We start from the raw sequence: 57,671 nt of genomic DNA on the forward strand, positions 1-57,671 counted from the left end.
CTGTGCGCACGCCATTATTTAACGTATCAGATAAAGAATGAAGAAACAGTTTTTCTCCTTTATCTCGTTCATCCTTTGGCACTTGCATAAGCTGTAATAGTAAATCATCACTTACACCCTCTTTGATTTCCGGTGATAAGATTTGCTTTAGTTGTTGAATCTTTTCTTTATTTGTAAGCGGTTCTAATTTACCTTTATCTTCTTTACCAGATGTTTTCAACTCTTCTTCAAGTTTAGTAATGGCCGCAAAAATTTCCTTTGTATATGCAATTCGTTCATCAGTAACCTCTTGATCAATATTATATCTATCTTCAACAGACTGAACGGTCTCTCTTGTCTTTCGTTCCGTTTCCTGTTCGTTTTCTATCGTTACAGGAGAGCGAATCGTTTCTTTTGCTCTACTGAAACGTTCAATTTCATAAATTTCTGTATGTACATTATTAATAGTCAAAAAAAAGAAAAACAAGCCTAGCAGGAGAGTTGCAACTGTTATAATGCTCCACTTACTGTATCGCTGTTTAAATACAAACCAACTACGTGGGTTAAATTTCTTTTTCTCCACTGCGATCCTCCTCTCCTAAGCAAATGATGCAAATAAGACCCAGTGTTCGGGCCTTACCTGACATCAGTTACTTATGCTTATCATAAGCTTCAATAATTCGCTGCACGAGTGGATGCCTTACTACATCCGTTTGCTCTAAATATACAAAGCCGATTCCTTTTACCTCAGACAATAATGAACTTGCAACTATTAACCCTGATTGTACCCCTTTAGGCAAATCAATTTGTGTAATATCTCCAGTAATGACCATTTTCGAACCAAAACCCAGTCGAGTTAAAAACATTTTCATTTGTTCCGGTGTGGTATTTTGTGCCTCATCCAAAATGACAAACGCGTCATCCAGTGTTCTACCTCGCATATATGCAAGTGGTGCTATTTCAATCGTTTCCCGTTCGATAAGCCGCATCGTATGCTCAGCACCTAATACATCATGTAAAGCGTCATAAAGTGGTCGTAGGTACGGGTCTACCTTTTCTTTCAAATCACCCGGTAAAAATCCTAAACTTTCACCAGCCTCAACTGCAGGTCTTGTTAAAATGATCCGCTTGACAAAACCATTTTTTAAAGCATGAACAGCCATAACAACAGCTAAATATGTTTTTCCTGTACCAGCAGGCCCTATTCCGAATACAAGGTCATTTGCTTTTATAGCAGAAACATATTTCTTTTGTCCTAACGTTTTTACACGAATTGATTTTCCTTTTACATTTTTTGTTATCTCATCTTCAAACAATGTTTCAAATTGGTTGATTTTATCTTTTTTTGCTAAATCTACTGCATACACTACATCTCTCTCTGTAATCGTTAATCCTTTACGAATAACAGATAGCAATGCTGATAATATATCTTGAACTAAAGTAACCGTCTGTTCCTCTCCAGAAACATGCACAAGTTCTCCTCTTGTAGTGATGGAAACATCAAGCAGCTCTTCAAGTTGATGAAGATACTTGTCATTATTTCCAAACAGTGCTAATGCTTCATTTGGACTTGTTAATTGTAAATCAATTACTGTAAGATTTTCTGGCATACTCAATCTCCTTGACCTAAAGGTTGTGCTTCAACAATATTTTCCTCTACACTTATATATAAGTGTAGTTTAACTTTACCATTCTGTATAGATTCATGCAAAACTTTTTCTGACAAGATTTTAGCTTCAGGACCTAATTGTAGTTTTAATTGTTCTTTTGCTTGTTTCATCCCAACTTCTATTGCTTCTTTTTCTGTTCGCTTATAGTTAGTATACGTTTTTTCATAAAGTTTTGTTTCAATAAATTTTATAGGCAAGTCCCATTTTAAAAAACGAAGCGGTTTTTCCATCTCTTCTCGATAAATTTCAGTAAATTCAGGAGAGCCAAACCCCCATACCGGTAATTTAACATCGCTAAAGGCAATATGATATTTTTCTTCCTGATTACCAGTTAGGCGTTCCGTACTTGTTTCTAGTGGTACTGTCACTTTAACTTCATACCATGTAGTAGCGGTTATTTCACCATCGGCAGCAACATACCTGATTTTCCTTTTCTTATCTTTTTTTTCCTCATTATTATCTGCTTCCATACCCATCTTTCCTGAAACAAGTAAGTCACCCTTTTCAACAAAATCATGCACTTCTACTTGCGCTACTCCTTGGGAAACATACATCTTTTTGATAATCCCCTTTTTTGCTGCAATCAAGTTTCTTGGATTCTTCTTCTCTTCTTCCTTCACAACAACCTTCTCCACACCTTCTAAATAAAAAGTAGTGCCCTTTTGGTCAATCCCCACCCACAATAACTCAGGAACATCATCTAATAACTGTTGCTGAATTTCCTTTGGTGAATCAAGTGAAAAAATCCATGATCCAGGATGAATACCGTATTGATTTAGCTGTTTGTTTATTTTTTCTTCAATATCTTTTGGGACGCCTGTAATTTTTACTTCCCACACGATATTAGATAACCCAAATATAAGTAACATACTTAAAATAAAAGCAATAATTAATTCTTTTTTTCGTAAATAACGACGGATAACAAATGGGTAACCCTTTCGATCGATAAACTTGATTTTATAATTTGTTCCTCGCCTTAAGCGTTTAATATGTTTTACATCTTTTAACCGGATTGTACCGTTACAGGTATCACTTTTGGGTTTTGTGACATTCCAGATGCGGATTCCATAACTTGTACAATGCTGGAAAAAAAGCTCTGGTTTGTTTCCACTAACGGAAATTGTGACAGAACCTGTTATAATGGATTCTTCTTTTTGCTTCATGTCCTCCTCCTTAATCGTCTGGTATAAAAGTAATATTTTTGATAGTACCCTCTAGCAATATCTCTTCTGGAAGCATTAATTTTAATACAAATGATGAGCCGGTAATCCTAATAAAACCTTTGTTCGCTCTTAGTTTTAATTCGCTATCAGAATACGTAGCTACACCCTTATGATTTTCAATATAAACATGTATATGGCCAATTACAGTAATTCTAGGAAGTTCAAGTACTACATCTGAAGGAAGTGCAAAATATTTCGTTAACCATGGTCGGATTCCTTGATGCCATTTTTTCACAAATGCAGCCCCCTCTCACATTTATATTTATGAAATAACAGAAGAGATAAGAACAGTTAAGGAGAAAAACTAGCAGTGAAGCAAAAAAATATATGGATAAAGCGAATACTACTTTCATGAATTCCTTTGGGAGTTCAAGAATTGTAAAGAATACGAGACGATTAAGTAGGAGGTAACGGTAGCTGCATGCCCATTGTTTAGGTCGCCAGGACAAGGAAAGCTTCTCGAATAAGCATCGCGGTTTTTCAAGGGCAAGGAAAGCTACGTCAGCGATAATTCGCACGCAGAAAAGAGCTCTTCTTTTCAAGAAGAAAAAAGCGAAAGCGTTCGGGTAAGCGACGTACAAACAGCAGAACTTTTGTAGAGCTAATGGAAACATACCTCTAAAACAGGGGTATGCCGATGATAGGCGGCAAGCCGCTTTTAGTTGGCCTTCCTTTAGATTCAAGCCGATGTTGACTTATCGGATGAAGAAGAACAGAGCTTGCTATCAGCACGAGTGCTTCAGCTAGACCATGCTTACTATGTAGAAACGAAAATAATTTCGAAACAATGAAAGCCATTTGGCGCATACACCAAATGGCTTTCATTGTTTCGAAATTATTTTCTTCGTTCAGCCAAAACACTACGATAAGGCTTTTTCGCTCTTGGCGGACCTAACACTTCTGCCATAATAATTCCATTAACCAGCCCTTTTTGCGTCAAATTACTTGAAACTTGACGTTTCATTTTCGTTCTTAATTGATCGCTCTTAGGTTTGCTTTTTAGAGATCGGTTTAAAGTAGTAGAATACGCACTACTGGAAAACTCGTCGACGTTTTCCATAAAGCTTGTTTCAACTTGTTTCACTAACTGATCCATTTGTGGTTTTAGCTCTTGCGTAGAGGTAGTGTTTGTCATAGTAGGAGCTTCCTTTTTGGGAAGCTGCCGCCGTTTTGTCGGATCATGCCATTGCCTTTTCATTTCCCCGCCAAAAGGAGAGGTTGGTCGATTTTGACGTTTTGGTCTTGTATCTTTCTTTTCCGCTTCTTGTTCTTTTGAAATACTGTTTTTTAAAAATCCAATAACCCCTGCAACGATAGCTAAAACTACAAAAATATTACTAAAAATCAGGTCAACAATCTCTTCCATCAAACCCCCTCCTTTTCGATTGCTGAACGTTTAATTTTGTTCATGGTCATCGCTGTTATTTTTGGTAAGCTTTCCTATAGAGCCTCGCATATCCGTATCTGCATCAATATTTTTGTAATTCATATAATCCATTACGCCAAGATGTCCAGATCTTAATGCTTCGGCAAGTGCAAGTGGTACATCTGCTTCTGCTTCCACTACTTTTGCACGCATTTCCTGAACTCGTGCAAGCATCTCCTGTTCTTGAGCAACCGCCATCGCACGACGCTCTTCCGCTTTTGCCTGTGCAATATTTTTATCAGCTTCAGCCTGATCCGTTTGCAGTATTGCCCCAATATTCTTGCCAATATCTACATCAGCAATATCAATGGACAATATTTCAAAAGCAGTACCTGCATCTAAACCGCGATTTAGTACATTATGAGAAATGGAATCAGGATTCTCTAATACCTCTGTATGAGAATGAGAGCTACCGATTGTACTTACAACACCTTCTCCGACACGGGCAATGACTGTTTCCTCTCCAGCACCCCCGACGAGTCGGTCAATATTAGCACGGACAGTAATCCTTGCTTTCGCTTTTACCTCAATTCCATCCATCGCAATTCCGGATATAAAAGGAGTTTCAATTACTTTTGGATTAACACTCATTTGTACTGCTTCTAAAACATCTCGTCCAGCTAGGTCAATTGCTGCACCGCGTTGAAACGGAAGTTCAATATTAGCACGATGCGCAGCAATCAAGGCATTTACAACTCGATCAACATTTCCCCCTGCCAAGTAGTGACTTTCCAGTTGATTTGTTTTTACATTTAAACCGGCTTTATGGGCTTTAATTAACGGATTAATAACTCGACTAGGTACAACTCGACGCAGACGCATTCCTACTAGTTGAAAAATCCCTACCTTGACCCCGGCAGCTAAAGCACTGATCCACAACATAATTGGGATAAATGTAAATAAAATAGCTACAGCAATTAAAATAACCGCAATAATAATTATCGGCATTAAACTTTGCAAGTCCATTTTATAACCTCCTAATTTATATTTGTAAAACTTCACACTATCGGCCTACCAATATAAATGAAGTTAAACAACTAATTCATTTGTCTTACTACAATGCGTACACCTTCGACTTTAACAATTTTCACCTTTTCATTTTGATCAATGAATCGACCTTCCGATACTACATCAAGTCGTTCATCATCAAAAACAGCAGTTCCGGCCGGCCGTAATGGTGTCACTGTAACACCTTCCAAACCAATTAATTCCAAGCGGTTCACAGAGGAAACATAACCCAGCTCGGTACTCGTTTGATCCTTAAGAATAATATGCCGAAAAATCCCTTTATCCATGCCGATTCGGCGAAATAAAATCACAGAAACAATAATGGACAATAAAAAGGCAATAGCAATACTCATAGCCATATGCCCAATATCATAGCCTGACATAAACAATGAACCTATTACCGAAGCCGTCCCAAGGAGTCCCAATATTCCTCCAGGAACAAAAAATTCTGCAATAATTAGCACGATACCTAAAATAAGCAAAATAACTGCTTCCATTCCGGCTAATCCTGCTACAATATGACCATAAAAGAACAACACGAGGGAGACAAGTCCCATTATACCTGCTACCCCAAATCCTGGTGAATATAATTCTACTACTAATCCTAAACTTGCTAGAGAAAGTAATATTGGGATAACGACCGGATGAGTTAAAAACCTGGCAATCTCCTCAGCTAAAGTTGGTTCTTTCTCCACGACTGTTGCATTTTCTAAACCTAAATCCTGAAGAAGCTCTTGTCGATCTGCAACCGTTCCTTCCGAATAACCAACTTTTATCGCTTGGGAAGGACCAAGCGTTAAAAATTTTCCTTTGCCTGCATCTAATTCAGGTAAATCAATGCTTTTATCTGCCATTGCCATTGCGTATAACGGGTCTCTTCCTTTTGATTCAGCTGCACTCTTCATAGCAGCTATCCAAGCTGATTGGGCCTTTTCATCAGCAGCGTTTCCATCTGAAGTAATCACACCACTTGCCCCCATTGTTGCTTGCGGTTTCATATAAATATAGTCCGTATTTAAGGCAATATAAGAACCTGCAGACAAAGCCTTATTAACAATAAATGATGTTGTAGGAACTTTAATATCTTGTAAAAGGCGGGCAATTTCTCCTGCTGAATCAACTCTACCACCAGGTGTATTTATTTCAAAAATGATGTGATCGGTTCCTTCTTCCACAGCCTCTTTTATTGCTCTGGTTAGAAATGCCTGTAACCCTCTTTCTACTTCTTTTTCAATTGGAATAACATGAACAGATTTCCCACTTCCTTTATTTGCATAGATTAGGGTTTCACTGTTAAAAGCGATGTAGAAAAACGCACAAAACAAAATAAAATATGTAATAAATCTGTTAGCAGGCAAATAAATTCACCCCCTTTAATATGTATTAACTAATACGAATAATTTTAAAAATGGTTTCAATTTAAATGGAACTATTTTAGAAAATCTTGGCTTGTGCCAAGTCTTTATGGCGAAAGCTATCGTTTTTCTTATATTATAAACCATAAAGTTTCATACTTCCTATAGTATAAAAATATACCATAAAATAACTTGCAAGCACACTCTGTTTTATTCTTACTGATTAGTCTACCTAAACAAATCGATTTTACTACGTCGAATTACAATCCACGCTAAATTTCATTGGGCTTAAGGTATACGAAAAGACCCTAATCAATTCACTGACTAGGGCCTTTTGTTAGTTACTCAACTGTTTTTGTACAAGTTTATTAATTTGTGAACCATCTGCTTTACCTTTTACCTTAGGCATAATCGCACTCATTACTTTACCAATATCTTTTTTTGAAGTTGCATTTACTTCTTCGATGGTTGACTGAACAATTGCCTCGAGCTCTTCATTTGTAAGCTGTTTTGGCATATATTTTTCCAAAATATGCAATTCTGTTTCAGTTTTTTGAACAAGATCTTCGCGTTCAGCTGATTTGAATTCTTGGAGGGAATCTTTTCTTTGTTTTACTTCTCTAGACAAGATAGTTAATTCTTCGTCTTCTGATAATACATCTTTTCCAAGTTTAATTGATTCATTTTGTAAAGAAGCTTTCACCATACGAATAACACTAAGGGTCTCTTTGTCTTTATTCTTCATCGCTTGCTTCATATCTTGATTTAATTTTTCAAGTAATGTCATCTATTGCACCCTCTTTAGAATTTACGCTTTCTAGCAGCTTCAGATTTCTTTTTGCGGCGTACACTTGGTTTTTCGTAGTGTTCACGCTTACGATATTCCTGCAATGTACCGCTTTTGGACACACTACGCTTAAAGCGACGAAGAGCATCTTCAAGAGACTCGTTTTTACGAACGCGAGTTGTATTTGACATGCTAATTTCCCTCCCTCCGAAGCACAAAACAGATTGTACTAGCATATGACTTTCAATTCACATGCTTTTTAAAGTATAATATAATCCTTTATTTTGGTCAACTGCTTCTAACCAAACTATAGGTATTTTATGCTTGTTTTAATAAGAAGTTTCTCCTTTTTCTCCTTTTATAATCGAAACACCAGCACTTGCTCCAATTCGAGTTGCACCTGCTTCAATCATAGCTTTCGTTGTTGGTAGATCACGGACGCCACCAGAGGCTTTTACTCCCATATCAGGACCAACAACTTCACGCATTAAACGAATATCTTCAACGGTGGCCCCTCCGCCAGAAAACCCTGTCGAGGTTTTTACATAATCTGCTCCTGCTTGTTTTGCCAACTTACAAGCACGAATTTTTTCGTCTTTCGTTAATAAAGAAGTCTCAATAATTACTTTTGTTAGTGCTTTTTCCTCTGCAGCCCTAACTACCGCTTCTATGTCTGCTTTTACAGTTTCGTCGTCACCAGATTTTAAAGCGCCAACATTAATAACCATATCTACTTCTGTTGCACCATCTTTAATTGCTTGTTTTGTCTCATTCACTTTAATAGCAGTGGTTGTTGCTCCAAGTGGAAAACCAATGACTGTACAAACTTTAACGGATGTAGTTTTTAATTTATCGTAGCAATAAGAAACCCAATATGGATTAACACAAACAGAAGCAAATTCGTATTCTTTTGCCTCATTTACAATCTGATCAATTTTCTCTTTTGTTGTATCTGGTTTCAGTTGCGTGTGATCAATGTACTTTGCTAAATTTTTAATCATTTTTTCCTTCCTTCCTAAATTAAGTTGTACGTACCTCTTAAGTATCATAGCATTAATTAGTATAGAAATCTATTCACGAGACTAAATATGATTGACGAATTTTCTTAAAAGCAATTGAAACTAGCTCTAAACGAGAATGCCACAAAACTAATAAAAGCGAAAAACTTGACGTCACGAACTGCTAGCCTTACATAGATTTAGTAAGCAAGCGGTTAGCAACGTAGGGAACTGAACAGCTTCTGACGAGATAAAGTGAACCTTCATTCAACTCCTTTTCCCTTAGAAAACCGTGATGTATCCCTGTCGTAGCAACTCTGTCCTTGAAAAACCACGATGCCTATTCAAGAGGCTTTCCTTATCCTTGGAAAGGAAAGCACTTCTGCGTGCGATGTATTTGCTGACGCAGTTTTCCTTGTCCTGTCGAACGGAACGAATCGGGCATTTAAGTATCTTTTCTCTACTTATTTTCTATAACTCTTGAATGGGGAGTCTTACGGCACCTTACATGAATGATAAAGAAACATGTCACTAAAACAGGGGTATGCCAACGCCTAAGCGGAAAGCCCATTTTAGGTCAATCTTCCTTTAGATTCGAACTGACGTTGGCTTACCGTAGATAGAAGATTAAAGTTTACTAATGCTTGAGTGCTTAAGCTACTTTCAAAAATGTATGACTATGAACAAATATTATACATTCCTACTTAATTAAGAAAAGCAACCCGATCACTTTTGACCAGGTTGCTTCTATTAATTTACCTTGACATTTTCATATGGAAAATCATCTAATACGCGTACAAACGTTCCTTGATTCAATGGATAATCTGCTTTAGCGATTTTAACACGAACAAGCTTTCCAATCATATCTGGAGTACCATCAAAGGCTACCTTTAAATAATTATCTGTATATCCAATAAGTTGATTTGGATTATCTTTATCCGTAGAGTGCTCTTCAGGAATCACTTCTAGAACTTCATTTTCATAATTTGCAGCATATTCCTTCGCTAATTGGTTAGAAAGTTCAATCAGTTTGTGGACACGGTTATTTTTTACTTCATCATCAACTTGTCCATCCATTCGAGCAGCAGGAGTACCTGTCCTGCGCGAGTATGGAAATACATGTAACTCTGAAAATCCAATTTCTTTAATAAAATCATATGTTTCTTGGAATTCCTCATCGGTCTCACCAGGAAATCCTACAATGACATCCGAAGTAATTGCTAGGCCGGGTAAGGCTTGTTTAAGCTTCATCACTTTTTCCTTGTAATAAGCGGTAGCGTACTTTCGGCGCATTCTAGCTAGTACAGAATCAGAACCTGATTGTAAAGGAACATGGAGATGTCTTACAATCTTTTCCGATTGATCTAAAACGTCAATCACTTCATCTGTAATTTGACTTGCTTCGATCGAAGAAATACGAATCCGCTTCAGTCCATTTACTTTTGTTTCTAAATCTTTTAGAAGCATAGCAAAGTTATAATCTTTCATATCTTCACCGTAGCCTGCTGTATGAATACCTGTTAATACGATTTCTTTGTAGCCTGCATCCACAAGTTTTTGCGCTTGTTCAATTACGTTCTTTGGATCTCTGGAACGAAGCAGACCGCGAGACCACGGGATGATACAAAACGTACAAAAATTATTACATCCTTCTTGAATTTTTAAGGAAGCTCTGGTACGATCTGAAAACTCAGGAACATCCATTTCCTCAAATACCCGGTTTTTCATGATATTGGATACACCATTAACTGGTTCTTTCGTTTTCTTATGTTTCTCAATATAATCAATCATATGTTTACGATCCTGTGTTCCAACAACAACATCCACTCCTGGTATTTCTAAAATTTCTCCAGGTGACGTTTGAGCATAGCATCCAGTTACACATACAACAGCGTCAGGATTTTTTCTGATTGCCCTACGAATTACCTGTCTACTCTTTTTATCGCCAGTATTCGTTACCGTGCATGTATTAATAACATAAACATCTGAATTTTTTTCGAAATCAACGCGCTCATATCCACGCTCCATAAACATGCGCCAAATACCTTCTGTTTCATAATGATTTACTTTACAACCTAATGTATGAAAGGCTACTGTTGGCATGTCTGACACCCCATTTCTTCAAAATGATACGATATGCTTGCTAAAGCATATAATACAGCAGTTTCTGTTCGTAAAATCCTCGGACCAAGACGAACAGCTTGAAAACCAGCTGCTTTTAATGATACAGCCTCATTTTCCGTAAAACCGCCTTCAGGACCGATACAAATAACTAAACGCTGTTTGTGCTTTAATGATGATAGAGCAGTAGCTAATGATCGGTAATCACTTGTTTTTGCTTCCTCTTCATAAGCAAACAACTTCAGATCATAGTTATTAGCTGCTTCCACCACTGCTTCTAACGATTTACAAACATTAACATTTGGTAGTTTATTTCGGTGGCTTTGCTCACTAGCCTCTTTAACAATTTTATTCCAGCGCTTCAGCTTTTTCTCACGACGCTTATCATCCCATTTTACAACTGATCGAGCCGCTTGAAAAGCAAAAAAGCTGGAAGCCCCGAGTTCAGTTCCTTTTTGCAATATCCACTCCAGCTTATCACTTTTTGGCAGGGCTTGTGCAACAGCAACCTCAATAGGCATTTCAACATTTTGGTCAAGCCATTGCGTAATATCTGCATAAACAACATCATTATCTAAAAAAGTTATTTTGCACACAGCAGCTTTACCATTTGGGTGATTACAAATAATTTGATCACCAATTTGGAAACGCATGACCCGTTTTATATGATGAACATCGTCGCCTATTATTTTTATTGTTTTATCCGACCATGTTTGTTCAGGAATAAAATATCGTTGCAATGGCTATCACCTTCTTCAGAAAAATAATTACTAGATCTTTTGTGCTACAATAGCAATCCAATCTTCCATTTCATTGACTTGGATAATGTTAAAGCCTTGTTGTTCGATGCGATCTTTAACCAATTGCTTTTTTGTTTGGGTAATTCCTGAAGTAATAAAATAGCCACCGGATATCAAACGATTCCATGCACTGTCTACAAAACGTACAATTACTTCAGCTAAAATATTAGAAACGATTAAGTCTGCCTCTACTGTGATATGATCTAATAAATTATTTTGTTTGGCAGTAATGCGACTATTTAAACGATTTAATTTTGCATTTAAAATTGTACTTTTCACGGCCACATCATCCAAATCATACGCATAAACATGGCTTGCTCCTAATAAAGCAGCCGCAATGCTTAAGACACCAGATCCAGAACCAACATCAATTACTTTATCTCCACTTTTAACGAATTGTTCTAATGCCTGAATACTAAGTACTGTCGTCGGATGCGTCCCGGTACCAAATGCCATACCGGGATCTAGCTCAATAATCAATTCATCTGTATCTACAGGTCTATAATCTTCCCAAGTTGGTGTAATGGTAATACGCTTAGATATTTTAACAGGTTTATAGTACTTTTTCCAAGCAGTAGCCCATTCTTCTTCATGTACTTCACTCAACGTAATTTGATTTCTTCCCAAATCAATATCGTATAGCATTAAGTTGTTAATAGCTTGCTTTATCTCTTCAACTGTTTCACCTAAAAAGCTATTTACAGGAAGATATGCTTTAATATAAACCCCTTCCTCCGGATAGTCTTCAGGATTTAACTCATATACCTCTCCATACTTAGACGAGTGCTCTTTCACTAGATCTAGTGCTTCTTCAATTACTAACCCGCTTGCTCCGTTTTCGTGTAAAATATTTGAGATTGGCTCGATAGCTTCATTTGTCGTATGAATACAGAGCTCTGACCACTTCATAGGAACCACCCTTTTCTATTTTCAAAAAAATTGTTTACTTCGCTTTATTGAAGAAAGTGAGTTAGCCAAAGCTATCAGGAGGATGTTCAAAAAGTCGGGTGAAAATGAAAGCTGAAAATTCATCGCTGGCTTGTTTCTTGTAGCCTTGTGCTTAAACTTATGCATTCTGCGAAACTACACCATCTTGAAAATTTGAATCGGCAGGACGAACTAGTGTCAGCATTGCAACAGAACGTTACGACCTTAGCCGTCCCAACCTTAGTCCCTTTTGCCTTCTTTTTAAAACACGCTCTATATACTGTCATTTTACACTCAAATGGAATTAAACTTAAAGTTACTCACTTTTAAAAGCTTTCTTAAATCGCCCAAATAACGAATTATCTTGTTCGTCAGTTGCTTGGTTTCCACTAATTTCGTTAAATTCACGTAATAATTCTTTTTGTCTTTCTGTAAGTTTAGTCGGTGTTATAACCTTCACTTTAACATGCTGGTCGCCATGACCATAGCCACGTACATTTGGTGCACCTTTTCCTTTTAAACGGAAAGTTTTACCAGACTGTGTTCCTGCTGGTATTTTCAGTTTTACTTTTCCGTGAACGGTTGGCACTTCTACTTCATCACCAAGTGCTGCTTGCGTAAAGGTTAGGGGCAATTCACAGAATATATGGTCTCCTTCTCGACGAAAAAATTCATGTGGTCGGATTTTGACAACGACAAATAAGTCTCCAGGAGGTCCTCCATTTATACCTGCTTCACCTTTTCCTGAAACTCGTATTTGTTGTCCCTCATCAATTCCTGCTGGTATAGAAATATGAATGGTTCGACGTTTTTTTACTCTTCCAGTACCACCACATGTTCTACATTTTTCAGGTATAATTTTTCCTGTTCCGTTACAGAAATTACATACTCGGCGATTGATCACCTTACCAAATGGAGTGTTTTGTTCCATATTTAATTGACCGGTTCCATTACAATGGGAACATGTTTTTATTTTCGTTCCAGGTTTTGCACCTGATCCGGAGCAAGTATCACAAGTTTCCTCTTTCGGAATTTTAATATCTGCTTCTTTACCAAAAATCGCTTCTTCAAAGGTTAATTCCATCGTATATTGAAGATCTGCACCTTGCTGTGGAGCATTAGGATCTCTTCTGCTTCCGCCACCGCCAAAAAACATGTCAAAGATATCGCCAAAACCGCCGAAATCTTGCGCTCCGCCAAAACCACCAAAACCTTGATTTTGTGGACCTGCATGACCAAATTGATCATACTGTGCTCGTTTTTGATCATTACTTAAAACTTCATAAGCTTCTTTTACTTCCTTGAATTTATCCGCTGCATCTGACTCTTTGTTTACATCTGGGTGGTATTTTCTTGCTAATTTACGATATGCTTTTTTTATTTCATCCTTTGTCGCATCTTTTCCAACGCCCAGGACTTCGTAATAGTCTCGCTTACTCACTTGATCACTCTCCCCGATACACACTTTTGCATAACTTTTATCTTACCACCATCTATGCTGACGTGGCAAATATCCACATAAACGAGTAACGTGTAAAAAGTCAAAGCCAAGAGGATCCCTGACTTTGACTTTTAAACTACAGGATAATGGAGGGGAGTTTAATTCAAAACTTCCCGGATCTAACTGCTCCTGTTTGTACCATTTATTTTTTATCTTCTTCATCGTCCACTTCTTTATATTCCGCATCAACAACATTATCGTCATTGTTATTGTTATCGTGATTGTTATTATTACCTTGCTGTTGTTGCTCTTTTGCCATTTGTTCATATAATTTCACAGAAAGCTGTTGGACTTGTTCTTGTAAAGCATCTTTCTTTTCTTTGATTTTTTCTATATCATTTGATTCTAATGCGGATTTCAATTCTTCTTTAGCAGCCTCAGCTTTTTGTTTTTCGTCTTCAGAAACTTTATCACCAAGGTCTTTAATTGTTTTATCTGTAGTAAAGACTAACTGATCTGCTTCATTTCGCAATTCAACTTCTTCACGACGTTTTTTATCATCCTCTGCATTTTCTTCGGCTTCTTTCACCATGCGTTCAATTTCTTCATCTGAAAGACCGGAAGAAGATTTAATGGTAATGGACTGTTCTTTATTTGTACCTAAATCTTTAGCGCGCACATTAACAATACCATTAGCATCAATATCGAACGTAACTTCAATTTGTGGAACACCGCGTGGTGCTGGCGGTATATCGGTTAATTGGAAACGACCTAATGTTTTGTTATCAGCTGCCATTTCACGCTCACCTTGTAACACATGAATGTCGACTGCCGTTTGGTTATCGGCAGCAGTTGAGAAAATTTGTGAATGGCTTGTAGGGATTGTTGTATTACGTTCAATTAATTTTGTCATTACACCACCCATTGTTTCAATACCTAAAGAAAGCGGGGTAACGTCTAATAATACAACATCTTTCACATCACCTCGTAACACACCACCTTGAATTGCTGCTCCCAGTGCAACTACCTCATCCGGGTTCACACCTTTAGAAGGTTCTTTACCAATAATACGCTTAATCGATTCTTGAACTGCCGGAATTCGTGTAGAACCACCTACAAGAATTACTTTGTCAATATCACTTGCTGATAAATTAGCATCAGATAGAGCTTTACGAGTTGGAATCATTGTACGCTCTACTAAATCTGAAGAAAGCTCTTCAAATTTTGCTCGTGTTAGTGTCATTTCTAAATGAAGTGGTCCAGCTTCTCCTGCCGTAATAAATGGTAAGGAAATTTGGGTTTGTGTAACACCAGACAATTCTTTTTTCGCTTTTTCAGCTGCATCTTTTAGACGCTGCGTAGCCATTTTATCTTTAGACAGGTCAATACCATTTTCTTTTTTAAATTCTTCTACCATGTAATCGATAATCACATCGTCAAAGTCGTCTCCACCTAGACGGTTATCCCCTGCGGTTGCAACAACTTCAAACGTACCGTCACCAATATCTAAGATGGAAACGTCAAATGTTCCTCCGCCAAGGTCATATACTAAAATAGTTTGATCTTCATTTTCTTTATCAATTCCGTAAGCTAAAGCAGCAGCAGTTGGCTCGTTAATAATCCGTTCAACTTCTAATCCTGCTATTTTTCCAGCGTCTTTCGTTGCTTGCCGTTCTGCATCATTAAAGTATGCCGGAACAGTAATCACTGCTTTTTCAACTTTTTCGCCAATATAATCTTCTGCATACGATTTGATATGCTGTAAGATAATTGCTGAAATTTCTTGTGGTGTATATTCCTTATCTTCAATATTAACTTTATAATCTGTGCCCATATGACGTTTAATGGATTGAATTGTATTTGGGTTTGTTATAGCCTGACGTTTGGCAATTTCACCAACTTGTCTTTCACCATTTTTAAATGCCACAACAGAAGGTGTCGTGCGGTTTCCTTCAGGGTTAGGAATAACTACTGCTTCGCCGCCTTCCATTACTGCAACACAAGAGTTTGTAGTACCTAAATCAATGCCGATTATTTTACTCATCATTATTTCCTCCTTAACTAGCAAAACGATTATTTATTTACTTTAACCATTGCTGGTCGAATAACGCGATCTTTTAGTTTGTACCCTTTTTGTAATTCTTCTATGACTATATTCGATGGTTGGCTTTCATCTTCTACTTGCATAACCGCATGATGTATATTAGGGTCAAATTCTTCTCCGACAGAAGCGATCTCCTCAGCACCTTGTGATGCAAGTGCTTCTTTAATCTGGTTATAGACCATTGTAATACCTTCTATAATACTAGCGGTTGCTTCTGTTTTTTCTACTTGCAATGCACGTTCAAAATTATCTAAAGCTGGTAATAATTCTTCAATCAGATCTTGTGACTTATATTTACGATCGGCTTCCCGTTCTTTCAACGTTCGTTTTTTGTAATTATCATACTCTGCTTGAATCCGTAATAAGCGATCATGAAGTTTATCTTTTTCCACTTCCAGCTCTTCTAACTTACGTTCTAACTCTGATGTCTCATCGTTAACGTCATTTGCTTCATCTGTTTCTTCGGTCTCAATGACTTCAGCAGATTCAACTGCATCTTCTGTCACCTGTTCTTTTATATCCATTCCTTCATCAGTAGCTGTATTTTCCTGTTTCTTCTGTTCCTCCACGTCAGACACCTCCAATTTAAATTAACCACTTTACACTATAACATGTTAAGCTCCAGAACGAAACAATGGGCTTTTACTGAACCTTGCCCATTGTTTGCTAACTCATTCATAACAAATGGACCTTAAAACCAAGTTACTCATTGTGTTTATACCACATATCTAATGCCTCTGTCATTTCATGAGAAAGGATGTTTAATAATGAGATGACTCTACGGTATTCCATCCTCGTCGGACCTAGCAATGCGATCGTTCCCATCTGTCCTTCAGCTAAATGATAGGATGCAGTAATTAAACTAAAATCCTTGATCGCTTCGATATCGTTCTCTCTTCCTATCGATACTTCTATGCCATCTTTTGCCTGCTTCAATAAGTTGGCAATCTCTTCTTCATTCTCAATCATTGCATAAAAATCACGTATCTTATCAACATCATTAAATTCTGGCTGCATTAACATATTTGACTTGCCACCAATATATACTTTTACTGGATGGTCTTGAAAGAAAATATTTTTCAAGTATTGATACGATTTATCTAAACTGGATACATACTTTTCAATCATGGCATCAATTTCCGAATTGAATTTTTCCGCTAATTGTAGAATTGGCACACTATGAAGCTGTTCATTTAAAATATTGACCATCTTTTCCAAATCAGAAGGGTTAATTTTCTCTGGAATGGAAAAAGTCCGATGTTCTACATGACCCGTGTTTGTCACAAGAATAGCAACAGCTGTATTAGGTGATATCGTAATAATTTGTATCTGTTTTAACTTCGTATCAAAAATTTCCGGTCCCAGTATAATAGAAGTATAATTCGTCAACTCCGATAAAACTTCCGCTGATATTTGTACAAGTTGTTCAAACTCAAAAAAGCCATCTTTAATAATGTGTTTAATCACATTACCTTCTTGTTTTAAAATAGTTGGCGAAATCAAATGGTCAACATAGTAGCGATATCCTTTCTCAGAAGGAATACGACCAGATGATGAATGAGTTTTCTCAAGAAACCCCATATCCTCTAAGTCTGCCATTTCATTTCGAATAGTTGCAGCACTATATGGAATAACTTCCTTTTTTGCAATAGCACGCGAGCCAACAGGGTGTGCTGACTTGATGAAATCATCAACAATGACTTGTAGAATCATTAACTGCCTTTTTGATAACATGATGATCACCTCTGTTAGCACTCATACCTTTCGAGTGCTAATTCTAATAATAAAGTATCAAATCAGCTTTTTTTTGTCAATAAAATGGCATAGTAACGATTGACTTTTTTCAGAACAAAAGCGAGAAGTGCTCAGTTAGCAATATACAAACTGGAGATAGCTGACGGGATAAAGTGAAACTTCATTCCGTGGAACGCTTTTTACACGGAATGTTAGTACCGCAAGAGTATGACCTAAAGGCCCTTGAAACAATCGGGAATTTAGGAGCCGTTTCTCATTTAGATTTCTCCGTATTCTCTATAATTTTGACCTCATTCAAGGATTGTTTTTTCTCCTTGTAGTGGATTAAAGACTAAGATCGCAAGCGTCCATGAAAAAAGCACTTTTAGCGTGCCATGTATTGCTATTGAAGCATACTTTGTTCTTAAAAAACACTTTTTCTTTGAGCGATATATCGCTGTCGTAGTTCTTCTTCCCCTTGACAAACCGCGATGTTTGCTAGTCGCTCTGAGCACATCAGCTACATAAAGCTACTTTCAAAAAACCTCATTATATAAAACGGTTATTATTTCTAGACAGACAGAAAAAACACCTGTATCAAAGCATACAGGCTATTCTTACAATCATTGACTATTTTAGCATTTCCCCTTCAAGTAAGAACCTCTCAAATACTTCATTAGCCAATAACTTACCTTCTTCCGTTAATACGATTGTATTGACATCCTCTATTAACCAGCCTTTTTGTATAAGTTCTTCAATGGACGAACGGTATACTTGATTCATTGAAATTCCAAATTTAGCTTTAAAATGATGTTTATTTACTCCTTGCATCCTTCGTAATCCAAGAAACATCTCTTCTTCCATTTGTTCTTTTTTACCAATGGAATCGATGTGTAAGATTGGTTTTCCATCTAGTTTCGCTTGTTTGATATAAGCGGGCAGTGGCCGAATATTGCCATAACGTTTACCGGGTAAATAACCGTAAGCTCCTGCACCAAAACCGTAATAATATTCATTATTCCAATAAGTTAAGTTGTGTTTGCTTTCAAATCCTGGTCGAGCAAAATTACTAATCTCATATTGTAATAATCCATTTTCTTTAGCTGTTAATTTTAAAATTTCATACATCTGTACTTCTTCCTCTTGTGCAGGACGATGTAGCTTACCCTTTTTATAACGTTGATAGAAAACGGTTTTGGGCTCAATTTGCAAAGCATATGTCGAAAGATGCGGTAGATTTAAACTCATTGCAGCATGTAAAGATGCTTTAAAATGAGCAATCGACTGATTTGGAAGTGCATAGATTAAATCGGTACTAATATTATTTATGCCATGTTTCTGTAGAAGTTCAATCGTATGATATACATCTTGCACGGTATGAATTCTGCCTAATTTTTTTAGCATGGCATTATCAAATACTTGAACACCTAAAGACACTCGATTAACTCCATACGACGTCAATAATTTTATTTTTTCCTCACTAAAATCTCCCGGATTAGCTTCAATCGTAAACTCTTCACATGCTGTTAAATCAAATTTCAAACTTAGTTGTTCTAACACTGCTTCTAATTGATCGACAGTTAAAGCAGTCGGGGTTCCTCCACCAATAAAAATGGTACGGATCTTTGTATTATTTTCCTTTACATAAGTGGAAATTTCCTGTTTTAACGCATCTATATAGTCATTTGCCAATTGTTCATTGTAAAAAAACTTGGTGAAATCACAGTAATGACAAATTTGCTGACAAAATGGTATGTGCACATAAACAGATTGAATTAAATTCATACTATACTCCTTCTTAACCTTTCATTTGGTTTATCGAATTAAACTCCTCTTAGAAAAATAGATTTATTAAATAGATAGAGCAGCATTTTTCAAACTTGTATGTATTTAGCAAAGTAGCCTTCTATTTTCTTTTAGGGGTTTTATAAGCCTTTTTCATCCAACATGTGTATTTGTGTATTTTATAATAGTGAACCATAATTATCAAGAAGGAGGGGGTGACTAACCCCGACCTCTGAAATCACCTGTTTGCTCCCTTTCCTTACTTATGCTCTTTCTTTACATCTTTATTTCAACAAACTTTATTGAAGTTCATCTAATACATTTTTAGGAACTTGGTCTTTTGATACTTCTTCATAAGACCGTCTGTTTAGACATTTCTTTCTAAATACAAAGGTATAATAATCTTATTTGTGTTAAAGTTTGTATCGAAAAGTACATTACTTGTAGATTGGTGTTTAAACACTTTCGTTTGTAAGTGGTAAGAGACGATAACTAAATAAAAAACGTAAAGTATTTGATTTTAAATTTAAGGCAATATCTAGGGATCTAATTATCTTCAGTACTTGAATTTATGCGACCGATATGGACAATGTAACACTTGCACCAATTATCTTGTCTTCCCTTTTTATATTTTTTATTTCAATTATTCCTTTATGTTCTCTTACTATTGATTCTACAATGAATAATCCAAGCCCGTAATGCTTGTCACCTCTATCTAACGAAGTAGTGTAAAATTTTTCTGTTGCCCTATTTAATGCCTCCTCAGAAAATCCTTTTCCATTATCTTAAATAACGATGTTGTATGAACGGTTGAAATTAAAAAATGATAAAGAAATGGTCCCGTCCTCTGGAGAAAATTGAATCGCATTTTGTACAACATTCTGAAAAGCCTTTGTTACCTTAGATAAATCTATGAATGCATTGGATGTTTCCGTTTTTTCTAAAACTAAATGCCTTCCTTTAATATTAGATAATTCTTTAGCGAGAAATATCCATTCAGAAACTACCTCTTTGGTAACAAGAACCTTTACAACAGTAGTATGTTTCGATACACTCGACAGATATTTCAATTCATCAACATATGTATTTAGTCGAGAAACTCCTTTATAAGAGTTTCCAATTAGATTTTTCTAGTTGGTTGATAGTTCGGTTTCTTTTAATAAATCTAAATTTCCACTTATTAAAGTAATAGGTGTTCGTATATCATGGGAAACAGCTTGTAGAGTCCGATATAATTTTTGATCGACATCCCACTGTCTTTCAAGAGAGGTCGATAATTCCATTTTTAATTTGTCTAAAGTAGAAATTACTTCATTCATTTCCTTAATGGAACTGAAAAATATAGGCTTAAAAACAAACAGCCCATAACAGCTTCATGTAAAATGTAAGTTAAAACGCCAGTTCGGACCCCCTCTCAGTTCATCCACGATTTTACCTTGTTGCTTATAGATTTCTATTTACTCCGTGTGCTGAAGTTTAACAAGGAGGACATCCTTAAATACGTTAATTACTTTTCTGATATACCTTTCTCCTTGCCCTGAGGGATTTTTTGGTGCTGCATTTCAAGATCTTTACATCATGGTCCTCTTCTTCATATGTCCCAAAGTCGACTTCCCTTGATCCTGTCTCTTTTTACTAGGCGACAAGAGTCACTTTGTCACAGGACTTAAACCTTAGGATTTCCCCATCAGTCTCCTGTTAGCTACTAAGCGTCTTGACCTTACTTGGGTCGGACTTTTTCCAATTAGTGATTAACGGCTTTTTAGGCATTCGCTAATCCAAAAACTTTCCGTAAGAAGAACTTGAGATTAATTTGAGTAAAATATATGGAACATCAGTTTAATAAAGGTATGATTTCAAAATTGGAAAACGAAACAGAGAGAATGTTAAGAAAGGCGATATCCGAATATGAAAATACACGGGTATTCTTTGAACCATCTCAAATAAGTGTCTATGATTATTTTCAATTTTGGCTAAAAGAGTATGTGGAGGTAAGCCTTAAATATAATGCTGTTGAAAATTATAAAGGAGTATTCAAAAAACATATAAACCCAGTTTTTGGAAAAAATTAAAAAGTATCCCTCCTGAATCACTTCAAAAATGTATTCATGATAAATATAGAGAGGGTGACGCAAGAAAAACATTAACTATATTTCATACGGTTTTAAAAAGCGATTTAAACCAAGCTGTATATCCATACAAGCTTTTAATAGACAATCCAATGCTATATGTCAAGACACCAAAAATAGTGCGGAGAAAGTCGACTAAAAGCGATTTAAAAATACTTTTTTTAGAAATCATCAAGAAGATTAACGATTTCTTGATGAAGATAATACATTTTATATTGGCTTAAATATAGAGATGAGGGTTAGTAAAGTTTGCGCGCTTACATGGGATATGGTTGATCTTAACAATAAAACACTAGGTTAACAAAATATTTATTAACAAAGATGGTAAATGGGTATTTGGCGCCTAAAACAGCAGCTTCTTATAGAAAAATAAAAATCGGCAATACACTTGTTAACCTTTTAAAGAAACATAAAAGTAAACAAAAACAAAATAAATGGAAGTATGGCGAGCATTATCACCAAAGTAATTTAGTTTACACTAAAGTAATGGATTGTCCGTAATTCTGGAAAATTGTAAATGGAGTGGTAGAATTTTAGAAAAAAGCTGGGCACTGATTTTAATTTTCACTCATTAGGACACACCATACTACGCTCTTGTTAGAACAAGGAGCACTTATAGATATACAGCAAAGATTAGGTCATAGTAGGGTTAGTTTACACTAGACACCTATTCCCACTTAACGGAGAAAATGGGTAATCAAACGGTAGACATTTTTGAAAGAATGATGAGCGAGAATATATAGCCTAGCCACCAAAATAAAAAGTTCGGTAGCTATATGGTGGCTAGACGTTAAATTTCATTATCGATATAGCTTGCACCCCTTGATTTAATCATCATCCATCTTCAAAACTGCCATAAAGGCTTCTTGGGGAACTTCCACGGAGCCAATCATTTTCATTCGTTTTTTACCTTCTTTTTGCTTTTCCAGTAATTTACGCTTCCGTGAAATGTCTCCTCCGTAACATTTAGAGAGTACGTTTTTTCGCATCGCTTTGATCGTTGAACGAGCGATAATCTTATTGCCAATCGCAGCTTGTACCGGGACTTCAAACTGCTGTCTTGGAATAAGATCTTTTAATTTCTCGACAATCTGCTTTCCACGCTCGTAAGCAAAGTCACGGTGAACAATGAACGATAACGCATCGATTGTTTCCCCATTTAGTAAAATATCCATTTTCACTAATTTTGAAGGACGGTAACCAATTAAATCATAATCAAACGAAGCATAACCTTTCGTGTGTGATTTGAGTTGATCAAAGAAATCATAAACAATCTCAGATAATGGAATATGATAAATTACATTTACACGAATATCATCTAAGTATTCCATGTCAATAAATTGGCCTCGTTTTTTTTGTGATATTTCCATTACCGCACCAACAAATTCATTTGGTACCATAATCGATGCTTTCACATAGGGCTCTCGTATTTCCTTAATTTGTTGAGGGTCGGGCATAAATGATGGGTTATCAATAGAAATGGTTTCTCCATCTGTTTGCTCCACTTCATAAATAACACTTGGGGCAGTTGTAATTAAATCAATATTAAACTCTCTTTCAATGCGTTCTTGAATAATCTCCATATGCAATAATCCTAAAAAACCACAGCGAAAGCCAAAGCCCAATGCTTGAGATGTTTCCGCTTCATATTGGAGTGATGAATCATTTAATTCTAATCGTTCCAATGCTTCTCGTAAGTCATTATAATTTTTAGAGTCTACCGGATATAGACCGCAAAATACCATTGGGTTTAATTTCTTATATCCCGGTAAAGGTTCTGTTGCCGGACGGCTTGCCAGTGTAATCGTGTCACCAACCCGAGTATCTCCTACATTTTTAATCGATGCTGTCAAATAACCGACATCACCAACAATTAATTCATCTTTACTTTCTGGTTTTGGATGAAATACACCTACCTCGTTAACTTCATATTCCTTTCCAGTTGCCATCATTTTTATTTTATCGCCAACCTTAACAGACCCTTCCTTTATACAAACGTAGGCAACAACACCGCGGTACGGATCATAAAGGGAGTCAAAAATCAACGCCTTGAGAGATGCCTCCGGATCGCCGGATGGGGCAGGTATTACCTCAATGATTCGTTCCAAAATCTCATCTATGCCAATATTTGCTTTTGCTGAAGCAAGAATCACATCATCTTTATCAATCCCAATTACATCTTCCAACTCTTGTTTGACACGTTCTGGATCTGCACTTGGTAAATCTATTTTATTGATAACAGGGATGATCTCTAAATCGTTATCCAAAGCTAAATAAACGTTTGCCAACGTTTGCGCCTCTATTCCTTGAGCAGCATCAACCACTAAGATAGCACCTTCACAAGCTGCAAGACTCCGCGATACTTCATATGTAAAATCAACATGTCCAGGTGTATCGATCAAATGGAACAGATATTCCTCTCCAGCTTTACTTGTATAATGAAGCTGAACTGCGTTTAATTTTATTGTAATACCACGCTCTCTCTCCAAATCCATAGCATCAAGTAACTGATCTTTCATTTCTCGTTGTGAAATTGCTTGTGTTCGCTCTAAAATACGATCAGCTAACGTCGACTTTCCATGGTCAATATGAGCGATAATCGAAAAGTTCCGTACATTTCTTTGATTTTCTGCCATTAATGATGTTCACTCCTACTTCCTCCTATCTGTATTCAAACAGATAGAAACCCAAAATTAACTGCGCCAATGACTAGGTTAGATTATAGCAATAGAACCATTGATATTCAAGAACAAAAGCTAGAAGGGCTCGATTAGTAACTTACAAACTTGAGAGCCCCTAATAAGATCGAGTGAAACTTCATTCCGTGAAACGCTTTTCACACGGAATGTTAGTACCTTAAAGGTATGACCTAAAGGCCTTTGAACCGAATTGAGCATTTAGGTGCCGTTTTTCTTTTATGTTCACAATGCATAACAGATTTTAGAATTGAGGAAAGTACGGCACCTTACATGCGGGGTAAAGGGAAACTTTATTCAAGGAGTGCTTTTCTACTTGAATGTAAGTTAAACGAAAGTCGCTTGATCGCGTAAGCTAGACGAAGCAACTTTTTCAAAAAGTTACCCTCCATGTAGAAACAGATATCATTTCGTAGACAAGAATAAAAGCGTGATACTATACTAAATATTGAATAATTCAATCTGTTCAACCATCGTATAGAAGAATAATAAGTTAAAATTCGGAAAAATCAATAGTTTAAACGTTAAAGAACTTTCTAATTAGGCATCAGCCAAAATAAGCTCGATTATTAACAGAAGTTGGCAAGGCGAGCGGTTAATGAACATGTCAAGGTTCTTACAATCGATCAATTGGTTGTCAGTTTGTAAGAACCTACTATTTTTACAATGACATTTAATAGCATCAAGACCAGACATATAGTTTTTTAACAACTTAAAAAAACAGCTGCGATATTTGATATAAAATTTCAACCACAATTTCATAAAATCCTGTAATACTTGCTTCTAGTATAGAAGCTGTCTTCTCCGTTACCGGAGCGGGAGCTTCTACTTCTGTAAGAGGAGCTCTGTTTTCCCCACTAGTTGCTTCGTTTATATTTTCGGTAGATGGTAAAGTTATTTCCTCTATCTTATCTGAGGCAATGGGTTCTTGTTCCTTATTCACTGCACCTTGATTACCATAAACTACTCCTGTTAAAAAACAAATTGCCAGCAACAAAAGAATAATCACAGATCTTGCCATATTAACCCTCCTAAGAATCAGCGTCTACTTTCTCAGCATCCCAATATAATTCACTTAATACATCCGCGAATGCATCAGCTGAACGATACAGCTCGTCTATATTATTTTCTACTCCACCAAACTCCAACAGTAACGCATTTTCTGATAAATCCTGATTAAATATACCATTTGTCCCTGCACCTTTCTTCGTAAACACTCCTCTACTTAAGCCAGGGTACTTTTCTTCTAATAAATAATGTAATTTAGCTGCTAGTTTTTGATTTTTTTCATACGCATCATGCTCTGCGCCAATGACAATCATAACTCGAGCATATGATTTTTGATTAATTTTCGTTGTTGTTTTATTCCTATCGATTGAATCGCGATGCAGATCAAAAACATAGGTAATGTCTTTATTTGCTGCAACAGTCTCACGAACAATTTTTCTTGAGGCTTCATAAGATTTTCCATAGTCCCAGCCCTTATTGTTCAGTTCACTCATAATATCGGTGTTATCTACCTTTGTTCCTATGCCATTCGCTTTTAACGATGTTGCTAACCGTTCACTTACCTTGGTAATATTTACTTCTTTATGATGAGCTTCATTTGGATCAGATACATTAGGTAAATGTGGTAAAAATGATTCTCGGTTATGCGTGTTATACAAAAACACAACATTTTTATCTCCGGTTGTAGGATGGGATTTCTTTGTACGGTTATCATTTTTGTTCCACTCCGTTTCTTTATCTTGCTGATCGATAAATGCTTGTCGTTCTTTTAAAACGTCTTTTAAAGGGGGGGAAGACTCAATAGGAAAATTAGTAAAGTTGGTTCCCTTACCAGCAATTAAAATTTGATTATCAAAACTGGAAAATCCAGGTATCTCATTTCTTATTAGACTACGAGGGTCTTTGGGTGTAAGATTGGTTGCTACTTGAAATAAGATTGTTGAGACATTTGGCTTGTTTTTATCGGTTAGATAACTTTGTTGAAAGGCACGATTTTCCAAGCTCAGTAAATAATAGAAAAATGAACTATCAATATCATTTGTCCATCCAGTAATAATTTCTGATGATAATCGATAAGCAGGCTTTACCGTAGTCATTATTCCAATAAATATAAATAATAAAACAAAACCAATGAAATAAACACTGCCTTTTTGATAAAATGAGCGCAGCCAGTTACTTTTCCATTGCATGGTTCCACCCTTTCTGAAATGCAACTTCATAACACTATCTTTTTCTATAGTTCACTCTATGAAGTGAATTGCAAAACTAGAACCCAAAAATAGATTCAATCCAGATGTAAGAATGTCCCTCGCGTAAGCATATCTTTAGTATTTCTATGACTTCGAAAAAGCAAAAGAGCATTCCTAATCAGCTCTTTCATTTGAATATGTCTGTCTTTAAGCTGATTAATAGAATGCTCGCTAAACTGTTTGTATACTCTTTTTTATCTTGAATAAAAAGCAAAATTATCAACATCCACGGTTTCATGCAATGCAGCATTAACACCATTGGCAAGTAAATTTGCCATATCTTTCATAAACCCATCGACTTCTTTTGGTGTAACCATTAAATTATGTCCAAGCGGTGTTAACACTTCGGTAATCAGTTTTCTTTTTTGTTCATCATCAAGACTACCGACAATACCTAAAAACGTTTGTCGTTTTTCCTTGTCTGGCATGTCTTCATCCGTTAAACTTCTATTTCCAAATGAAAGTCCAGCAGGTGTTAAGGATTTAGATGGCTTATCCTTTTCTTTCCATTCCCTTCCAAAATGCTTCAACAAAAAATCGATCGTATCACTAGCGATCGTCACCGCATCTACAACAGTAGGAACACCTATAGCAAAAACTGGAATACCTAGTGTTTCTTTGCTGATTTCTTTACGTTTATTACCAACACCAGATCCTGGATGAATACCGGTATTGGACAATTGAATGGTTTCGTTAACTCTTTCAATTGATCTTGAAGCTAAGGCATCAATACAAATAACAAAATCCGGCTTAAATTTTTCTACAATCCCAAAAATAATATTACTCGTCTCAATGCCGGTTATGCCCATCACACCAGGAGTTATAGCAGCAGTAGGTCGGTAACCTTCTGCAACCGTTTCATGCTCCAGTTCAAATAAATGACTTGTCACTAACACTTTTTCTATCGTCATCGGCCCTAACGCATCTGGTGTAACATTCCAATTTCCCAATCCAACGATTAGACATTTACCATCTTTAGGAATATTGTTGGCAGCAATTAATGCTTCTAACTCCTTTGCTAATACTTTCGCTGCTTGCTCTTGTCTTTTTGTGTCCTGACGTTTCACCCCATCTGCATAGATGGTAATATATGTTCCCGACTTCTTTTGCAGTAGCTCAGCTCCTGTTTCATCAATTTCTACACAGGATATTTTTATTCCCTTTTCTTCACGTTCTTTGATCGTTACCCCTTTTATTTCCTGTTCTGTATTTTGTTGATTTTCAACATACATATCCTTTGCTTCCACAGCAAGATCGGTTCTAACTTGATAAGGGACAATATTCTCATTTGCTTGATCCATTCATCGCTCATCCTTTACATATATTTTATCCGCATTTAAGATGCCCATCTTCCACTTCAAGAGTGATAAAAACAGGAAGAAATCGACACCTAAATACTCAATTCGGTTCAAAGGCCCTTAGGTCACACCTTTAAGGTACTAACATTCCATAATGGGGAAGGAAAAACTTATTGAATGAAGTTTCCTTTATTCTAGCTTGAACCAATTTTACAAACTCATTCATCTAGAACGAATTGGGATTTAGAAGCTGATCTCTGACATAGTTATCAAGCTAATAACCGTTGTTCAAAGCGGGAAGAATACGTATTTTACATGTAGAAGAAAAATATAAAATATCCTTCCACAATAATTTTTATACACGCTAATGTAAAATGAAATTCGCTGCATCATTTTTACTTGGCTATTTGAATATCTATTTACAAATTGTCGTAAGTTTATTTTTTAAATTTCTTGTTAATCTTATCTTTGTATTTAGAAAAACTTTTTTATTCTTCGACATAGCTACTTGAAAACAACCGTTTCCTTTGGTAAAATGACCTTTGTCCAAAGACAAAACATAATTAAATTAACGGAAAAATTTGCCTGAGGATAATAACCCATATACATCTCTACAAGTGGCGATGATTTAGGAGGTGAAAGACATTGGCTAATATTAAATCTGCAATTAAGCGTGTAGAAACGAATAACAAAAAACGTTTGAATAACAATACACAAAAATCTGCAATGCGTTCACAAATTAAACAAGTAGAAAAACTTATTGAAGCAAAAGATAAGGAAAATGCAAGTATTGCTTATCAAGCTGCAAAGAAAGCAATTGATAAAGCAGTAGGAAAAGGAATTGTACACCAGAATTTTGGAAACCGTCAAAAATCCCGTTTAGAGCAACGAATTAATCAGCTTGGAGCATAAAAAAACGATCCTATAGGATCGTTTTTTTATTATTATTGTGCTCTCGTTGCTTGGCCTGTGACCAAATGATAAAGAAGCATTTCAAATGCCAACTCTTTTTCCATTTTGCCTTGCTTTATTATCCTGTCTGTTTCGGCAAACTCATTCATAATGTATATAAGCAAATCAATTGTAAAATGCTTTTCTCGTTTTAATGCAATTTTAATTACATATGGGTGAATTCCGAGTATTTTCTCCATTTGCGCTTGTGTATACCCTTTTTGTCTTAATAGTTTAACTCGAAAAAGAGTCCGAAACTGAAAAGCAAGCAGTCCAATCATGGCAATTGGATCTTCCTTTTGTTTTTCTAAATCTTTATAAATTGCTATTGCCCTATATAAATCACGGTTCATAACGGCATCGACTAAGCGAAGAGAAGTATTCGTTGGTGTATGCGACATTAAATCCTCAGCGATCTCTTTTGTCACTTGACCATTTTCACCTACATAGAGCGAAAATTTATGTAACTCATTTTCCAATAACAATAGATTTGTAGACACTTCTACTTCCAGCATATCGTAAACTTCATTGGTTAGCTCAATCTTAAATTGACCTGCAAGTTCGTCAATCCATTTTTTTAGTTCATATTCCTTTATTGGATTACAATTCGCAACAACAGCGTGTTTTTTTATTAATTTCGTTATTTTTTTCCGTTCATCTATTTTTTCATAAGGTGCTGTTAATACTAAGATAGAATAATCTACAGGTGCTGTTAAATACGTTTCTAACATCGACAATTGATGTTCAACGGAATTTTTATCTTGTTTTGCTTTTAAGAATGATGCGTTATTAGCAATTACGAGCTTCCGTTCACCAAAAAAAGGATATGTTTCAACATCAGCAATAACATCTTCAACCGGCATTTCTTCCAAATCATAAACAGCAAGATTGTCCTCATCATTGTGAATTACAACCCGCTCTAATTGTTTAATTAAACTTTGTATAAAAAAGGATTCATTTCCATAAAATAAATATACAGGTGATAGTTGTTTTTTCTTAATCTTTTTTAAAGTTTCTAAATAGGCCATCCCATTCACTCCATTTTTCAACATATCTTTATGGTAAATCGTTGTAAAGATAATCGCAAGAGCGAAATTGTTGTATACATTTTTTGATTTTTTGTTTCATGTCTAAAATCATTTGACATAGGGTAACAGAGAGGGATACTTAACTTGGAAATGATCCCTCTCCAATCTATATCAACGCTTGAATAACTGCCCTAGGAACAGCTAGCCAAACGATATTTGCTTTACTTATAGACTTTCCCTTTTACGTAAAAGTATTGATGTTAAGTCTTTCTAATTTTGGAATGAAGACGTTTATATGTTAGAATGTGATATAAGTGGATTTTTTATCGTATCTAACTTATATTGGGAGGGGTTAACATGAACGAGTTTGAAAAAGATACGCAATCAAAAACAAATGATATGGTTGATAATATTAAGGGTTTCACCCTTTCATTTGTTTTCTTTTTATTAATATTTGCTATCGGTGTTACAATCAGTGTGTTAGGATCGTAAAGAGACTGTTTAAAGTCTCTTTTTTATGTGATAAAAACTATTTCTGTTTCTATATAATGGATATCGTTTCGTATAGCTTATGCAATGAAGCAAAACAAACTTCGATCTGTACGGTAAATTAACATCGGTTCGAATCAAAAAGGAAGGAAGGCTGACTAAAAGCGGAGTTGCCATAAAATAAAGCATCGACATATCCCGTTGCAAAGACAAGTTTTTTTATTTCGCCAAACGTTCTGTTTTTGTTCTTATATTTTTTTCTAAATTATGGAGTAACTGTTTAATGATTTTCTATAAATAAATGGATCGCATGGATACTGTTTCATAATTAAGTTGATAAAAAGAGGTTCATATCATTTTACAACCTGTTCGTACTCTCGAATGCCATCCATTTCTTAGCATCTTGTTTGTTTAAAAAAAGGTTCTTATGAAGAATATGGATGCCTTTCTGTATTTTTTAAAATAATTTTATCATGCGTGCTTTATTATGCCTTTTATAAAGTGAAATTTCATTTATCGTGCTTTTCCCTTCATCTATGTTAAAAAGTAACACAAAGGCTGCGTCCTTAAAAAACGTGATGTATTCCCGCCGAAGTTTTTCTAGTCCTTGAAAAACCGCGATGTATCGCTTCCTTAGCTTCTCTGTCCTTGAAAAATGGCAATAAATCGCTGACGCACTCTTTCCTTGTCCTTGAAAAAGAAAAACGCTTTTTCTGCATGCGATGGTTATTCAAGCAGTCTCTCTAGTCCTATCAGTCCAAGCGAACCAAATTTAGATGTCGTTTCAACTGCTTAGACTTCTTAAAACGAGATTCTTATGGTAGGATAAAAAAATTATATTCCATAAAATAAATCTTCACTCATCAGGGGTTTTCTTTTATTCCCCACTGATTGTTAGTACCACAAGGATTAACCTAAAGGCCTATGAACTGAATCGGACAATTATTGGCAGTTGGACCATTCCAATTATCCTTCTAAGTTTCACCCTATAGCATGGAAGGGCAGTCTAACTGCCAATTACATGTGGGATAAATATAAAGAAATCCATGATAGCTTATGGCCAAAATGTTTTAAATGTTCCGGTTTGTTGATTAAACCGGTATTGAATAGCCCCATCTTCATCCGTTCGAAGTAACAGAATGGAATCCAAGGTCTTAATTACCTCAGAAGCAGGGTGCCCATAGCGATTTTCTCTCCCAACCGATAATAACGCTACCTGAGGATGAAGCTGTTGCACTACGTTCTCATCGGTGGAAGTATTGCTGCCATGATGAGCGATCTTAAGTACATCTACTTGAAGATTTGGATAAGCCTTAGCTATTTCTCTCTCTTCATCCTTCGTTATATCCCCGGTAAACAGCCAATGTGCTTCTCCAAATTTCGTATACAACACAAGCGAATTTTCATTAGCAGCTCGCTTATCCCGCATCGGACCAAGAACATGGAAGAGCTGACCATGCAAATTAATTGTAGAGGCGGCTTCTACAAATATTTGTTCCGTTTCTTCGGGTGAGGGAACAATACTTTTTTGTTTTGTATCGTAGTAGTTACTTACTATAATTGAATCCACCGTAAAATCATCAAACAAAAATGGAATACTGCCATTATGATCGAGATCTTCATGTGTGATAAACACCGCATCAATCTTAACAATTCCCCTTGAGAATAAATAAGGCTTCAAAATTTGTTCATAAATACGTCTGGAAGGTTGCTTTTCTTGAAACGAAAATGTTGCGCCTGCATCAATTAGTATGACACCTTTTCGGTAAGGCAGTTCAATGATAAATGCATCTCCTTGACCAATATCTAACATCGTAACCAAGCCCCAGGGAGATAAATAAGGACGTAAAGTATTTCCTATAATTACGATTGTCATCAAGCAAGCACAGAAGAATGCTTTATACAGCTTATTATTTTCCCAAAACTGCATAAATAAAATGAATAACATATAAAAACCAAGGACTACTATCCAAGGTAACGGGCCCATTATCCAGGGGTAATTTACATAGTTATCGATAAACTTTACAATATTCATTGCTTGTTCATGAATGGTCAGAAAAATCCCATCTAGAAATGAAACGATTGCAAGTGGTGAAAATATCAGTAAACCAAACATCATTGGAATAACAAAAAAAGAATAGTATGGTACCATTACCATGTTAACCAAAATAGAAAGTGGCTGAAATAAAGAAAAATAATAAATTTGAATTGGCAATATAGCAATTTGTGCAATAAAGCTAATATAGATTATTTGTTCTATTCTTGATGTTGTATTTATAATCAGCTGTTTCGAAATTAATAAAGCGAAGGTAACCGCAAACGAAAGTTGAAATCCCACATGATAAATAATTAATTTATCTAAAGTAACTAGCAATATAAACACAATACTTAATACATCCGTAACACTCCATTTTATTCCTGTTTTATAAAGAAGAATAAACAGGCAGGTCATTAGACTGGCACGCCAAACGGAGGGTTCACCACCGGCTATAACTGCATACAATGGAAGAATGCAGAATATCACCCACTGTGCATTTTCTTTTGTCATTAGATTCAGTTTTACCAGTAACATATATAACAAAGCAATAACAATTCCTACATGTAATCCGGAAATTGCTAATAAATGGCTCATACCCCACCGTTGAAACATCTCTATCGTATCTTCATCTAAATAGGAATCATCTCCAAAGACTAACGCTTTTACCCAAGCTGCCGCTTCATCACTTAACGTTTGTCCTATATAGATGAAGAAGGTATCTCTAAATTGATAAATAATCGGTAATATACCTCTGCCAGCTTTACATTGCAGTTGAGTCATATCCGCTAACACAGCTTGATAGGAAATTCCTTTTGTTTGTAAATAAGAGCGATAGTCAAATTGTCCGGGATTACTCTTGGTCTCTGGAAGTTTTATTTCAGCATTTAATTTGCATGTAGAACCATACTGAATATTTTTTTCGAGTGATTTTGGAGGCTTCTTATAAAAATGGATAACTTGGATGTTAGTTGATGTTTGATCATTTTGTAGGGTAAAGGAAAAGTGGGTATTGGTTTGCTTAACGAGGCTAATAATTTTTCCGCTAAGCTCTGCAGATTGTTTCAAATGAAGTGTCTGTTCCTTTATTGCAAGTGGTTCAAGATAGGTGAAGAAAAATAGAAGAGATAGAAGGGATAGCACGGAAGGAAGGAGGGCTATCCGCCTCTTCAAAAATAAATAGCTTAACCAAATTAGAAATACACCGATAATTAAAGGAGAAATCCAAATGGAGAACATACTTATGACAGCTGCTAATGCAGGAAAATGCCAATATCCAGTCATCTACTCACCTTTACATTTAATTTGAAATAAGTGTATGGCTTCACTTTTTAATCGTTCTATTTCATTCGTTTTCACGTTGTTTTGTTCTAACTTTTCGAGCAATTCTTCAATTAGCTGCTGCTTCTCTCGATAATTCGTATCGACCAATAAATAATCCAGCTTCACTTTTTTTATCGCTACGTTTGCTTCAGCGAATAATGAAATAGCATATGGATGATTATGATAATCTTCTGCATAATAGACGGTGCGGATTCCAGCCTGGATTAACTGCTTACAGCACTGTAAGCAAGGAAAATGTGTCACATAAATATCCGCCCCTTCTGTAGCAACGCCAAACTTAGCGCATTGCAATAATGCATTTGCCTCTGCATGAATCGTTCGGACACAATGACCATCAATCACATAACAGCCTTCATCTATGCAATGTACACTGCCAGAAACACTACCATTGTATCCTCCGGCTATAATTCGTTTATCACGTACAATCGTCGCACCTACCATTAATCTTGTGCATGTACTGCGAAGTGCTAATAAATGGCTCTGTGCCATAAAATATTGATCCCACGAAATCCGTTCCATATCCGTTTCCCCTTCTTTTTAAAAAATTATCATAATTTTAATATCTAAAGGTCGTTCAAAAAAGATATGATGATCTTAGCTGCCTTCAGCTTTTTATCCCCTTTTTGAACATATACTTCTATGGTATTTGAATATCATCTTGAATTGCTTCTAACGTTTTTTCGCCAATTCCAGATACATTCAATAAGTCCTCCATTTGTTTAAACATTCCATTTTCCTCTCGGTATTGGATAATTGCTGCTGCTTTACTTGGTCCAATTCCATTTAATTCCTCAATTTCCTCAGCAGTTGCTTGATTGATGTTTATTTTTTCCGTTGTTGCAGCTCCTGAAGTAGTCGAGATAGATGAATCCTCATTATTGGCAATTACTTCGATTACCATTTCATCTTGCAATTTTTGTGCTAAATTAACATGTGATTGATCTGCGTTTGCTGTAAATCCACCTGCAGTTTTAATCGCATCAATCACCCGATCTTGTGCTTTCATTTCATATACTCCTGGTTGTTTTACTTCTCCTTTTATATCAATAAAAACAGAGGTATTTGTTGATGCTTCTTCTGAGGATTGATTGTCTGTTGAGTCCTCCTTTGGCTTTTCATTAATTATAATAGACGACTCTTTTTGGTTTTGATTTCTTTCATTCGCTAATAATAACACAATAATAATAGCTAATGGAACTGCAATAAGGAAAAAAACTTTTTTTAATTTACTGGTGAGATACATTGGGTTTCACCTCCTTTTAGCTAACTTATAACAGTTAGCTAAACTTTATCTGAAGAGGTATGAGACAATATAAAACATAATCTCCTATCATACTGTCTATTCCACATGTACCATCTAAACTCCTTTTTCATAAAAAAAAAGATAATTACTTACTTTTTTCTGCTGAAAAGAAAATTCTTGATGTATTTTCGGTTACACTATTTTCTATTATCGAAAAATCACCGTATATGTTTATATTTTCAAAGCCTACCCTCTCTAAAATTTTTTTATAAAAATCAACTGAAAATGTTCGTTGGTGATGAACTTCATGAAATCTCTTGTAGTTGCCTTCTTTATTTTTCACAAAAAATGTCAAGTCATGATACATTTCACCTGATTGTTCTCCTTCTGAGCAAAACCATATGTATGCTGCATCCCCTGTAACATCAGCAAATGTTTGATCCAAATAGTAATTCCTTATAAAGTCAATGGAGTGTATATCAAATAAAAAAATTCCACCAGGGCTTAAAGCATTGTTGATCTGTTGAAAGGCCTGGATTAACTCACTCTCTGACGTTATATAATTGATGACATCACAAAAGCTAACCGCTGCACCAAGATTACAGAACCCGTCAAGACTTCTTATATCTTGACAGACCCATTGAACCGATACATCCGCTAATCGACTTTTTTGTTCTGCATAAGCTAACATCTCAGGAGCACTATCTATACCGATAACTTGATCAAACTTTTGTGCTAATCGTAATGTAAGCTCTCCAGTACCACAACCTAAATCAGCTAGAGTGATCGCTTTATTACCGAGTAATGACGCGGTAAATTTAACCCACTTATCATAAGGTGCGTCATTCATAAATATATCATAAAGGTCTGCCATTCGTTCATATGCCATAGCTATTGGTCCTGTCTTGTTAAAACTGGAATTTCTGCAGCATCTCCCCAAAGCCGCTCTAAGTTATAATAACCTCGCTCATCTTTATGAAAGACGTGACAAACTACGTCACCTATATCTACTAAAATCCATCTAGCTTGGTCAAAGCCTTCTAATCGATACAAAGTAACTTCATTTTCTTCCATTTTTTCTTTGATTCCTCGAGCAATTGCTTGTACTTGTCGCTCATTATTACCATGACAAATTAAAAAATAATCAGCTATTAAAGAAACCTCTTTCATATTAAGTACCAGGATGTTTTCTGCGCGTTTATCATCACAAGCTTCTGCCGCTAATTGTACAATGTTCTTATTTTCCACTAACTAATTCCTCCTTAATTTTTCGATTAAAATAATTATATGCGTAAAATGTATCAGGATAGATGGTAGCCTGTTTTCCGAGCAAATACTGAATAGTATTTGCTAATGCCATGAAACAAGCTTGTTCTAAATTCTTTTTTGCTACTTCTCTTACTTTATCCACTCCAGGGAATTTTCTACCCGGCTCCATATAATCTGCTAAAAAAATAATCATTTCCAGCTTACTCATATACGCCCTACCAGTTGTATGGTAGTGAACTGCCTCTTGGATTACTTTGTCTTGGATGCCGAGTTCTTTTTCTACTAACAGAGCACCAACCGGACCATGCCATAGCTCATGATGATATTGAAGCAAATCCTTTGGTAAAGATGTAGTCAAAATCCACCGAGCCAATTCCTCCTTTGAACGATATTTGGCGTAATCATGTAATACACCGGCTAATTCCGCCTTATATTCATTTTCTCCAAACTGATTAGCTAGTTTTTTAGACAACTCAGCCACTCGTAATGAATGGGCAAATCGCTCTTTTGTAAGCTGTGGTTTTACTTTCTCTATCGCTGTATCAATATCCATATAAATGATGCTCCTTCAAATAATGATAAACGGATTGAGGTAACCAATAGTTTACAGATTCCCCTTTAGCACATCGTTTACGCAGCAATGTTGATGAAATTTCAATTAGGGGTATGTCAACTTCTTTAATAGGAAAACTGCTTTTTAATTGATAATTTGGCCGTTTCACCCCAACGAAAGTAACTAACTCGGAAAGTTCCTCAATCCGATGCCACTTCGGTAAATATTCAACCATATCTGCACCAATAATAAAATAAAATTCCTTATCCAAATACCGTTTTTGTAATTCCTTAACCGTATCAATCGTGTAAGACTTACCGCTTCTCTCTAATTCCACTGTATTCACCTTAAAATAAGGATTATCCTTAATAGCAAGCCGAACCATCTCTAACCGATGATCCGGACTTGTTTTTGCCTCTTCCTTATGAGGAGGTGTATAAGATGGGATGAACCAAATTTCAGCTAAATGTAATGCGAGCCGAACTTCTTCCGCAATAATTAAATGTCCAATATGTGGTGGATCAAAAGTTCCCCCTAATATACCAATTCGTTCCATGATACCACCCTTTACGGAAGTTGAATATGCTTATTTTCTTTAGATTCTTTATAAAGGACGATGTTATTCCCTATAATTTGTACAATTTCAGCACCTGTTCCTTCAGCTAATTGTTCGGCAACGATCGTTTTATCTTCTAGGCAATTTTGTAAAATGCTTACTTTCAATAGTTCTCTTTTCTCCAAGGCATCTTCAATTTGAGTAACCATATTTTGATTTACACCTATTTTACCAACTTGAAAAATCGGCTTCAGTTGATTTGCTTCAGCACGTAAAAAACGTTTTTGTTTCCCTGTTAACATACTATCTTCCTTTCAAAATTTGCTCTAACTCATCTTCCATCATTCCAATATCTGGCTTTTTCCTGGTCCAGATCTCAAAAGCATATTGTGCCTGATATAGTAACATCGTATGACCATAATGGACAGGTGCTCCACTCTTTTCTGCCTGCTGCAAAAATTTTGTCTTCATCGGTTGATAGATGATATCACTATAAATCACATTGGACGGAAAATCCTTGTTTGCAATTATTGTTTGCTCTATATTAGGCTTCATACCTACAGAAGTTGTCTGAATCACAATATCATAATCCGCTAGCTTTGCTTCTGCTTCCACGAAGGACAACACTTGGGAGTCTTTATTTGCATGACGACAAATAGCAGCAGCCTTTTCTTTTGTTCGATTAGCAATGTCAATCTGATCAAAATGAAACTGATCCAGTGCAGTAAAGATCCCTCGAGCAGCGCCACCCCCACCAAGAATCAGTGCACGACGAGGTGTCATTTTAAACAAGTTTGGAAACTTATCCTGTAAAGAACGTACATAGCCGACTCCATCTGTGTTATAACCGATCCATTTTCCATTTTTATTTATTACCGTATTAACAGCTCCAGTTCGATTAGCAATCTGATCTATCTCATCCAGAAAAGGCATGATCTGTTGTTTAAAGGGAACAGTTACATTAAAACCATGTACGTTTTTGGACTTTAAATGCTTGAGAATCCCTTCTACAGGTGTTTGTTGTGTAAACTCAAATAGTGAATACGTTCCTTTGGTTGACGTTTTCTCCATAAACCGTTCGTGTATCCACGGTGATAACGAATGAGAAATTGGATATCCGATTAAGCCGAAACGATATACCACTAGTACTCTCCTCCTAATTAAATGAATCCCTTATCGAAACAGCAACACCTTTTGGTCGATGGGCTGTTACGGTAGCTCCATTTCCTAAAATACTTACCCAGCCTAAACCAGGAAAAACAATATCATACTTACCTGCCTCTATGCGAAATGTACTCGCAATAAATGGTGGAACTTTATCGACAGAGGTTTTTGTTGGTGGGGATAATAATTCTCCTAAATGGTTTTCGTATAGTGCGTCTGCCTTTTCCAGTTTGGTTCGATGGATGGGTAATTGATTTGAAAAATAACAAACAAACGATTGCTTATCCCCTTTTATAAAATCTAATCTTGCTAAACCGCCAAAATATAAAGTTTGTCCATGATTTAACTGATATACTCGTGGCTTTATTTCCTTGTTCGGCGTGATTACTTTTAAATCATCCTTAGAAATATAATGCGCCATCTGTTGTTTATTTACAATACCGGGAGTATCAATTAGAGATGAATTATCGTCTAATGGGATTTCAATAAACCCAAGCGTCGTCCCAGGAAAATAGGAAGTGGTAATTACTTCACTATATCCAGTGGATTGCTTGATTAGTCGATTAATAAACGTTGATTTACCTACATTCGTGGTACCTACGATATAAACATTCTTCTCTTTTCGCTGTCTTTCAATTTGCTCTGTTAATTCTTCCAACCCATGACCTTTCATAGAAGAAATCAAAAAACAATCTACTACCTTTATTCCGGCTTTTTTCGCTTGAGAACGAAGCCATTGCATTAATTTTCTTTTATTTACAGATTTAGGGATAAGATCCATTTTATTACCGACTAACAGGATCGGTTTATCACCAACAATACGCGACAAGCTGCTAATTAAAGTTCCGTCTACATCGAAAATATCAACAATATGAACGACAAGACCTCGAGCATTTCTAATCGTTCCAACCATTTTTAAAAAGTCCCTATCCGTTAAAGAGACATCCTGTATTTCATTATAATGCTTTAATCGAAAGCATCGTTGACATAATACATCTTCTTTAGTTAATGAGGATGGTGGTGTATACCCAGGCTCACTTCTATCAGTTGTCTGAATAAGCACCCCACATCCTTGACAATAGATTGTTTCCAAATTTATTCCTCCCAGCTAATCTTTCCTTTTTTACGCATATATGCAAGGATTCGACGTTCAATTTTCCGATTAATTCTCGTTAATCGCCCATCTGTTTGAATGATAGGAACAACTAATATAGTATAAAATCCAGCGATGTTTCCACCAAATATATCCGTTAAAATTTGATCGCCAATGACAACAATTTCCTCTTTTTTTAATCCCATTTTTTTAGCGGTCGTTTTAAATGCCTTTGTTAACGGTTTACGAGCACTAAATACAAATGGCGTATCTAACGGTTCCGAAAAAACCCTAACTCTTTCACTATTATTATTCGATATAATCGTAACCTTAATGTCATATTCCTTCATTAATTGAAACCATTGAATTACTTCTGAAGTTGCATCCTTAACATCCCAAGCGACTAATGTATTATCCAAATCGGTAATAATACCTTTAATTCCCTTTTCTTTTAAAGCACTCGGATGGATTTCAAATATACTTTTAACATGCTCATTCGGCAAAAACTTCTTCAGCACAGTTACACCTCATTATCATCTTTCTACTTACTACAAGAATACAATTATAACCTTATCCTTTTCAACTTTCTAGAAAAATAAAGAGAAGTCCTTTATAAATTTTAATAAGCTGTTTGCCTTGAATTTTTATTCATAACTCATTATATCGTGCTTTTAGTTTTAATGAACGTCGTATAATATGCAAGTTATTTGAATAAATCGTTCGACAAATCCCCCCTTTTTTTGCACTGTGGATAACTTTATTAACATTTTTCGAGTTGATTTATATGCGTTTCTAGCATTTTTTCCAATTTTGTACACAGGTTATCTACAGCCAATTGTAGATAACTTCAACCTTGTCCTAGATTTAGGTTCATGGTAAATTATTAATAACTTATTACAGAAGATTTTTACTTTTAGGAGGGCTGTATTTATGGAACATTTGTCGGACGAACTATTGCTCGAATCATACATTACAGCAAATGAATTAAATCTAAGCCCTGATTTTCTTTCTTTAATTGAAGAAGAAATTCATAGAAGACAGCTATCGGATAAAATAAAAAACATAAAATCAGGTTAAATTTTTATCGCTATATTAAATATGAAGAAACTAAAAAACCCTTTACGAATTTGTGATTTCTAAGGGTTTTTTATTTTTATTGATAATTTAATGTGTTAAAATTGTCTTTGTTAAGGCTTCTTATATACGAAGGTAGTAGTCCATCCATTTCTAATATTTTTACTCTAGGACAAAAGTTTGACCCAACCAATTCTGATATGGATTTAATACCACATTTTACCATTCTCTATTTATTGTAATGGAATAAGTAATTACGTATAAAAATAACAAAATATGATTATTTATCCTCGTCACGGGTCTGTCCACTCATGTAAAGCCAAGAACCAATTAAAGCGGGGTTACTGGTGTTCATAGAAAGCAATTATTTTTAAAGCCGTTTCAGTCTATAAAGGAGGAATTCCAATCCATGTTATTTGCAGTACTCATTCCACTTCTTATTGCATGTTTTATACCTGCATTAAGTAAATTAAAAACAAAAATACATACAGGAATCTTTGTTTTCTTTGTGCCATTCTTTATTTTTATTTACTTTGCTTCCTTTATCGGCACTGATTTTTCACCGGTTATGGAGCAATATAATTGGATTCCATCGCTAGGAATTAATTTTGATTTGTACTTGGATGGTTTAAGTCTGTTGTTTGTCTTATTAATTAGTGGGATAGGTGCATTAGTTGTATTTTATTCCATCTACTACCTAGACAAGTCCGAACAGCTAGGTAATTTTTATGTTTTTTTACTCATGTTTATGAGTGCAATGCTCGGTGTCGTACTATCTGACAACATTTTTGTGCTTTATACATTTTGGGAATTAACATCGATATCATCCTTTTTACTTATCGGTTACTGGCACTTCAAAGAACGTTCCCGTTATGGTGCATTAAAATCAATGCTAATTACTGTCTTTGGCGGGCTAAGCATGTTGGGCGGATTCATTTTGTTGTATGTAATTACTGGAACAACGAGCATACAGGAGATGATTCAGCAAGCAGATATCATTTTAAGCAGTAATTATTTACCATTGATTTTAGGCTTTATTTTATTAGGAGCATTTACAAAATCTGCTCAATTTCCTTTCCATATTTGGCTGCCTGATGCTATGGAAGCACCCACTCCGGTCAGTGCCTATTTACACTCAGCTACAATGGTAAAAGCTGGTTTATTTTTAGTTGCTCGTTTTTCTCCAATATTTGCAACATATGAATGGTTCTTTATTGTTGTAAGTGTTATTGGAATTATTACATTATGTTGGGGCTCTTATATGTCCGTGAGACAAACCGATTTAAAAGCAATTCTAGCGTTTTCTACCATTAGTCAGCTTGGAATGATTATGGCAATGCTAGGATTTGGAACTCCGATCGCTATATTTGCAGCTGTTTTTCATATTTTAAACCATGCAACATTTAAAGGTAGTCTGTTTATGGTAGCAGGTATTGTCGACCATGAAACGGGTACAAGGGATATTCGTAAGCTTGGCGGTTTAGCAACACTCATGCCAATCACAGCTACTTTGGCTATCTTTGGTACATTCTCGATGGCTGGAGTACCATTGCCATTTTTAAACGGTTTTTATAGCAAGGAAATGTTCTTTGACGCCACACTTGGTTTAGGATCAGGTGGTTGGAGTCAAGTTATTCCTTATTTAGCAGTTATCGGTAGTATTTTTACATTTGTGTATTCCATGTATTTCTTTTTTGGGACATTTACTGGCAAAAAACAATTGGATCAATTACCGAAAAAACCACATGAAGCACCAATTGGCATGCTTATCTCGCCGATTATTTTAGTAGCGGGGGTTATTCTGATTGGTCTGTTCCCAAATATGGTAAATGCTCCATTTTTACAACACGCTGCAACTGCAGTCAATAACGCAGTCGAATACAATAAGATTTCTTTTTGGCATGGCTTTATACCACCGTTATTTATGTCACTAGCCGTTGTAGGCATTGGTACGGTATTGTTTATAACCAGAAAGAAATGGCAAGCTGTTTACAATTTTCTACCTGGTAAAACTAGTTTTAATCATATATATAATGGGATTATTAGCAAGCTGGACACGTTTTCTAAGCGTATCACTAACTTTTATATGACAGGTTCATTAAAGACATACATGTCCTTAATACTAAGCACTGTCCTTATCATTTCCGTTGTATACATGTTTTTAACGGATGGATTTGCTTTTAGTACAAACCAATTAGCTGAACCATCTTTTATTGAAATTGCAGTGGTAGCCGTTATGATCATTGCTGCTATTGCTACTATTTATATGAATCATAATGTTGCTGCTATTTTAGTACTTGGGGTAGTCGGTTTTGGTGTAGCTATACTGTTTGTTATTTACCGGGCACCAGATATTGCATTAACCCAATTAGTTATTGAAACGGTTACGGTTGCCTTGTTCTTGCTTTGTTTTTACCATTTACCAAAAATGCGTAAGTCAACTGACTCACTAAAAACAAAAACAGTAAATGCAATTATCTCCATTGCCTTCGGGGCATTAATAACCATTGTAGCTATTTCGGCAAACAGCAGCAGATGGTTTGATTCCATTTCCGATTACTTTGTAGAGAATTCCCACAAGCTTGGTGGCGGAGATAATATCGTGAATGTTATTTTAGTCGATTTTCGTGGCCTAGATACATTATTCGAAATTTCTGTACTGGGCATCGCCGCTTTAGCAGTAGTTGGCCTCATTAAAATGAAAAAGAATAAGGAGGCTGAATAATTATGGAAATTATTACATCCATATTAGCAGGAGTTTTGTTTGCAACTGCGATCTATAACTTATTACAAAAACAATTAATACGAATTATCATTGGTACAGCTCTTATCTCTCATGGTGCGCATATTCTTATTTTAACGATGGGACGGCTAAAAGCTGGACAACCTCCAATATTAATAGAAGGTATTTCTAATTATACGGACCCGTTGCCACAGGCACTGATTTTAACATCTATTGTAATCAGCTTTGGTGTTACAAGTCTCCTTTTGGTGTTAGCCTATCGGGCTTCTCAGGAAAATAATACAGACAATATGGAAGAGTTAAGGGGTAACGAAAATGAGTAATTTAGCAGTATTACCAATCATTATTCCATTAATATCAGCTATCATTCTAATTTTCTTTCATCGCAAGGTGAAGTTATCTAGGGCATTAACAAAGCTGTTTTCATTAATAAGTTTAGGAACTGCCGGTTATATCACTTGGTATGTGCTGGAAAACGGTACGATCATTTTAAATACCGGGGACTGGATCGCACCTTACGGGATTATTTTAGTAATGGATGGATTAGCAGCGATATTAGTGTTGACAACAAATGTTATTGCAACAGCATGTGCTTTCTATGCACCGCATGCAGGATTAGAAAAAAGGGAAATTTATTATTTCTACCCCTTTTTCTTCTTCCTTATCACAGGTGTATCCGGAGCATTTATTACCGGAGACTTATTCAACTTATTTGTATTTTTTGAAGTGCTCTTAATGGCTTCTTATGGCTTAATCGTACTTGGTGGTGGAAAGGTACAATTAAGAGAATCCCTAAAATATTTGTTAATTAATTTATTCTCTTCTATGCTTTTTGTTACCACTGTTGCATTTCTATATGCAGTTGTTGGTACCGTAAATATGGCACAAATTGCAGAGAGAGTTCAACAAGTTGAACAGCAGGGAATCATTACTACTATCGGGATTCTATTGTTTTTCGTTTTCGCTACAAAAGCAGCTTTGTTTCCATTATATTACTGGTTGCCAAAATCATATATTGTCCCGAATCCGGTCATATCTGCCCTATTTGGCGCATTACTGACAAAAGTAGGAATTTACTCGATTTTACGCACATTTTCTCTTATCTTTATCCATAAAACTGATTTAACACATGACATGTTTATCTGGATCGCTGGCTTATCGATGATCTTTGGCGTAATTGGTGCATTATCTACTTCGAATATAAAACTAATTATTGCTTATAATATTATTCCGGCAATCGGGTTTATCATTTTAGGTATTGGTGTTTTAAATCCAGATGGAATAAGCGGATCTATCTATTACTTAATTCATGATATGATTATTAAAACTGCGCTCTTTTTATTAGTCGGAGTAATCGCATCTGTCGCTGGAACCTCCGATCTACGAAAAATGGGTGGGCTTATTCATCATTATCCATCATTGGGCTGGTTATTATTCCTATCCGGGGCTGTATTAGCAGGCTTACCTCCATTCAGCGGTTTTATTGGTAAGCTGTTATTATTAAAAGGTGCATTTGAAGAAGGAAAAATTGCCATTGTTATGATTGGCTTACTTACAAGTCTTCTTATCCTATATTCCATTGTAAAAATCTTTATTAACGGCTTTTGGGGCGATAAAGAAGTGATGACGCATATAGAAAAGAAACCTATTAACGGCTTATTAACACCTATTGTTTCCCTACTAGCATTATCTGTATTATTAGGTGTTGGAGCAGAATTATTCTATCCGCACATCGAGTCGATTGCTACGTATCTACTTGATCCGGAAATATACATTGATTCTGTATTAAAGGAGTAGTGACCAATGGCTTTTCAGATCGTTATCAACTTAATTATTGCATTCATGTGGATGTTTTTAAAAGAATCCTATTCTGTTCCAAGCTTTATTTCAGGGTATATATTAGGAATTGTGCTTCTCCTTGTATTGCGACGATTTATTCCTGACACTTTCTATTTAAAACGAGTGATAAAAATTATTAATTTAATTTTGTTATTTATTAAAGAGCTGGTCTCATCAAATATTGAAATCGTGAAGCTTGTTTATACACCAAAACCAGATATCGAGCCAGGTATCTTTGCACTGCCGACAGAGCTTAAAAGCAATTGGGAAATAACGTTACTTGCTAACTTAATTACTCTGACACCGGGTACGCTGTCAGTTGCTGTTTCCCGTGATAATACGAAACTTTTTATTCACGCCATGAATATTAATGACAGCAATGAATCCATTCGCTCCATAAAAAATACATTTGAAAAAGCAATTATGGAGGTGACACAATGACAAACATATTAACTGCTTCAGAAAACTTAATAAATATTGCTGTAATTATTTCGTTTATCGGAATATCTATTTCACTAGCATGTTTGTTATATCGAGTTATTACAGGTCCTACTCAACCTGATCGGGCTGTTGCGTTAGATTCAATGGGCATAAACTTAATGGCTGTTGCAGGTATCATGTCAATTTATCTGGTTACACCAAATTTAAATGATGTCATTCTGCTCATCGGTATCCTTTCATTCCTTTCAACGCTTGCAATTGCAAAATATTTAGAAAAGGGTGTTATCATTGATAGAGACTTGGATTAACATCATTTTAAATGTGCTGATCGCCCTATGTATTCTTGCAGGAACTTTTTTCATACTATCTGCTTCCATTGGAGTTGTCCGTTTTCCTGATGTATATACAAAGCTGCATGCTGCTACGAAAGCCTCTACATTAGGCATCTCCTTTATACTAATCGGTGCCTTTATCTTCCTTTATGTAGAACACGCTATTGTTAGTGGTAAGCTGCTTTTGGCAATCCTGTTTATTATGCTGACAGCACCAGTTGGGGGGCACATGCTTGGTCGTGCTGCCCATACAGCCGGAGTGAAGCCATACCTTAAAAAACGTAAGGACGAATATCAGGAAGCTGTCGATCAGCTTAGAGAAGAAGAAAATCAAGGATAAAGGGATACGATTTAACGAAACATACGTAGGCTTTTTATCGGAAATTAAAGATGGTTTCTGCTCATTCCAGTAGAAGTCATCTTTTAATTTTTAGAAAATAATCGACTAATTTGTTAATCTCTACATCACAATCGTCCACTTATCTAAGTGAATTATTATGCTACATCAGCCTTCAAGAGCAATACGTCAAAGCTATGTAAATCGAGTGAGCATAATAGTTATGTTTAGCTAAAAGACAACGTAACTGTAAAAATTCCTTTTATTCGAATTCAAATATTTGCGACATCCAATCAACTTCCTAAAAAGAAACCATCTATCGAGTGGATTGAAATTTTTACGATAGATGGTTTTTATTTTCTATGATAAGTAAATTATATCCATTTAATTCGAAATGTTTGATTGCCTTTAATCCAGCGTAATAATAATACATCCTCTGGTACTACTCTTCCCAACACATTCACTCGATTATCACTTGGTAAATCTCGTAACGTTATTTGCACTTCTCCTTGGTAACGTTTATAACGTTCATTATCAACAGTAATCGATCCAACTAAACGTTCTATACAATGCGAAGGGGAAATTTTATCCTTTCCTATTGAAGCATAATGCCTAGATTCAACCGATCGTATACAGTCACGTGCTCGATCAGCTCGATTTGTATGACGTCCTGAAGCTACTTTAATTTCCTGTTCTGTAACAGATGGAGCTGGTACTGCCCGAAGGATTATTTCTTCTTTCTTTTGGTAAGCAGTGAACTGTTCGAGTGTAGACTCACTAATTCCGTTATCGCCAATTAATATTTTTTCAATCTTTCCTTTATTTTTTAAATCAAGATAGGCTGCAAACGGTGACACGAAACGATGCGCTTCCAAAGTAGGGAGCTTTTCATAAAGTGGTCCTCTCAAATTTTGATCACCCGGGATAAAAGCCATGATGGAAATTCCTTCATTTTTTAGCCATTTATTTTTCTCTAAAAAATCCTCCCAATCTAGCCCGGTTTCCGGTCGTGGATAAAAATTATGCCAAGCCTCCGTTGATGTTGTTACTAGTCCGTTTTGTTTTAATTGTTTTAAAGTGGAAGATGTTAGTGTGCTAGCATTAAGTGCGACTTTCATCTGTTTGGATAAATGAGCAATGGTTTTTTCATCTACACCATAATCCACTCGTAAACCGGTGACGCCCCACTTTACTAATTCCGATGCATTTTTCCAATTAAATCCTAATGTCTGAAGAGAAGTTGGAGAAATATCAGCCATCAATTCCATATTTAACTCGTTAGCTAGAGAACCTAATGCTTTCAGTTGATCCTTATACATGGCCGGGTCATCTTCTGGTATATGCAGAGAAGTAAAAATCGAATCAAACGCGTATGGTTTCATTTTTCTTATATAAGCTTCTTGTTCCTTCATTTGTTGATAACCCAAATAAACAGAAATTCCTAGCATTGATACCATTCTCCTTGTCTGTTAAATAATCGAGAGAGGAGTTCCTCCCTCGATATACCTGCAATTATCTATATATCTCTCGCCATTTCTTCCTTGAACCCAAATAAATAAGTGAAAATGAATCCACCAGCATAAGCGATAACAAGTCCTAAAAAGTATGGAATAAATTTGCCATCATCAATTAATGGGATAAGTGATAAACCGGAAACACCTACTGATTTAGCTGCAGTTTGAATCACCGCTTGATAAGCTCCCCCAAGTGCTGCCCCCATACAAGCAGTAATAAACGGGCGTCCTAAGGGCAAGGTAACTCCATATAATAGGGGTTCTCCTATTCCAAGAAATCCAACCGGCAGACCACCTTTAATAATATTCCGTAATCGATTATTTTTTGTTTTCACATAAACGGCAATCGCTGCACCGACCTGCCCTGCTCCTGCCATCGCTAGAATTGGAAGCAAAGCTGTATTATTATACGTATTTATAAGTTCTAAATGAATCGGTGTTAATCCGTGATGCAGCCCAACCATTACCAGTGGAAGAAAGAAACCAGCCAATACTGCACCAGCGACAACCCCTCCAATATCAATTAAAGTTATTAAACCTTTTGTAATTCCGTCCGATAGAACCCCTGCTACTGGCATTATTGCATATAAGGAAACAAACCCCACAATCAAAACAGTAATGAGAGGAGTGAAAATAATATCTACTGCTGCTGGAATAATTTTTCTAACTCGTTTTTCCAAAAAGCTCATTAACCAAGCTGCAAAAATGACTCCAAATAGTCCACCACGTCCTGGAACTAGTGCCTCACCATAGATCGTAATATCGGCAAGCAATGGATTAAATAAGAACATACCCGCAATCGCACCTAATACAGGAGTTCCACCAAATTCTTTTGCAGTATTCCACCCGACAAGTACTGCCAAGTACGTAAAGATACCGCTTCCAATAAGGAGTAAAATTTTCATAATCGTTGTTTTTTCATCAGCACCTGCGTTTATCGCAAAGTTGACACCTCCATTAATAATACCAGAGGCAACTAAACCTGGAATTAACGGAATGAAAATGTTAGCAAGTCGACGTAAAAAATTTTTAAATGGTGTTCTGTTTTTTTGCTTTATTTGTTGTTTTTGCAGTGCTGCTTTTTCCTCAAATGTCAAATTATCTACATCTGGGCCTCTTTCTTCGCCAATCCCCAGTCCCGTAATCTGGCTTAATTGTTCCGCAACCCGATTTACCATTCCCGGACCTATAACAATTTGTAACGTCTCATCAATAACTACGCCCATTACCCCATCTACCTGCTTCAATGCATCATGATCCACTTTCGTTTCATCTTTCAAAGAGAGTCTTAATCTTGTCATACAGTGGGCAATGCGCTGTACATTATCTTGTCCACCTATGTGGCCTAAAATTTCTTGTGCCATTCTCTCCTCTTTCTTCATTACGAACTCCTCCCCTTCAATTTAATAATGCTTTTCGCACAAAACCATTTGCTTGGAGAACCTTTTCTCTTGCCTCCTCATAGGAGCATTGGAGTAAGATCATCACAATAGCTACTTTTACATTATGCTTTGCTTTTTCAAGATAATCGCTGGCTGTCTTATAATCTACTTCTGTAGCGTCCATAATAATTCGCTTTGACCTTTCCACCAATTTATGATTCGTAGGCTTAAGGTCAACCATTAAATTTTGATACACTTTACCAATGCGTATCATGGAAGCTGTTGAAATCATATTCAATACCATCTTTTGTGCAGATCCAGCTTTTAAACGTGTAGAACCGGTTAGGACTTCTGGGCCTGTCTCTAATTCAATCGTAATGTCTGCATACTCGCTCATCTTCGCCTCCTTATTGCAAGCTATGCTCACAGTGTTAGCTTTCCGTTCTCTTGCATATGATAAAGCCCCTATAACGTAAGGCGTTCTCCCACTAGCTGCAATCCCAATAACAGTATCCTTCTCGGTAAGCCCGATGGTTTGTAAATCCTTTTTTCCCAGATGCGAGTCGTCCTCTGCACCTTCAGCAGCTTTTGTAAAAGCTGCCTCACCACCAGCTATAAGTCCCTGTACCATCTCGGGTTCTGCCCCAAATGTCGGCACACATTCTACAGCATCTAATACTCCAAGTCTTCCGCTTGTTCCAGCGCCTATATATATAAGCCTTCCTTCTTGATTGAATGACTGAATTACTAAATGAATGGCTTTTTCAATCGAGGAAAGTTGTGTTTCAATTATTTTTGGTACGCTCTTATCCTCTTTATTCATCATGGTGATAATATCCATAACAGACATTTCATCCAGGTTTTTAGTATATTGGTTCCTTGTTTCTGTGCTTAACTTATCAAACATCGTACTCACTCCCTCATCTAACTATCTTTAGTGTACACGTTTTCAAAACGTTATGTCAATTATTTTTAAAATAACATGAAATAATATTTCATATCCTTGTCAATTATTTTCACACATTAGAGCTGTGAAATTGGGATCAGTCATGGTTATTGTTTGTAGTCATACATTCTAAGGTCAACAAGGCATCAGCTAAACCGTTTATTTCTGAAAATAAAAGCTTGCTTTCTAGCATACTTTTTTCTACTTATTAATAAGATTTTTATTGATTACTTAATGTTTTAACAAATACATACAAATCGATTATAAATTCTAAAAATATCTAACCACTTGTAAAATTATGCTTTTTGTATTTCACTACCCATTTAAAGACAAAATTTATCGACTAAAGGACTCATTCTTTGCGATTCAGAAATACTTTTTCCAAATATCGCATAATCCATGGAGATAAAGTGAAACTCCGCTCAGTAGGAGTTTTCTTCCATCTCCTACTGAATGTTAGTAGTACCACAAGGGTATGACCTAAAGGTCTTTGAACGAATCGGGCATTTAGGTACCGTTTTCTCCCACTTAGACCCTTTTGTATCAACTAAAGGCTCTTGAAGTGGGAGTATTACGGCACCTTACATGCGGGATAAAATCAATATTTCCTGATAATGTTTAAACTGATTTATATAGATAAGCTAATCAAGTATTTGCTAATAATTCCCCTCTAACTATATGCATTAAAAATATATTTTATCCCAACAATCATTTGCTTCTCTAACAAGACATAAAAAACGAATATTAAGTAGATTATTAACCGGACAGACACGTTATATTCAGATCATACATAAGTATAAATATAGGCAATAGCCCAGACTGATACATGAGGAGGAGGATATATTTGTCCGGCATTCTTAGTGCCCTCGCACTCTTTATTAAAGAAGCGATGTTTTTCGTATCCTATGTCAAAAACCATGCTTTTCCCCAACCTTTACCACCCGAAGAAGAAAAAAAGTACATTAAGCAAATGCAAGATGGAGACGAAACAGCGCGAAACAAATTAATTGAACATAATCTCCGACTGGTAGCACATATTGTGAAGAAATTTGAAAACACAGGAGAGGATGCTGAAGATCTTATTTCAATTGGTACAATTGGACTGATCAAGGGTGTCGAAAGCTATTCCTCTGATAAAGGTACGAAGCTTGCTACTTATGCAGCTCGATGTATAGAGAATGAAATATTAATGCATTTACGAGCATTAAAAAAAGTGAAAAAAGATGTATCTTTACATGATCCAATTGGTCAAGATAAAGAGGGTAATGAAATTAGCCTAATTGATATTTTAGAAGCAGAAAACAAAAATATTATTGAATTTATTCAATTAAATATGGAAATAGAAAAATTAGAGGATTACTTTGAAATTTTAGATAATCGCGAGCGTGAAGTAATTATTTACCGTTACGGATTAAACGATCAAAAAGAATTAACACAGCGTGAGATAGCTAAGAAGTTAAACATCTCAAGAAGCTATGTATCTCGTATTGAAAAACGAGCATTAATGAAGGTCTTTCATGAATATTACCGAAAAGAAAGAAGGCAGTAAAGAAAGTCTTTTTAAATTTTTACAGATGATCTTTTTCCTAACAGAAATTTAAATACAGGGAAGGTCTTCAAATTAAATTACTGTAACAATCAATTAAATACCGTAGTTTTTAACTTCTCTATTCTCTAGTACTTTGTTAATGTGATCTACAATAAAGTGAAACTTCTATCAGTAGGAGTTTTCCTCATATCTCCTACTGATAGATGTAGAACACTCTTAGACTCCCCGGTATCGCCTACAACTCTTGAAGTGAAGTAATCCGGCACCTTACATGCGGGGTAAATTTATCGTTCCCATCAATTTTCCCCCCAAATAACTCCAGCCTTTATTATATCAAATTGATTTGTTCAAGATAGAAAACCTAATCTAATACATTGGTATGGTGAATCCGAACTAAATTGTTCTCCATTTATATTAATTGTTTAGTAGAATAAGTAATTAGACTATGAAATGAAATTAATTTGCTTTTGTAGATGACTCCGTATATTCCAAAAGGGGGCAGTAAAAGTGTCAACAATTCTTCTCTACTTTTTAATTCAATAATATTTGCATATATCCCTAAATTTTTTTGCTCCTTTAACACATGAAACGGTTTTAGTCGTTCATCCCAATTGTTTGAAAATACGGTTCATGTGAAATACCAAATTTATAAGCTAGTATTTCAAAAGCATAAGTTGTAATAGCTATTTCAAAAAATCCGTTTTTTATAAAAACTTATTTACTAATCGTTCAAGACGTATCCGAATTTGTAATAACAATAACCCCTTGCCTGATTTGTTTTCCAGCATCCTCAATGCATTTAGTGATTAACTTTGAAGCATATCCTTTTCCAGTAATATTTACCCATAAGCAATAGAGAATTAAAAAGTTTTTGCCGTAACGGTTCTTGAAGAATATTCAATAAAACCTGCTGGCTTATTATTTATATGTGTTTTAAAGAGCCAATTACCTTTATTTATGTACTCTGTTAAATTTGGCTTGCTTCAAAGGCAATAACTCCATCATTTCAATTTTCTTTATCTATCTCTACTATTTCAAAACTGTACAATTTGTATTTCTCCTTTATATTTAAAAACATATTTATTCTGTTCTATTCTATGACATAGTAATATGTTGGATCCTTTCATTTTATATCATAATATTGTTTTTAATTTTTAGTAATTAGTTTAAAAAATTTAAATTATTTCGGCTCCAATCATGTAAAGTTTTGAAGGAAGAAGTATTAGAACCGTTTACATCGTTCTTAAATTGCAGTATATAAAGTATGATGAAAATCCACTAATTATTTATTTACTGTTTTAGTTTGAACCCGTTTTTTGAAAAATTGTGTCGTGAAAATTAAAATAGCTAAAAGGAAAAATTTAATAATAGGGGAAAAATCCATAAAAAATAAAATAAGCATTCCAAGAACAAAATATATAAAAAATAAAATACCTAAATACACTACCATTGGTTTTTTTATTTTCACATTCCACTGTAGTTTCATCTACTCTTTTACTCCTTTGAATCTTTTATATATTCACATCTTTTTAAGGCTACAGCTTTATTGTTTAATTTTTTAGGTAATCGTGTGGGTACCTAAAACTAAAAAGCTCAATATATTAAATGATCAAAATTATCCAGATACTTTATATTATACATAAAAATTCCATCATGGTTAATAATTGTTTAAATCTCTGTTAAATATGGTATCCGCAGAAACAAATTCAAAAATGGAATAAGCTAAATGATGTTAATAAGATTTATATAGGCCAGAAATTACGTGTAAAATAAACTGAACTTTGTCAAAAACAACATAAATTATTCTTATATCTATTCCTGTCCTTAAAGAAGTTGAAGGGATAAAGAAATGGTCCTGTTAACTTCCGGTCTAAGATGAGGACGAAGATTCTATATCAATTTTTTAATTGGTTTAATCCAAGGCTATTCAATCCATCCGTTTTTTGGGGTCTGGTTAAAAATTCCAATTAAATTTTATAAAAAATATGAGAATCATAACTACAATGAACACCATGCTTTTAGATACTTTGGCTATTGATGTAAATAAGATTGTGTTGGGCAAAAAATGCGTGTGAAATAAAAAAAGCCCCATCCTAGTGAATGGGGTACAGAATGTCAATATTTCGGGAAACTCAATAAATTAAAATGACATTATTGTTAGCCTGCTATATTAGCATCTCGCATATCTCTCTATCATTAAGAACTAAATCATAAGGAGATTTTATATCAGACCAATGTAAGATTTTCTTAGTCCAATTACCTTGTTCTTCGGTACCGTTTAGACAAGTGCAAAATTCTAGTATTCCACTCTCGTGTAATGCAGTATGGAGATATTCATATAGTAAGTGTAAGCATTTTTCCTCGAAAGAGTTTCCTATTTTATGATTTTTAATAGGTAAAAAATTATTATAAACAGCTACTTGATATTTAAATGATAGTATTGGTACATATTTAAATCTTTTTTTTGTTTTAGAGTCGTAATTATCTTCAAATATTAGTTCTATTGCATCTAGCTCATTACTAAAGATATTAGACTGTTTTTCTGATACAGGTTGAGAACCAAAAATACCTTTAGAAAGCTTGTGCGGTGATGATATGTAATAGTATTGAGTCAAAGTTGCATCTCCTTTCTATTCTTCTTCCTTTTTTAGCTCTAAACCATTTATATTCTGTTTTACCGATTCTTTTTATGCCTAAACGGTATTTGCTGTACATTTGTTGCTTAGTTTCGATAAGGTCTTTTTTTGAAAGTCTAATTGCTTCATCAGTTAAATCCAAATATATGTTAGATCCTGAGATAACTAAAAATGGTTTTGATCCTTCTAAAGACAGCTATTAAAATGGAATAACAATAAAATTAATAGCAAGTTTTCTTAGTTCGTATTCATATTGATCACCTACACAGGAACATTTGTTCTTATCGCAAGTACATTGTACTCTTTTATTACAATATCTTTAAAATGTTTTTAAATGTCTAGCTCTCTAACCATGGCTTTTGAACTGATAACCAAAGATTGTAAGTAGTAAAGACTCTACTTTTTTAAGTATTTCACTTGTTCTTCTCTTTTCTATACTTCTATTATACTTCACATAGTATTAAGAGCCGAACTATTTCGATGATTTTTATAACCTATTTTACAGAGTTTTTACATGATCCTATATATTTAACAATTTATCTAACTTTAATTGACATGAAGTTTAAAAGTATTGTAAATTTCTATGAATAACTCAGGAAAATGGAGTTTTGTTTGCTATAATAGTTATGCTCTTCAGCTGCTTAAGAGTTGTAATCGATAGGGGTGATACCATAGATAAATGAAAAAATAGTATATCTAATAAAATGGTTGAGAACCAGACGCAAAATTCATATTCGTTTTATTTGATGGACAGGGATTGATGAAACGATACAACAATAAAAAAATGAAATTGCAAGCGAATCCGTCGTTGCTAAACGAACGCAGCTGTAGAAGATAATACTCAACAAATACACTTTTTGTCATGGAAAAAACTGAACTTGGAAAACAAAAATTCAATAAGGGGACAGGCTTTGATGTCAAAGAGAACTTTAAGTAAAATATTATTACTCACCATAACGTTTGTTATTATTGTAAACGGTCATTTTATAAATTCGTCAAATGCGCAAGCTCAATCAGAATACATCGTTGATTTTAGCGGGGTATCCGCCCCGATCCTGGTAAATGTCCGGACTGCGCCGTCAGATACTGCGCGTATCGTTGACCAGATATATCCAAATACGCGTGTACAGTTTTCTGGCTGGACGACAGGTAGCTCGTTTTATGACTACTGGACAAACGCACCTGATAACAGATGGTTTTTTTATGAGAGAAATGGTGTAAAGTATTATGTTTCATCAGCTTTTATTAATGGAAACCCACCGGATGTCAATCAACCAACTCAACCAAATCGAGCATTGGTTTCGTATAATGTAAGAATTACCACAGATATTCCAGCTCTTATACAGGCGTATGAAAATGCTATACGAAACTGGAATAATACCGGTGTTGTTTGGTTGTCACAATCACAAAATGCCCCTATAACTTTAGGGGAAGGTTATGCCAGAGGTTATGATGGATATGGATGGTGGCAATCCTATGGTTCAAATGTTACAGGTGGTACAGTCATTCAATGGAATAGAGTAAACCAAAGAAGCGCTTCTTATTTAGAAGCTCTAGCTACTCATGAAATTGGACATGTATTAAAACTGAACCATAGGTCAGATTATTCTATAATGAATAACTATTGGTTAATCAGAATTACAAAGCCAACCGAAAACGACATTAATGACCTCAGAAGGATTTATAGTCGATAACTATGGTTTAGCAATTATTTGGATCTGTTTCTTAATATAAGAAAGGGAACACTGCTGTCTTCAACGGTGTTCAGGTTAATATAACAAGAAGGCAGGGCATGAAGAGCCTTCTTGTTTTGCCCATAACTTTAATGTATAGATGGTTAACAAATTCAGTTCATTATGTTCATTTTTATCAAATGAGTAACTAAAGTAGATCAAATAAAAAAGTCATTTAAGATCAACGGGAGATAGCCCTATTTCGCATTATTTTATAAATTTACTAGGAAAATGTATATTATATTTTTTCGAAATTAGTTTTATTTAGGACTTTAAAATTCTGTTTAATCAATCCTCTTATGTACCACGGAAACGGAAAATAAGTCCTAATGACCCCTAAGTATAATTTAAGCCTGAGCATGGTAAGCCGTTGGTGTACTGAAAAATAAATAACGACTTTTACGCATAAATACGGTTTAACCTTCTCTCCAGCATTTATCCCATTCCTATTCTTTATCATTACTGAATCCAGCCATTAAAACGGAGTCATATCAACTTTATATTTACACCTATCTCAATAGTAAAAGAAATTAATACATTTGACTAGTACTAATACTTTTTTTCTTCATATTATATAAATAATATAAAGGGGTGAATGATATGGAATTCGAGTTAGATATTATTTCTGAGGTACTCCCTCTCCTCGACATCATTGCTGTATTATTACTGGAAGATAACCCTACACTGGGCATTGCTCTTGTATTACTTCTTAAAAGCGTTACAGAGGATAAAGTGGCACGGATGTCCTTAATTCTGATTTTGGTAGTTTTAAATGTATGAACTACTTGTCTCATTTTAGCTGTTTAAGTAGCTTGTTATCTTATTACCTTACCTTCCACCTATTTATGGCACTTTACTCAAAAGATATCTGCTAAATGATAAAAGCGGCTAACCCAGCCTTCCCTTCACATAATTCAATCCTTTGTAAAAAACATATGTATAGTAGATTAACAAATGTTATGGGCGTTAATCATTGCATTCATATTTATCATTTTAGCATTATAAACTTTGCATCTTCCTTTAGCCGACATGAATGCTATGCTGTCTCCAAATAACGTGGTATCTTCACCTTATAAAACATACTTATAACGGTTATACATATATTATCTAACGTACCTGGGTCAACTTAATGCAAATAATACTGATCTTTTATATTCAACTTCATGATTAGGAATTAATCCTATACACAAAACCAAACTCCCTACTACGAACAGAAACTGTATACGAGGCGGATACGGGAGAAATCAATTGAAGAAATTTTTTCGTTCTTGCAGCAGTATTTCGATTATTAATCATAACGACAGATGTTAAGATTAAAGTGGAACTAGAAGCTGATTAATAAATTGATATCCATGCGAAAGCATTTACATAGATCTTTCACTTTTTGTATGAACATCTTAAAAAGCGCCAACTCCTATCTAAAGCGTTAGCGCTTCTCATCCATTGTTTTTTTAATTCGTCGTTGTTTATAAGTAAACCAAAAACCTACCGCTAACGCAAGTAGTGTTAAACCTATAAGCCACTTTCCATCATCAGAAGGACGAATATACGTATAAATCATCGCACCTAAAAATAAATAACTTGCTAAAATTAACAATGCCCCTACAAATCGTTGATAATCTATATATTTTTCTTCCAATTGCTTCTGTTTTTCATCTATCACGTAAAATTACCTCCTTCA

The 57,671-nt window shown here is 35.4% G+C and carries 55 protein-coding genes and 1 pseudogene (1 of these 56 only partly in view); 13 read left to right on the forward strand and 43 right to left on the reverse strand.

Translation table 11 applies throughout. From position 1 onward, the window contains the following. From BN1066_RS17885 to BN1066_RS21360, 20 genes and pseudogenes are all read right to left on the reverse strand, one after another. Positions 1–562, reverse strand: the 5' portion of a protein-coding gene (locus BN1066_RS17885) for an HD family phosphohydrolase (RefSeq protein WP_077320932.1). Its footprint begins 1,583 nt before the window's first position; only the first 562 of its 2,145 coding nucleotides appear in the window; it begins with the start codon at positions 560–562; its stop codon lies beyond the left edge, outside the window. A gap of 67 nt (positions 563–629) precedes the next feature. Then, positions 630–1,589 carry a PhoH family protein gene (locus BN1066_RS17890; RefSeq protein WP_077320934.1) on the reverse strand — a complete coding sequence of 320 codons (960 nt, stop codon included), beginning with the start codon at positions 1,587–1,589 and terminating at the stop codon, positions 630–632. 2 nt (positions 1,590–1,591) lie between these two features. Beyond that, positions 1,592–2,812, reverse strand: a complete 1,221-nt coding sequence (yqfD, locus tag BN1066_RS17895; protein ID WP_077320936.1) for a sporulation protein YqfD — start codon at positions 2,810–2,812, stop codon at positions 1,592–1,594. Between the two features lie 10 nt (positions 2,813–2,822). Further along, positions 2,823–3,107, reverse strand: coding sequence for a sporulation protein YqfC (gene yqfC / locus BN1066_RS17900; protein WP_077320938.1), 285 nt, complete (start codon positions 3,105–3,107; stop codon positions 2,823–2,825). Positions 3,108–3,707: 600 nt separating this feature from the next. Continuing rightward, positions 3,708–4,238 carry a hypothetical protein gene (locus BN1066_RS17905; RefSeq protein ID WP_077320941.1) on the reverse strand — a complete coding sequence of 177 codons (531 nt, stop codon included), beginning with the start codon at positions 4,236–4,238 and terminating at the stop codon, positions 3,708–3,710. A 30-nt stretch (positions 4,239–4,268) separates the two neighbouring features. Beyond that, complete coding sequence (gene floA / locus BN1066_RS17910; RefSeq protein WP_077320943.1) at positions 4,269–5,264, reverse strand: flotillin-like protein FloA; 996 nt, start codon at positions 5,262–5,264, stop codon at positions 4,269–4,271. A gap of 71 nt (positions 5,265–5,335) precedes the next feature. Beyond that, on the reverse strand, positions 5,336–6,664 hold the full coding sequence (locus tag BN1066_RS17915; RefSeq protein ID WP_077320945.1) for an NfeD family protein: 1,329 nt from the start codon (positions 6,662–6,664) through the stop codon (positions 5,336–5,338). 334 nt (positions 6,665–6,998) lie between these two features. Beyond that, a complete protein-coding gene (locus BN1066_RS17920; RefSeq protein ID WP_077320947.1) occupies positions 6,999–7,448 on the reverse strand; it encodes a GatB/YqeY domain-containing protein in 450 nt (149 codons plus the stop codon). Positions 7,449–7,462: 14 nt separating this feature from the next. Next, complete coding sequence (gene rpsU, locus BN1066_RS17925) at positions 7,463–7,639, reverse strand: 30S ribosomal protein S21 (RefSeq protein WP_019377991.1); 177 nt, start codon at positions 7,637–7,639, stop codon at positions 7,463–7,465. Between the two features lie 138 nt (positions 7,640–7,777). Next, the gene (deoC, locus tag BN1066_RS17930; RefSeq protein ID WP_077320949.1) at positions 7,778–8,449 is read right to left on the reverse strand and encodes a deoxyribose-phosphate aldolase; all 672 of its coding nucleotides are present in this window, start codon (positions 8,447–8,449) and stop codon (positions 7,778–7,780) included. 747 nt (positions 8,450–9,196) lie between these two features. Then, positions 9,197–10,549 (reverse strand): tRNA (N(6)-L-threonylcarbamoyladenosine(37)-C(2))-methylthiotransferase MtaB, encoded by a 1,353-nt coding sequence (gene mtaB / locus BN1066_RS17935; protein ID WP_077320952.1) that lies wholly within the window; start codon positions 10,547–10,549, stop codon positions 9,197–9,199. Beyond that, complete coding sequence (locus BN1066_RS17940; RefSeq protein ID WP_077320954.1) at positions 10,537–11,307, reverse strand: 16S rRNA (uracil(1498)-N(3))-methyltransferase; 771 nt, start codon at positions 11,305–11,307, stop codon at positions 10,537–10,539. The genes mtaB and BN1066_RS17940 overlap by 13 nt, the downstream gene beginning before the upstream one ends. A 30-nt stretch (positions 11,308–11,337) precedes the next feature. Continuing rightward, the gene (prmA, locus tag BN1066_RS17945; protein ID WP_077320956.1) at positions 11,338–12,276 is read right to left on the reverse strand and encodes a 50S ribosomal protein L11 methyltransferase; all 939 of its coding nucleotides are present in this window, start codon (positions 12,274–12,276) and stop codon (positions 11,338–11,340) included. 334 nt (positions 12,277–12,610) lie between these two features. Continuing rightward, complete coding sequence (gene dnaJ / locus BN1066_RS17950) at positions 12,611–13,735, reverse strand: molecular chaperone DnaJ (RefSeq protein WP_077320958.1); 1,125 nt, start codon at positions 13,733–13,735, stop codon at positions 12,611–12,613. 202 nt (positions 13,736–13,937) lie between these two features. Further along, positions 13,938–15,779 carry a molecular chaperone DnaK gene (dnaK, locus tag BN1066_RS17960; RefSeq protein ID WP_077320962.1) on the reverse strand — a complete coding sequence of 614 codons (1,842 nt, stop codon included), beginning with the start codon at positions 15,777–15,779 and terminating at the stop codon, positions 13,938–13,940. A gap of 29 nt (positions 15,780–15,808) precedes the next feature. Beyond that, entirely contained in the window at positions 15,809–16,408 is a 600-nt protein-coding gene (gene grpE, locus BN1066_RS17965; RefSeq protein ID WP_077320964.1) for a nucleotide exchange factor GrpE, read from the reverse strand. Between the two features lie 133 nt (positions 16,409–16,541). Continuing rightward, positions 16,542–17,573 (reverse strand): heat-inducible transcriptional repressor HrcA, encoded by a 1,032-nt coding sequence (gene hrcA, locus BN1066_RS17970; protein ID WP_077320966.1) that lies wholly within the window; start codon positions 17,571–17,573, stop codon positions 16,542–16,544. 630 nt (positions 17,574–18,203) lie between these two features. Next, the gene (gene hemW, locus BN1066_RS17975) at positions 18,204–19,358 is read right to left on the reverse strand and encodes a radical SAM family heme chaperone HemW (protein ID WP_077320968.1); all 1,155 of its coding nucleotides are present in this window, start codon (positions 19,356–19,358) and stop codon (positions 18,204–18,206) included. Positions 19,359–19,927: 569 nt separating this feature from the next. Then, positions 19,928–20,131 (reverse strand): annotated as a pseudogene (locus BN1066_RS21355) (ATP-binding protein); the annotation flags it as partial. Positions 20,132–20,488: 357 nt separating this feature from the next. Continuing rightward, on the reverse strand, positions 20,489–20,677 hold the full coding sequence (locus BN1066_RS21360; RefSeq protein WP_077320973.1) for a histidine kinase dimerization/phospho-acceptor domain-containing protein: 189 nt from the start codon (positions 20,675–20,677) through the stop codon (positions 20,489–20,491). 507 nt (positions 20,678–21,184) lie between these two features. Here BN1066_RS21360 and BN1066_RS17995 point away from each other — a divergent pair. Beyond that, positions 21,185–21,430, forward strand: coding sequence for a tyrosine-type recombinase/integrase (locus BN1066_RS17995; RefSeq protein WP_077320975.1), 246 nt, complete (start codon positions 21,185–21,187; stop codon positions 21,428–21,430). Positions 21,431–22,314: 884 nt separating this feature from the next. Here BN1066_RS17995 and lepA read toward each other — a convergent pair. From lepA to gpr, 4 genes are all read right to left on the reverse strand, one after another. After that, positions 22,315–24,123, reverse strand: a complete 1,809-nt coding sequence (gene lepA / locus BN1066_RS18005; RefSeq protein ID WP_077320977.1) for a translation elongation factor 4 — start codon at positions 24,121–24,123, stop codon at positions 22,315–22,317. A gap of 772 nt (positions 24,124–24,895) precedes the next feature. Continuing rightward, positions 24,896–25,204: a hypothetical protein gene (locus BN1066_RS18010; protein WP_077320979.1), complete on the reverse strand. Its 309-nt coding sequence runs from the start codon at positions 25,202–25,204 to the stop codon at positions 24,896–24,898. Between the two features lie 10 nt (positions 25,205–25,214). After that, positions 25,215–26,381 (reverse strand): stage II sporulation protein P, encoded by a 1,167-nt coding sequence (gene spoIIP / locus BN1066_RS18015; protein WP_077320981.1) that lies wholly within the window; start codon positions 26,379–26,381, stop codon positions 25,215–25,217. A gap of 254 nt (positions 26,382–26,635) precedes the next feature. Further along, positions 26,636–27,742 carry a GPR endopeptidase gene (gene gpr / locus BN1066_RS18020; protein ID WP_077320983.1) on the reverse strand — a complete coding sequence of 369 codons (1,107 nt, stop codon included), beginning with the start codon at positions 27,740–27,742 and terminating at the stop codon, positions 26,636–26,638. Positions 27,743–28,384: 642 nt separating this feature from the next. Between gpr and rpsT the strand changes: the two genes are divergently transcribed. Then, on the forward strand, positions 28,385–28,651 hold the full coding sequence (gene rpsT, locus BN1066_RS18025) for a 30S ribosomal protein S20 (protein WP_077320985.1): 267 nt from the start codon (positions 28,385–28,387) through the stop codon (positions 28,649–28,651). Positions 28,652–28,683: 32 nt separating this feature from the next. Here rpsT and holA read toward each other — a convergent pair whose 3' ends face one another. Next, entirely contained in the window at positions 28,684–29,718 is a 1,035-nt protein-coding gene (gene holA / locus BN1066_RS18030; RefSeq protein WP_077320987.1) for a DNA polymerase III subunit delta, read from the reverse strand. A 357-nt stretch (positions 29,719–30,075) separates the two neighbouring features. Here holA and BN1066_RS18035 point away from each other — a divergent pair, with 357 nt between their 5' ends. After that, complete coding sequence (locus tag BN1066_RS18035; RefSeq protein WP_077320989.1) at positions 30,076–30,210, forward strand: YqzM family protein; 135 nt, start codon at positions 30,076–30,078, stop codon at positions 30,208–30,210. Positions 30,211–31,261: 1,051 nt separating this feature from the next. On the opposite strand, the gene BN1066_RS18040 is transcribed toward BN1066_RS18035, so the two are convergent. The 11 genes from BN1066_RS18040 to BN1066_RS18090 all read right to left on the reverse strand — a co-directional run bounded on the left by BN1066_RS18040 (position 31,262) and on the right by BN1066_RS18090 (position 39,982). Further along, positions 31,262–33,526: a DNA internalization-related competence protein ComEC/Rec2 gene (locus BN1066_RS18040; RefSeq protein WP_077320990.1), complete on the reverse strand. Its 2,265-nt coding sequence runs from the start codon at positions 33,524–33,526 to the stop codon at positions 31,262–31,264. Then, on the reverse strand, positions 33,527–34,105 hold the full coding sequence (locus tag BN1066_RS18045) for a ComE operon protein 2 (RefSeq protein WP_077320992.1): 579 nt from the start codon (positions 34,103–34,105) through the stop codon (positions 33,527–33,529). 118 nt (positions 34,106–34,223) lie between these two features. After that, positions 34,224–34,829, reverse strand: coding sequence for a ComEA family DNA-binding protein (locus tag BN1066_RS18050; protein ID WP_077320994.1), 606 nt, complete (start codon positions 34,827–34,829; stop codon positions 34,224–34,226). 145 nt (positions 34,830–34,974) lie between these two features. Further along, a complete protein-coding gene (locus BN1066_RS18055) occupies positions 34,975–35,718 on the reverse strand; it encodes a class I SAM-dependent DNA methyltransferase (protein WP_077320997.1) in 744 nt (247 codons plus the stop codon). A gap of 2 nt (positions 35,719–35,720) precedes the next feature. After that, complete coding sequence (gene rsfS, locus BN1066_RS18060) at positions 35,721–36,077, reverse strand: ribosome silencing factor (protein ID WP_077320999.1); 357 nt, start codon at positions 36,075–36,077, stop codon at positions 35,721–35,723. Next, entirely contained in the window at positions 36,067–36,651 is a 585-nt protein-coding gene (gene yqeK, locus BN1066_RS18065; RefSeq protein ID WP_077321001.1) for a bis(5'-nucleosyl)-tetraphosphatase (symmetrical) YqeK, read from the reverse strand. Before yqeK ends, rsfS begins: the two co-directional genes overlap by 11 nt. After that, positions 36,641–37,207 (reverse strand): nicotinate-nucleotide adenylyltransferase, encoded by a 567-nt coding sequence (locus tag BN1066_RS18070; protein WP_077321003.1) that lies wholly within the window; start codon positions 37,205–37,207, stop codon positions 36,641–36,643. The genes yqeK and BN1066_RS18070 overlap by 11 nt, the downstream gene beginning before the upstream one ends. Before the next feature lie 11 nt (positions 37,208–37,218). Beyond that, a complete protein-coding gene (yhbY, locus tag BN1066_RS18075) occupies positions 37,219–37,509 on the reverse strand; it encodes a ribosome assembly RNA-binding protein YhbY (protein WP_077321005.1) in 291 nt (96 codons plus the stop codon). A gap of 1 nt (position 37,510) precedes the next feature. Further along, on the reverse strand, positions 37,511–38,350 hold the full coding sequence (gene aroE, locus BN1066_RS18080) for a shikimate dehydrogenase (protein ID WP_077321007.1): 840 nt from the start codon (positions 38,348–38,350) through the stop codon (positions 37,511–37,513). A gap of 13 nt (positions 38,351–38,363) precedes the next feature. After that, on the reverse strand, positions 38,364–39,464 hold the full coding sequence (yqeH, locus tag BN1066_RS18085) for a ribosome biogenesis GTPase YqeH (RefSeq protein ID WP_077321009.1): 1,101 nt from the start codon (positions 39,462–39,464) through the stop codon (positions 38,364–38,366). A 2-nt stretch (positions 39,465–39,466) separates the two neighbouring features. After that, complete coding sequence (locus BN1066_RS18090; RefSeq protein WP_077321011.1) at positions 39,467–39,982, reverse strand: YqeG family HAD IIIA-type phosphatase; 516 nt, start codon at positions 39,980–39,982, stop codon at positions 39,467–39,469. Positions 39,983–40,394: 412 nt separating this feature from the next. Between BN1066_RS18090 and sda the strand changes: the two genes are divergently transcribed. The 7 genes from sda (at position 40,395) to mnhG (ending at position 46,233) form a co-directional block, all read left to right on the forward strand. Then, the gene (gene sda, locus BN1066_RS18095; protein ID WP_077321013.1) at positions 40,395–40,541 is read left to right on the forward strand and encodes a sporulation histidine kinase inhibitor Sda; all 147 of its coding nucleotides are present in this window, start codon (positions 40,395–40,397) and stop codon (positions 40,539–40,541) included. A gap of 406 nt (positions 40,542–40,947) precedes the next feature. Continuing rightward, positions 40,948–43,263 (forward strand): Na+/H+ antiporter subunit A, encoded by a 2,316-nt coding sequence (locus tag BN1066_RS18100; RefSeq protein ID WP_077321015.1) that lies wholly within the window; start codon positions 40,948–40,950, stop codon positions 43,261–43,263. Positions 43,264–43,265: 2 nt separating this feature from the next. Next, complete coding sequence (locus BN1066_RS18105; RefSeq protein WP_077321017.1) at positions 43,266–43,604, forward strand: Na(+)/H(+) antiporter subunit C; 339 nt, start codon at positions 43,266–43,268, stop codon at positions 43,602–43,604. Beyond that, on the forward strand, positions 43,597–45,078 hold the full coding sequence (locus tag BN1066_RS18110) for a Na+/H+ antiporter subunit D (protein ID WP_077321018.1): 1,482 nt from the start codon (positions 43,597–43,599) through the stop codon (positions 45,076–45,078). The genes BN1066_RS18105 and BN1066_RS18110 overlap by 8 nt, the downstream gene beginning before the upstream one ends. Before the next feature lie 6 nt (positions 45,079–45,084). Then, complete coding sequence (locus BN1066_RS18115; RefSeq protein ID WP_077321020.1) at positions 45,085–45,561, forward strand: Na+/H+ antiporter subunit E; 477 nt, start codon at positions 45,085–45,087, stop codon at positions 45,559–45,561. Continuing rightward, the gene (locus BN1066_RS18120) at positions 45,558–45,869 is read left to right on the forward strand and encodes a Na(+)/H(+) antiporter subunit F1 (RefSeq protein WP_077321022.1); all 312 of its coding nucleotides are present in this window, start codon (positions 45,558–45,560) and stop codon (positions 45,867–45,869) included. Before BN1066_RS18115 ends, BN1066_RS18120 begins: the two co-directional genes overlap by 4 nt. Beyond that, complete coding sequence (gene mnhG / locus BN1066_RS18125) at positions 45,850–46,233, forward strand: monovalent cation/H(+) antiporter subunit G (RefSeq protein ID WP_077321024.1); 384 nt, start codon at positions 45,850–45,852, stop codon at positions 46,231–46,233. Before BN1066_RS18120 ends, mnhG begins: the two co-directional genes overlap by 20 nt. A 371-nt stretch (positions 46,234–46,604) precedes the next feature. Here mnhG and BN1066_RS18130 read toward each other — a convergent pair whose 3' ends face one another. The 3 genes from BN1066_RS18130 to murQ form a co-directional block, all read right to left on the reverse strand. After that, the gene (locus tag BN1066_RS18130) at positions 46,605–47,678 is read right to left on the reverse strand and encodes a DUF871 domain-containing protein (RefSeq protein WP_077321026.1); all 1,074 of its coding nucleotides are present in this window, start codon (positions 47,676–47,678) and stop codon (positions 46,605–46,607) included. Between the two features lie 68 nt (positions 47,679–47,746). After that, positions 47,747–49,126, reverse strand: a complete 1,380-nt coding sequence (locus tag BN1066_RS18135; protein ID WP_077321028.1) for a PTS transporter subunit EIIC — start codon at positions 49,124–49,126, stop codon at positions 47,747–47,749. A gap of 16 nt (positions 49,127–49,142) precedes the next feature. Further along, positions 49,143–50,033, reverse strand: coding sequence for an N-acetylmuramic acid 6-phosphate etherase (murQ, locus tag BN1066_RS18140; protein ID WP_077321030.1), 891 nt, complete (start codon positions 50,031–50,033; stop codon positions 49,143–49,145). Between the two features lie 883 nt (positions 50,034–50,916). On the opposite strand from murQ, the gene sigK reads away from it, so the two are divergent. After that, the gene (sigK, locus tag BN1066_RS18145; protein ID WP_077321032.1) at positions 50,917–51,621 is read left to right on the forward strand and encodes an RNA polymerase sporulation sigma factor SigK; all 705 of its coding nucleotides are present in this window, start codon (positions 50,917–50,919) and stop codon (positions 51,619–51,621) included. 1,282 nt (positions 51,622–52,903) lie between these two features. Here sigK and BN1066_RS18155 read toward each other — a convergent pair. From BN1066_RS18155 to BN1066_RS20385, 3 genes are all read right to left on the reverse strand, one after another. Continuing rightward, on the reverse strand, positions 52,904–53,107 hold the full coding sequence (locus BN1066_RS18155) for a hypothetical protein (RefSeq protein ID WP_077321034.1): 204 nt from the start codon (positions 53,105–53,107) through the stop codon (positions 52,904–52,906). A gap of 679 nt (positions 53,108–53,786) precedes the next feature. After that, positions 53,787–54,236, reverse strand: a complete 450-nt coding sequence (locus BN1066_RS18160; protein ID WP_077321036.1) for a hypothetical protein — start codon at positions 54,234–54,236, stop codon at positions 53,787–53,789. Beyond that, positions 54,193–54,399 (reverse strand): hypothetical protein, encoded by a 207-nt coding sequence (locus BN1066_RS20385; protein WP_179104428.1) that lies wholly within the window; start codon positions 54,397–54,399, stop codon positions 54,193–54,195. The genes BN1066_RS18160 and BN1066_RS20385 overlap by 44 nt, the downstream gene beginning before the upstream one ends. A 772-nt stretch (positions 54,400–55,171) precedes the next feature. Between BN1066_RS20385 and BN1066_RS18165 the strand changes: the two genes are divergently transcribed. Both BN1066_RS18165 and BN1066_RS18170 read left to right on the forward strand, forming a co-directional pair. Next, positions 55,172–55,951: a matrixin family metalloprotease gene (locus tag BN1066_RS18165; protein ID WP_077321038.1), complete on the forward strand. Its 780-nt coding sequence runs from the start codon at positions 55,172–55,174 to the stop codon at positions 55,949–55,951. A 639-nt stretch (positions 55,952–56,590) separates the two neighbouring features. After that, the gene (locus BN1066_RS18170) at positions 56,591–56,770 is read left to right on the forward strand and encodes a hypothetical protein (RefSeq protein ID WP_077321040.1); all 180 of its coding nucleotides are present in this window, start codon (positions 56,591–56,593) and stop codon (positions 56,768–56,770) included. A gap of 646 nt (positions 56,771–57,416) precedes the next feature. On the opposite strand, the gene BN1066_RS18175 is transcribed toward BN1066_RS18170, so the two are convergent. After that, positions 57,417–57,653, reverse strand: coding sequence for a YrhC family protein (locus BN1066_RS18175; protein ID WP_077321042.1), 237 nt, complete (start codon positions 57,651–57,653; stop codon positions 57,417–57,419). Positions 57,654–57,671 lie beyond the last annotated feature (18 nt).

It is taken from the genome of Virgibacillus proomii, from assembly GCF_900162615.1.
Lineage (GTDB): Bacteria > Bacillota > Bacilli > Bacillales > Amphibacillaceae > Virgibacillus > Virgibacillus proomii.

What these genes read in the sequence shown, in the direction of transcription:
- BN1066_RS17890 (WP_077320934.1), bottom strand. Translation starts at nt 1,589, where the DNA reads ATGCCAGAAAATCTTACAGTAATTGATTTACAATTAACAAGTCCAAAT.
- yqfD (WP_077320936.1), bottom strand. Translation starts at nt 2,812, where the DNA reads ATGAAGCAAAAAGAAGAATCCATTATAACAGGTTCTGTCACAATTTCC.
- BN1066_RS17905 (WP_077320941.1), bottom strand. Translation starts at nt 4,238, where the DNA reads ATGGAAGAGATTGTTGACCTGATTTTTAGTAATATTTTTGTAGTTTTA.
- floA (WP_077320943.1), bottom strand. Translation starts at nt 5,264, where the DNA reads ATGGACTTGCAAAGTTTAATGCCGATAATTATTATTGCGGTTATTTTA.
- BN1066_RS17920 (WP_077320947.1), bottom strand. Translation starts at nt 7,448, where the DNA reads ATGACATTACTTGAAAAATTAAATCAAGATATGAAGCAAGCGATGAAG.
- rpsU (WP_019377991.1), bottom strand. Translation starts at nt 7,639, where the DNA reads ATGTCAAATACAACTCGCGTTCGTAAAAACGAGTCTCTTGAAGATGCT.
- deoC (WP_077320949.1), bottom strand. Translation starts at nt 8,449, where the DNA reads ATGATTAAAAATTTAGCAAAGTACATTGATCACACGCAACTGAAACCA.
- mtaB (WP_077320952.1), bottom strand. Translation starts at nt 10,549, where the DNA reads ATGCCAACAGTAGCCTTTCATACATTAGGTTGTAAAGTAAATCATTAT.
- prmA (WP_077320956.1), bottom strand. Translation starts at nt 12,276, where the DNA reads ATGAAGTGGTCAGAGCTCTGTATTCATACGACAAATGAAGCTATCGAG.
- dnaK (WP_077320962.1), bottom strand. Translation starts at nt 15,779, where the DNA reads ATGAGTAAAATAATCGGCATTGATTTAGGTACTACAAACTCTTGTGTT.
- hrcA (WP_077320966.1), bottom strand. Translation starts at nt 17,573, where the DNA reads ATGTTATCAAAAAGGCAGTTAATGATTCTACAAGTCATTGTTGATGAT.
- hemW (WP_077320968.1), bottom strand. Translation starts at nt 19,358, where the DNA reads ATGAATTTAATTCAATCTGTTTATGTGCACATACCATTTTGTCAGCAA.
- BN1066_RS21360 (WP_077320973.1), bottom strand. Translation starts at nt 20,677, where the DNA reads ATGAATGAAGTAATTTCTACTTTAGACAAATTAAAAATGGAATTATCG.
- BN1066_RS17995 (WP_077320975.1), top strand. Translation starts at nt 21,185, where the DNA reads ATGGAACATCAGTTTAATAAAGGTATGATTTCAAAATTGGAAAACGAA.
- lepA (WP_077320977.1), bottom strand. Translation starts at nt 24,123, where the DNA reads ATGGCAGAAAATCAAAGAAATGTACGGAACTTTTCGATTATCGCTCAT.
- BN1066_RS18010 (WP_077320979.1), bottom strand. Translation starts at nt 25,204, where the DNA reads ATGGCAAGATCTGTGATTATTCTTTTGTTGCTGGCAATTTGTTTTTTA.
- spoIIP (WP_077320981.1), bottom strand. Translation starts at nt 26,381, where the DNA reads ATGCAATGGAAAAGTAACTGGCTGCGCTCATTTTATCAAAAAGGCAGT.
- gpr (WP_077320983.1), bottom strand. Translation starts at nt 27,742, where the DNA reads ATGGATCAAGCAAATGAGAATATTGTCCCTTATCAAGTTAGAACCGAT.
- holA (WP_077320987.1), bottom strand. Translation starts at nt 29,718, where the DNA reads ATGGCCTATTTAGAAACTTTAAAAAAGATTAAGAAAAAACAACTATCA.
- BN1066_RS18035 (WP_077320989.1), top strand. Translation starts at nt 30,076, where the DNA reads ATGAACGAGTTTGAAAAAGATACGCAATCAAAAACAAATGATATGGTT.
- BN1066_RS18040 (WP_077320990.1), bottom strand. Translation starts at nt 33,526, where the DNA reads ATGACTGGATATTGGCATTTTCCTGCATTAGCAGCTGTCATAAGTATG.
- BN1066_RS18045 (WP_077320992.1), bottom strand. Translation starts at nt 34,105, where the DNA reads ATGGAACGGATTTCGTGGGATCAATATTTTATGGCACAGAGCCATTTA.
- BN1066_RS18050 (WP_077320994.1), bottom strand. Translation starts at nt 34,829, where the DNA reads ATGTATCTCACCAGTAAATTAAAAAAAGTTTTTTTCCTTATTGCAGTT.
- BN1066_RS18055 (WP_077320997.1), bottom strand. Translation starts at nt 35,718, where the DNA reads ATGGCATATGAACGAATGGCAGACCTTTATGATATATTTATGAATGAC.
- yqeK (WP_077321001.1), bottom strand. Translation starts at nt 36,651, where the DNA reads ATGGATATTGATACAGCGATAGAGAAAGTAAAACCACAGCTTACAAAA.
- BN1066_RS18070 (WP_077321003.1), bottom strand. Translation starts at nt 37,207, where the DNA reads ATGGAACGAATTGGTATATTAGGGGGAACTTTTGATCCACCACATATT.
- yhbY (WP_077321005.1), bottom strand. Translation starts at nt 37,509, where the DNA reads ATGTTAACAGGGAAACAAAAACGTTTTTTACGTGCTGAAGCAAATCAA.
- sda (WP_077321013.1), top strand. Translation starts at nt 40,395, where the DNA reads ATGGAACATTTGTCGGACGAACTATTGCTCGAATCATACATTACAGCA.
- BN1066_RS18100 (WP_077321015.1), top strand. Translation starts at nt 40,948, where the DNA reads ATGTTATTTGCAGTACTCATTCCACTTCTTATTGCATGTTTTATACCT.
- BN1066_RS18105 (WP_077321017.1), top strand. Translation starts at nt 43,266, where the DNA reads ATGGAAATTATTACATCCATATTAGCAGGAGTTTTGTTTGCAACTGCG.
- BN1066_RS18110 (WP_077321018.1), top strand. Translation starts at nt 43,597, where the DNA reads ATGAGTAATTTAGCAGTATTACCAATCATTATTCCATTAATATCAGCT.
- BN1066_RS18115 (WP_077321020.1), top strand. Translation starts at nt 45,085, where the DNA reads ATGGCTTTTCAGATCGTTATCAACTTAATTATTGCATTCATGTGGATG.
- BN1066_RS18120 (WP_077321022.1), top strand. Translation starts at nt 45,558, where the DNA reads ATGACAAACATATTAACTGCTTCAGAAAACTTAATAAATATTGCTGTA.
- BN1066_RS18130 (WP_077321026.1), bottom strand. Translation starts at nt 47,678, where the DNA reads ATGCTAGGAATTTCTGTTTATTTGGGTTATCAACAAATGAAGGAACAA.
- BN1066_RS18135 (WP_077321028.1), bottom strand. Translation starts at nt 49,126, where the DNA reads ATGAAGAAAGAGGAGAGAATGGCACAAGAAATTTTAGGCCACATAGGT.
- murQ (WP_077321030.1), bottom strand. Translation starts at nt 50,033, where the DNA reads ATGTTTGATAAGTTAAGCACAGAAACAAGGAACCAATATACTAAAAAC.
- BN1066_RS18155 (WP_077321034.1), bottom strand. Translation starts at nt 53,107, where the DNA reads ATGAAACTACAGTGGAATGTGAAAATAAAAAAACCAATGGTAGTGTAT.
- BN1066_RS18165 (WP_077321038.1), top strand. Translation starts at nt 55,172, where the DNA reads ATGTCAAAGAGAACTTTAAGTAAAATATTATTACTCACCATAACGTTT.
- BN1066_RS18170 (WP_077321040.1), top strand. Translation starts at nt 56,591, where the DNA reads ATGGAATTCGAGTTAGATATTATTTCTGAGGTACTCCCTCTCCTCGAC.